The following is a 57,671-nucleotide window of genomic DNA, read 5'->3' on the forward strand; positions in this document are numbered from 1 at the left end:
GTCATATTCCAGGGTCGGACGGATCGTCAGCGCCGGCAGCGTCCGTAGGGCGGCATCGTCGAACACGTAGGCCTTGCGGAAGGACACGCCGTGCTTGTGCATCATCTGGTCGAGCACCGGGTCGAAGGGACCGCGATTGGCGCGGGCGATGTTGCCGGTAACCGTCAGCAGGGCAGGGCCATCCGGCGGTGCGGGCCGGGAGGCGCCTGCGGCCTGGCCGGCGAGCGGAAGGGCGCCGGCCGCTGCCGCCGCGCCGAGGAACTGGCGTTTGTTCATGCGAAAATGTCCTGTCGATGGGATTGCGCCATCATAACGTTCACTCCCGCCCATTGTCCCAAGCTTACATGGATCTGTTTCCCCTGGATACCGGCCTGCAGCCGATCCCGATCGAGGATGGCGAACTGGCGCTGCTGCCGCAACTCCCTCTGCCGCTCGGCAATGCCGAGATATTCGAACGCCTGCTGCGCGACACGCCCTGGCGCCATGAGACGGTGGTCGTGTACGGCAAGCGCCATCTGCAGCCGCGCCTGACAGCCTGGTACGGCGAAGCCGGCTATACCTATTCCGGCCTGCGCCTGGCGCCGATGCCATTGACCCCGTTGCTCGCGGAATTGCGCGGCGCGGTGGAAGCCGCCACCGGCCAGCGCTACAACAGCGTGCTGCTGAACTACTACCGCGATGGCGCCGACAGCATGGGCATGCACAGCGACGACGAGCCGGAACTGGGGCCGCGTCCGGCCATCGCCTCGCTCAGCTATGGCGCCACCCGGACCTTTATCCTGCGCCACAAGCAGAGTAAAAGGACGCTGAAATTCGCGCTCGCCGACGGTAATCTGTTACTGATGGCAGGTGTCCTTCAGCAACACTGGCTGCACGGGATCAACAAGACTGCAAAACCAACCGGACCCCGCCTCAACCTCACTTTTCGTTACATCGCCTAATATCTAGGCAACTGCTGTCAATATCGGCCATTTTATTAATGAATAATGGGTCATTAAGTTACATCTGATTACAGTTCTTACGAAATGGCCACTGACTTAAGTATTTGCCACCTGTTATCTTGACCACATCGCGATTCACTTTGCATCGCGAATCAGTCACACCAGATAAAGGATGCCGAATATGAAAAAGCTCATCGTTGCACTGATCGCAGGCGCTGCCGCCATGTCCGCAGCACAAGCCCAGAATTTCACCGATAACCCGCACGCCTACGTCGGCGCAGGTGTCAGCTCCGCCAAGAACGTCCAGCTGGATGAATACAAGGCAAACGGCAAGATCTACGGCGGCTACGAATTCAATCGCACCTGGGCTGCTGAAGCCGGCTACACCGATTTCGGTACCAATACTTTTGCCAACGGCAACACCAAAGGCGACAGCTACTACGTGGCAGCCAAGGCAACCATGCCGATCAACGAGCAGTTCTCGGCCTACGGCAAGCTGGGCGTCGAGCACAGCCAGCGCAAGCTGAACACCACCGGCCTGGAACTGAGCAGCAACGACACCGGCGCCTACGGTGCCCTGGGCGTCCAGTACAAGCTGAACCAGCAAGTTGCACTGACCGCCGAGTACGAGCGCTACGGCAAAGAGAAGGATTTCGGCGCCAAGTCGAACGTCTGGACCGTCGGCGCGCACTACAACTTCTAAGCGCGTAGGGTGGGCACAATGTGCCCACGTACGTAAAACGGGGCCTTCGCGTGAACTGAACCCCAAAAGTTGGACACCAACTTTTGGGGTTTTTTCATGACGAAGTACGATGAGCGGTTCAAGCTCAAGATTGTCCAGGAATACTTGGTCAAGCGAAGGGGCAGCAAGACCTTAGCGAGGAAGTACGGTTGTCAACGTTCATCTGTAGAGCACTGGGTCAGCTTGTATCGTGTGCATGGCAAGGACGGACTCAAGAAGAAGCACAGCTCGTATAGTGCGGAGTTCAAGCTGTCGGTGCTGCAGCACATGTGGGACAATGAGCTGTCATTCGGCCAAACAGCAGCTGCTTTCAATATCCGCAATCACGCAGCGGTAGGCATATGGGAGCGCAGTTATCGAGAAGGCGGTTTCGACGCACTGATAGCACGCCCACGAGGAAGGCCCAAGCAGATGTCTGCTCCAACAACAAAACCAGAGCCGTCGCCCGACGATGAAAAGTGTACTCGCGACGAGTTGTTGGCCGAGTTGAATCAGCTGCGCATGGAGAATGCGTACCTAAAAAAGTTGCGAGCCTTAGTTCAAGCCAAGCAGAAGGCGACGCCGCCGACAAAGCGCAAATAGTGCAGGAACTAAGGCAGCAGTATCCGCTTGCGGGTTTGCTTGCGTTCGCCGGGCTGGCTCGCAGCACGTTCTACTACCAACTCAAGACGCGGCAAGCGAGCGATAAACATCAGCAGCTCAAGACCATAATCCGATCCGTTTTCGCCCGTCACAAGGGTCGTTACGGTTATCGGCGTGTCACCGCAGCCATTCGTCAGACAGGAACGCTCGTCAACCATAAGACCGTACAGCGATTGATGACGGTGTTGGGATTGAAGTCATTGGTGCGCCCCAAGAGATATCGCTCGTTCAAAGGAGAGATAGGTCACGCTGCACCTCACGAGTTACAACGCAAATTCACAGCTGCAGGTCCGAACCAGAAGTGGGTGACGGACGTTACCGAGTTCAACGTCGCTGGCGAGAAACTGTACCTTTCGCCAATCCTGGACCTATACAACGGTGAAATCGTGGCCTTCGAAACATCCCGGCGCCCTGCATTCGACCTGGTGAGTTCGATGCTCAAGAAGGCATTGCGCAAGCTTTCGCCACAGGATAAACCCATGCTGCACTCCGACCAGGGATGGCAGTATCGTATGCCAGCCTACCAACGCATTCTTCGGAAACGCGGGCTCGTGCAGAGCATGTCACGCAAAGGGAACTGCCTCGACAACGCGACCATGGAAAGCTTCTTCGCCGTGCTCAAGTCCGAGTGCTTCTACCTGAACAAATTCGCCAACATCGACGTCCTGCAGGTTGAACTGACCCGCTACATCCGCTATTACAATCACGACCGTATCAAGCTCAAACTAAAAGGCCTGAGTCCTGTTCAGTACAGGACTCAGGCCTTGGCCGCTTAATAAACTAACCGTCCAACTTTACGGGGTCAGTTCATCGCGGCCCCGATTTTTATTGGTGCGCCCGCTTCAGAACGGCGCCCGCGCCAGCGCATGCAGCGGCCGCGTCCACGGCAGCGGGGCCAGCGGCGCCTGCGGCGCTTCGAAGCCGGCGGCGAGGAAGCGGTGCAGCGAAGACCACGGCCACTCGGCCGCCTGCTCGCAAAAACCGTGGCGCATCGGATTGCTGTGCACGTAGTCGATCAGGGCCGCGTACTCGTCGTCATCGCCGACGCGGTAGTCGCGGTAGTGGCGTTCCCAGATCGACGCGTCGGTGGCGCCCGTCAGGGTCAGGCCGGTCTTGTGCAGGGCCTTGGAAAAGGCGATCTTGACCGCGCGCCAACGCGTGGCGCAGTCGTGGTCGCCGGGCGGCAGGGTCCAGATCGCGTGCGCGTGGTCGGGCAGGACCACCCAGGCATCGACGTGGAAGGGTTTGCGGATCCTGGCCTGGCGCATGGCTTCGCCAAACGCCGAGAAATGGTCCGTCAGCAAACTGCTATTCCGGTCCAGCAGGCGCACCGTAAAAAAGTACGTCATGCCAGGAACGCGGTTATCGCGGTAATGTGTCATGTATAAATGTGGCGTGAGCCGACCTCGACGAGGACCGATTCTACACATGAGATGGGAAACGGGCCGATCCATTTCCGCGCGAAAAATCGAAGCGCCTACGCCCGGCAAACCAGTTGCCAGCATTGCGCGCAAGCCCGGGCGCACCGGTCGATAGGCGAAAAAAAAGCTCCCCGCAGGGAGCTTTTGTGGTGTCGATACGACTGATGCGGCGCTGGCTGCTTACGCGGTAAGCGGCTTGTAGCGGATGCGCTTCGGCTTCGCGCCTTCTTCGCCCAGACGCTTCTTCTTGTCGGCTTCGTATTCCTGATAGTTACCGTTGAAGAAGGTGACTTGCGAGTTGCCTTCGAAGGCCAGGATGTGCGTCGCGATACGGTCCAGGAACCAGCGATCGTGCGAGATCACCATCACGCTGCCGGCGAATTCCAGCAGCGCGTCTTCCAGCGCACGCAGGGTTTCGACGTCGAGGTCGTTCGACGGTTCGTCCAGCAGCAGGACGTTGCCGCCTTGCAGCAGGGTTTTCGCTAAATGCAGACGCCCGCGTTCACCGCCGGACAGGTTGCCGACCACCTTTTGCTGGTCCGCGCCCTTGAAGTTGAAGCGGCCGAGGTAGGCGCGCGACGGCATCTCGAAGCGGCCCACGCTCAGCATGTCGGCGCCGCCGGTGACGTCTTCGAACACGGTCTTGGTGTTGGCGAGGTCGTCGCGGTGCTGGTCGACCAGCGAGACCTTCGCGGTCTGGCCGATCACGACTTCGCCGCTGTCCGGCTGCTCTTTGCCGGCGATCATCTTGAACAGGGTCGACTTACCGGCGCCGTTCGGGCCGATGATGCCGACGATCGCGCCCGGCGGCACGGTGAAGGACAGGTTGTCGATCAGCAGGCGGTCGCCGAAGGCCTTGCTGACGTTCTTGAACTCGATGACGTCGTTGCCCAGGCGCTCGGCCACCGGGATGAAGATCTCCTGGGTCTCGTTGCGCTTCTGGTATTCGTATTCGCTCAGCTCGTTGAAGCGGGCCAGGCGCGCCTTCGACTTGGCCTGGCGCGCCTTCGGGTTCTGGCGCGACCATTCCAGTTCCTTCTGCAGGGCTTTCTGGCGCGCCGATTCGGTCGCTTCTTCCTGCTTCAGGCGGGCTTGCTTCTGGTCCAGCCAGGACGAGTAATTGCCCTTCCAGGGGATGCCCGAACCGCGGTCCAGTTCCAGGATCCATTCGGCGGCGTTGTCGAGGAAGTAGCGGTCGTGGGTGATGCCGACCACGGTGCCCGGGAAGCGCAGCAGGAACTGCTCCAGCCACTCGACCGATTCGGCGTCCAGGTGGTTGGTCGGCTCGTCCAGCAGCAGCATGTCGGGCTTGCTCAGCAGCAGTTTGCACAGCGCCACGCGGCGCTTCTCGCCACCCGACAGCACGCTGATCTTCTGGTCCCACGGCGGCAGGCGCAGCGCGTCGGCAGCCATTTCCATCTGCAGGTTCAGGTTGCCGCCGTCGGCCGCGGCGATGATCGATTCCAGGCGCTCCTGCTCCTTGGCCAGGGCATCGAAGTCGGCGTCTTCCTCCGCGTACGCGGCGTACACGGCTTCCAGCTTGGCCTGGGCCTCGAAGGCTTCGCCGAGGCCGGATTCCACTTCCTGGCGCACGGTCTTTTCCGGATCCAGCTGCGGTTCCTGCGGCAGGTAGCCGATGTTCAGGCCCGGCATCGGGCGCGCTTCGCCCTGGATGTCGGTGTCGATACCGGCCATGATCTTCAGCAGGGTCGATTTACCGGAGCCGTTCAGGCCCAGCACGCCGATCTTCGCGCCCGGGAAGAAGGACAGCGAGATGTCCTTCAGAATCTGGCGTTTCGGTGGGACGATCTTGCCCACGCGGTTCATGGTGTAGACGTAATTGGCCATGTAGTAATTGAGTAATGCGATTGAGAGGACGACAGGATACTGTAAAAAATCGGGGTCAGAGCACATTTTCCGCTGCGTGCCGCGGGGGGCCATGTCGAAAAAAGTGCTCTGACCCCGAATTGGAGAAATTGCCTGAAACCGGAGTCTGACCCCGGTTTGATGCAGCTTAAGCTTGCTTCGCAGCCGCGCTTGACGGGCGGCGCAGCAGGCCTTCGGCGGCGAACAGCGCCAGCGCCAGCCAGATCAGCACGAAGCCGACCAGGCGGTCGGGCGAGAAGGCTTCGTGGAACATCCAGACGCCCAGCAGGAATTGCAGGGTTGGCGACAGGTATTGCAGCAGCCCCAGCACCGACAGCGGGATCTGGCGCGCGCCCGCGGCGAACAGCAGCAGCGGGATCGCGGTGATCGGCCCGGCCGCCATCAGGAGCAGGCGGGTGGTATTGGAATCGGTGGTGAGGAAGGCGTTCTGGCCGTGCACGGTCAGCCACGCCACGTAGGCGGCCGCTACCGGGAACAGCACCATGGTCTCGAAGGACAGGCCCTCCAATGCGCCTAGCCTGGCGGTCTTGCGCATCAGGCCGTAGCCGCCGAAGCTGAGCGCCAGCGCCAGCGAGACCCAGGGCACCGTCCCGGCCTGCCAGGTCAGCCAGGCCACGCCCAGCGCCGCCACCGCGACCGCCACCCACTGCGCCGGCCGCAGGCGTTCCTTCAGCAGCAGGTAGCCGATCATGATGTTGACCAGCGGTGTGATGAAGTAGCCCAGGCTGGACTCGATCACGTGGCCGTTATTGACCGCCCAGATATAGATCAGCCAGTTCACGCTCAGCAGCAGGGCCGAGACGATGAAGCTGCCGAACACGCGCGGCTGGCGCACGAGATTGAGCCAGGCCCACTGGCGGCGCACGGTCAGCACGATCACCAGGAACAGCAGCGACCACAGCATGCGGTGCGCGAGGATCTGCAGCGGCGGCACCTCGCCGATGGCGTGGAAATACAGCGGGAACAGGCCCCAGCACAGGAAGGCCGAGGCGGCGGAAAGGATGCCGGTACGCATGGGATCGGAGGAAGAGGTAGGACCCGACATTATCCCCGAACCCGCACCTGCCTGCAGGCGAGCTTGCCATTTTCCTATTCGCTGAGACAATAGCGTTTTTGGAAGACGGGATTTTGCTTGTCTTTCCATGTTCGTTATTCTATTGTGCAACGCACCAGAACAAGCAACGGTGACATCTTGACCGAGCAACATAAGAAAAGCAGCCTGGCGGCGCTGACCCTGTCCGCAGTCGGCATCGTCTATGGCGATATCGGCACCAGCCCGCTGTACACGCTGAAGACCATCTTTGACCCGACCCATGGCCTGGCCCTGACCACGCCCAACCTGCTCGGCATCGTGTCCCTGATCTTCTGGGGGCTGACGATGATCGTTTCACTCAAGTACGTGACCCTGGTGTTGCGCGCCGACAACCGCGGCGAGGGCGGCATCATGGCCCTGATGGCGCTGGCCCTGAACTCGGTGGCGCGTACATCGCGCTGGCACTACGTGCTGATGCTGCTCGGCGTGTTCGGCGCCACCATGTTCTATGGCGACAGCGTGATCACGCCGGCGATCTCGGTGCTGGGCGCGATCGAGGGCCTGGAAGTGGCCACGCCGGGCCTCGAAAAATACGTGGTGCCGCTGACCATCGTGGTGCTGGTGATCCTGTACAGCGTGCAGCGCCACGGCACCGCCGGCATCGGCCGCTTCTTCGGCCCGGTGATGGTGGTCTGGTTCGCGGTCCTGGCGGCGATGGGCGTGATCAACATCGTCCAGGCCCCCGTCATCCTGCAGGCCCTGAACCCGCTGCATGCCTTCGAGTTCATGCTGCGCGAACGCATGATCGCCTTCATCGCGCTGGGCGCGGTGGTGCTGGCCTTCACCGGCGCCGAAGCCCTGTACGCCGACATGGGCCACTTCGGCAAGAAGCCGATCCGCTTCGCCTGGTTCATGGTCGTGTTCCCGGCCCTGGCGCTGAACTATCTTGGCCAGGGCGGCCTCCTGATCACGCATCCGGAAGCGCTCGAGAACCCCTTCTTCCGCCAGCTCGGCAGCTGGAGCGTGCTGCCGCTGGTGCTGCTGTCGACGATGGCCACCGTGATCGCCTCGCAGGCGACGATTTCCGGCACCTTCTCGATGACCAAGCAGGCAATCGCCCTCGGCCTGCTGCCGCGCATGCGCGTGAATCACACCTCGGAAAGCGAGATCGGCCAGATCTACATCCCGGCCGTCAACTGGCTGCAGCTGGCGGTGGTGCTGGCCGCGGTGGTCGGCTTCGGCTCGTCCGACAAGCTGGCCGGCGCCTACGGCATCGCGGTCACCGCCACCATGTCCGCCACCACGTTCCTGACCTTCTTCGTGATCCGCTACCGCTGGCACCTGCCGCTGCTGCTGTGCCTCGGCGCGACCGGCTTCTTCATGATCATGGACGTGATGCTGTTCTCGGCCAGCACCTTGAAGCTGCTGCACGGCGGCTGGTTCCCGCTGCTGCTGGGCGCGATCCTGCTGACCATCATGCTGACCTGGAAGCGCGGCCGCGAACTGGTGTTCGAGAACCTGGAAAAGCACGCGATCCCGCTCGACGACTTCCTGCAGTCGCTGTTCGTCGGCCCGCCCACACGCGTGGCCGGCACCGCGATCTTCCTGCGCGGCGAAACCGACGGCGTGCCGCATGCCCTGCTGCACAACCTGCTGCACAACAAGGTGCTGCACGAGCGCGTCGTGTTCCTGACGGTGCATATCCGCGAAGAGCCGTATGTGCCGCCGTCGGAGCAGGTCGACATCGTCGCGCTGGGCCACAACTGCTTCCAGCTGAACGTCGTCTACGGCTTCAAGGACGAAGCCAACATCCCCGACATCCTCCGCCTATGCGCCCTGAAGAGCCTGGAATTCGAGATGATGGAGACCTCCTTCTTCATCGCCCGCCAGACCGTGATCTCGGTGCCGGGGCAGGGCATGATGCCGTGGCGCGAGCACCTGTTCGTGCTCATGCAGCGCAACGCGCGCACCGCCGCCGACTACTACCAGATCCCGGCCAACCGCGTGATCGAACTGGGCACGCAGGTGGAAATTTAATACAAATTTCGCACAGACAGCGACAGCCGCTCCTTGCTATGGTCGAAGTTTCCTTAGTTAAACTTCGATTTCGTACCGTACAAGGAGCACCATGAAACTGTCCTTCCCGCTGGCCGCCATCTTCGCCGCCGTGTTGAGCCTGAGCGCCTGCGGCGGCGGCAATGCCGGTGGCAGCAGCGCCGTCGTCGCCAACCCATCCGCCTTCACCAAGACCGACACCGTGCTCGGCACCGGCGCCGAAGCGGTGGCCGGCAAGAGCGCCACCGTCACCTACACCGGCTGGCTGTACAGCGCCACCGCCACCGACCACAAGGGCAGCCAGTTCGACACCGGCAGCTTCAGCTTCACGATCGGCGCGAAACAGGTTGTCGACGGCTTCGACCAGGGCGTGCTGGGCATGAAGGTGGGCGGCAAGCGCACCCTCCTGATCCCGTCGAGCATGGGCTACGGCGCCAGCGGTTTCCAATCGATTCCGCCGAACGCCGGCCTGGTGTTCGAGGTCGCGCTCACCGCCGTCAAGTAAGCCTCATTCGAGCAGCGCCAGCGCCGGGCGGATCCGCACCGCGGCCAGCGTATGGCGCAGGGTCGAGCCCAGCGTCACCACCAAGGCCAGCAGCAGCGCCGCGGCGATGGTCCAGGCGCCGATCGGCGCCCGTTCCGTGAAAGTGGCCAGGTAGCGCTGCAGGACGATCCAGGCCAGCGGCAGCCCGGCCGCCGCGCCGGCGCCGACCAGCAGCGCGAACTCGCGCAGCACCAGGGCGCCGATCGCGCCGCCGCGCGCGCCATGCAGCTTGCGCAGCACGATTTCCTTCTCGCGCCGCTGCACGCTGTAGGCAGCCAGCACGTAGATGCCGAAGGCGGCGATCGCGGTCGCGATCACGCTGGCCGCCGCCAGCAGCTTCGACAGGCGCAGGTCGTCGGCGTAGAAGCGCTCGGCGATCAGGTCCTGCGCGCGCCTCACGCTCAGCGTCTCGTTGGGAAAGTAGCGCATCCACAGCGCCTCGATGGCATGCCTGGCCGTCTCGGCGTCGCCGCTGCAGCGGACCGTGAACATGCCAACCCGCGGATGCAGCATGTACATGGTCGGCTGCTGGCCCTCGCGCCGAGCGGTGCCGCATGTCGGGCGCCACGCCCACGATCTGCCTCGGATTGGCGCCGCCGGCGCCGTCGCCCAGGGTCTTGCCGACCGCATCCTGCGGCGTCGCGAAGCCGAGCTTGCGCGCCGCCGCGGCGTTGATCACCAGCCGGTCGCGCGCGGGGGCGAACAGCCGCCCGGCCACCGGCTTGACACCGTAGACGCCGAAGAACTCGGGGCTCACCGCATACTGGTTCAGGTCGGCCGCATCGCCGCCCTCGCGGCGCAGCCTGACGATGTTGTTGCCGGTGCTGAAGGGCATCTGCGATTCCGCCACGCCGGCCACCCCCGGCAGGCGCGCCAGCGCGTCGCGGAAGGCCTGCAACTGCGGGTCGCGCATGTCGCTGGCGGCGGCGAACATCAGCAGCGGCGCGGGATCGAAGCCGGGATCGAGGCTGGTGGTGTAGCGCGTCTGCCAGGCCACCGCCAGGGTAGTGGCGGTCAAGCCCATGGCGACGCCGAACTGCAGCGCGGTGAGCGCGCGCCGCAGCCACAGGCCGCGTGCGGTCTCGCTGCCCGCGCGTCCGGCCAGCGCGGCGGTGGCGCGCACTTTCATCGCCGACCAGGTCGGATAGGCGCCGGCCGCCAGCCCGAGCAGCACGCCGAGCAGCAGCGTGAGCGCGATCGCATCGAGGCTGAACATGTTGTCGAAGCGGCGCTGCACCAGGTCGGAAAACAGCGGCAGCACCAGCCAGGCCAGCAGCAGGCCGAGCGCGGTCGCGATCAGGCACACCAGCACCGACTCGGCCAGGAACTGGCGCGCCACCGCCCTGGCCGACGCGCCCAGCACCTTGCGCATCGCGATCTCGCGCTGGCGCGCCAGGGTGCGCACGGTGGCGAGATTGACGTAGTTGGTCCCCGCCAGCAGCAGGATCAGCAGCGCAACGGCAGCGAGGCCCAGCACGCCCTGCCGGTTGCCATGGATCGCCGGCTCTTCCTTGACGTCGGGATCGAGGTAGGCGCCGGCAAGCGGCCGCAATCTGTACTCGATCAGGTCACGGCCGCCGAGCGCCGCCACCTGCTCGGCGTAGTCGCGCCGCACCAGCGGCGACTGGCGCAGGCCGCGCCGCACCGTGTCGAGGATCGCCTGGCGGTCGGCGCCCGGCAGCAGCTTGACGTACACCTTGCCGTTATCCAGTCCCCAGCTGCGCGACATGATCTCGCGCATATCGGCACGCATCACCGTGCCGCCCATGCCCGACAGGGCGTCGAAAGGCATGGTGCTGGCCGCCGGCTGGTCGGCCACGACCGCCGCCACGACATAGGTCTGCCGGTTGCCGTGCAGGACCGCGCCGACGACATCCGCGCGTCCGAACAGCTTGAGCGCGGTCGTGCGCGCCAGCGCCAGCGCATCCGGGCGCGTGAGGGCCGCGTGCAGGTCGCCCGCCAGCACCTGCGGCGCGAAGATCTTCTCGAAGTCCGGATCGGCCAGGCCCACGTTCAGCGATTCGACGTGGACGCCTGCGCGCACGTCGAGTCCCTGGTAGAGGAAGGCGCTGACCAGCACCGGCTGGCCGCTGGCCCGCACCGCGTCGCGCGCCGGCAGGCTGGCCTCCGGAAACCAGCCGCCGCCGAGCAGGGCCAGGTTCCAGTATTCCTGCAACTGGTAGACGCGCTCGCGCTCCGGCACCTGCTCGTCGTAGGAAAAGGAATGGCGCACGAAGCCGAGCAGCAGGAAGCAGGCGGCGATGCCGACCGCCATGCCGAACACCACCACCGCCGAATAGGCCGGCTCCTTGACCAGGGTGCGCCAGCCGAGCCGGAAATCACGCAGCTTCACCGGTTAGCCTTCGCGCAGCGCCAGCGCCGGGCGGATCCGCACCGCCGCCAGCGTGTGGCGCAGGGTCGAGCCCAGCGCCACCGCGCCCGCCACCAGCAGCGCCGCGACGATGGTCCAGACGCCGATCGGCGCGCGCTCGTTGAAGGCGGCCAGGTAGTGCTGCATCGCCAGCCAGGCCGGCGGCAGGCCGAGCAGGGCGCCGACGCCGATCAGGACCAGGAATTCGCGCATCACCAGGCCGCCCACCGCCGTGGCGCCGGCGCCGTACAGCTTGCGCAGCACGATCTCGCGGGCGCGCCGCTGCACGCTGTAGGCCGCCAGCACGTAGATGCCGAAGGCCGCGATCGCGGTCGCGATCACGCTCGATGCCGCCAGCAGCTTGGCCAGGCGCAGGTCGTCGGCGTAGCTGAGGGCGAAGATGCTGTCCACGCGCTGCACGTTCAGCACGTCGTTCGGGAACCAGCGCGGCCACAGTTCCTCGATCGCGTGCTGCACCGCTTCCATATTCCGTTCGCTGCGCACGGTGAAGGTGCCGGTGCGCGGCGACAGGAAGTAGACGGTCGGCTGCATCGTTTCACGGGCCGAGCGATGGCGGATATCGGGCGCCACCCCGACCACCTGCATCGGGTCCCTGCCATTCGGCTGGCGGATGGTCTTGCCGATCGCGTCCTGGGCGCTGGCGAAGCCGAACTTGCGCGCCCCGGACTCGTTGATCACGATCTTGTCCTCGTCCTCGGGCTTGTCGCGCGACGGATCGTACAGGCGGCCGGCGACCGGCTTCAGGCCGTAGACAGGGAAGAATTCGGGGCTGACGTACAGCCAGTTGATCTCGATCGGCGCGCCGCCTTCGCGCTGCAGCGAGGTGCTGTTGTTGTTGACGGTGACCGGGGCGTCGGTGACAGCCACGCCGTTCACGCCGGGCAGGCGCAGCAGGGCGTCGCGGAAGGCGCGCTCGTTGGCGTCGCGCATGTCGTCGCTGGTGCGCACCACCAGCAGCGGGCCCGGATCGAAGCCAGGATCGAGGCTGCTGGCGTAGCGCGTCTGCCAGGCCACGGCCAGGGTCAGGCCGGTCAGGCCCATCGCGGTGGCGAACTGCAGCACGGTCAGCACGCGGCGCAGCCACAGGCCGCCGGCGGTTTCGACGTTGCCGCGGCCGGACAGCGCCGCGGTCGGACGCACCTTCAGCGCCGACCAGGTCGGGTAGGCGCCGGCCGCCACCCCGACCGCCACGCCCAGCAGCAGCGACAGGCCCAGCGAAGCGGGCGTGAACATGCGGTCCAGCTTGCGCTGCACCAGGTCGGAAAACACCGGCAGCAGCAGCCAGGCCAGCAGCAGGCCGATGGCGGTGGCGATCAGGCACACCAGCACGGATTCGGCCAGGAACTGGCGGCTGACCGCACCGGCGCTGGCGCCCACCACCTTGCGCACCGCGATCTCGCGCTGGCGGCGCAGGGTGCGCACGGTGGCGAGATTGACGTAGTTGGTGGCGGCCAGCACCAGGATCAGCAGCGCCACGGCGGCCAGGCCGAAGATGGTCTTGCGGTCGCCATGGGTCTTCGAGCCGCCGCCCACACTCGGGTCGAGGTAGGCTTCGGCCAGCGGACCGAGACGGAAGTTGATCATGTCCTGTCCGTGCAGCGAAGCCTTCTGCTCCGGCGTCTGGCGCGTATAGAAGTTCGAGGCCAGCATGGCGCGGCGCACCCCGTCCGCTACCGCCTGCGGATCGCCGCCGGCGCCCAGCTTGATGTAGACCGGGCCGTGCGAGGAGCCCCAGTTGGTGGTGACCAGCTTGCGGTATTCCTGCTTCCAGATGGTGGTGGAGGTGCCGGCCAGGGCTTCGTAGGGCATGGTGGTGGCGGCCGGCTGCTCTTCCAGCACCGCCATCACCAGATACGGACGGCCGCCGATCTGCGCGGTCTTGCCGACCGCGCCATCGGGGTTCACCGCACCGCCGAACAGTCTGGCGGCGGTCTCGCGGGTCAGGGCCAGCGCATCGGGACGCGCCAGCGCGGCGGCGAGGTCGCCAGCCAGCACCTTCGGCTGGAAGATGCGGCGGAAGTCGGGGTCGACCACGGCCATGTGGATGGTCTGCACATTGACGCCGGTCTTCACGTCGACGTCGCGCGCCAGGAAGGTGCTGGCCATCAGCGGCACGCCGCTGGCGATGGCGGCGTCGCGCGCCGGCAGGCTGGCGGTATCGCTCCATTTGCCGTCGGCGGTCGAGATGTTCCAGCGCTGCATCAGCCGGTAGATGTGCTCGCGCTGCGGCACATGGCGGTCGTAGGACAGCGAGTGGCTGACGTAGCCGAGCAGCAGGAAGCAGGCGCAGAAGCCCACCGCCAGGCCCAGGATCACGACCGCCGAAAAGCCCGGCTCCTTCGCCAGCAGGCGCCAGCCGATGCGGAAATCACGCAGGTTGATTGCCATGATCGTCTCCTCACGCTGCCTGCAGGGCGTCGACCACCACGCGGCCGTCCAGCAGGTGCAGGGTGCGCGAGGCCTGGGCCGCGTGCGCCGGCGAGTGGGTCACCATCACCACCGTCGTGCCTTCGGCGTTAATCTGGCGCAGCAGGCGCATGACTTCGTCGCCGTGCGCGGTGTCGAGGTTACCGGTCGGTTCGTCGGCCAGCAGCATGCTTGGGCCGGCCACCAGCGCGCGCGCGATCGCGACCCGCTGCTGCTGGCCGCCCGACAGCTGCGAGGGGCGGTGGCCGGCGCGGTGCGCCACGCCCAGGCGCTGCAGCATTTCCTGCACGCGGCGGCGCCGCTCGGCCGCCGGGGTGCCGGTGTACTCCAGCGCCAGCTCGACGTTCTCGTACACCGTCAGCTCCTCGATCAGGTTGAAGCTCTGGAAGATGAAGCCGACCTTCCCGCGCCGCAGCGCGTTCAGGCGCGCCTCGCTCCAGCCGGCCACGTTCTGGCCTTCGAACCAGTATTCGCCCGAGCTCGGCACGTCCAGCAGGCCGAGCACGCTGAGCAGGGTCGACTTGCCGCAACCGGACGGCCCGGTGATGGCCACGTATTCGCCGGCTGCGATGTCGAGGTCGATGCGGTCGAGGGCGGTGGTCTGCACTTCGCCCGCGAGGTGGACTTTGCTGACGCCTGAGAGTTTGAGCATGTTCGCTTCCCTGTGTTGGATGATGGATTATTTGGTCAGCTGCAGCCGCTCGGCCTTGCCGAATGGCGTGTAGCTGGACACGATGACCTGTTCGCCGGGGGCCAGGCCGGACAGCACTTCGACCTGGGCGTTGTTGCGCCGCCCGAGTTTGACGGCGCGCTTCTCGACGCTTTCGCCGTCGCGCCCGAGCACGAACACCCAGGCGCCGCCGGTGTCGTTGACGAAGGCGCCGTTCGGCAGCAGCATGGCCTTGGCCGGCTCGCCCAGGGTCAGCTGGGTGTCCATGCTCTGGCCCGGGCTGATCACCTCCGGCTGGGCACCCAGGAACACCATCTCGGCGGTGAAGCGGCCTTCCTTGATCTGCGGGTAGACGGTCGCGACTTTCAGCGGGTAGGTCTTGCCGTCCTGGGTCACGCTGCCGACCCGTCCGACCGTCAGGCGGCTGAGATAAAACTCGTCGACCTGGGCGCTGAGCTTGAAGTGCTGCGGGTCGTCGATGCGGCCGATGTGCTGGTCCGGGCGCACGGTCTGGCCGACCAGCATGCGGAAGTCGGTCAGGACGCCGTCGGCGGGCGCCCGCACCGCCAGCGCCTCGACGGTGGCGTTGACCAGCTTCAGGCCCGACTGCAGGCCGCGCAGCGCGCTGTCCATCTCGTCCTGGGCGCGGCCGCGCACCTGCTCCTCGGTGGCGATGGCGCGCTTTTCCTCGTTCAGCGCGCGCTGCTGCTGCGCCAGCTTGTCGGCCGACTCCTCCAGCGCCACCGCGGAAATGAAACCCTGGCTTGCCAGCCGCCGGTTGCGGGCATGCTGCTTCTGCGCCTGGCTGAAGGCGAATTCGAGATCGGACAGGCGGCGCTGGTGGTCGGTGCGCACCGATTCCTGCGCCACCCGCATGTTGGCGGCGTTCCAGATCTGTTGCGAGTACTCGGTCTGGCGCGCCAGCAGCTCCAGGTTGCGCTGCGGGTTCGAGAGGCGGAACAGCAAGTCGCCCTTCTTGACGGCCTGGCCGTCCTTCGCGAACACTTCTTCGACGCGCCCGCTTTCCACCGAGTCGAGGATGATCGAATTCAGCGGTTCGGCGGTGGCGCGCACGACGATGTCGTCGCGGAACACGCCCTGTTCGACGCGCGCCAGGCGCACGTCGCGCGTGGCCACCTGCAGGCCGTGCGGGACGAATTGCCAGCCGCCCCAGGCAAGCAGCACGGCAAGCGCGGCGGCGCTGCCGATGCGTACCAGCAGCCGCCCGCGCCGCTTCGGTACGACGGTGTCCATGGCGGCGCCGGTGACGGCGGAAGGAGGAATGTGATCCATGGCGATGCGTGTCTCCGAACGATGATGCGGGAACAGTTTGCAAGTGCCGTGCCAGGGCGTTTCGGGCCGGTTTTCGGCCGTTTTTCCGGGGGTGCGCGCTGCACCTGTCCGAATCCGGACAGGTATGCATGTGCGCTTGCGGACAGGCGGCCGCTGCCGGTCGCTTCGGCAGAAAGGCGCTGCTAGAATGGCAATATCCCGTCGTTCTTCCACCGCCATGGCCGACCCCGCCCACATCCTGATCCTCGACGACGACATCGACGTCGCCTGCGCCGCCCAGATGCTGCTGCGCCGCCGCCACGGCCGGGTGACGACGCTCGACGATCCGGCCCGCCTGGCCGGCTTGCTGGAAGCCGGCGTACCCGACGTCGTGCTGCTCGACCTGAACTTCACGCCCGGCCGCATCGACGGCGCCGAAGGCCTGGCGGTGCTCGACCGCCTGCGCGCGCTGGCGCATCCGCCCGCCGTGATCGCCCTGACCGCCTACGCCGACGTGCCGCTGGCGGTCGAGGCTTTGAAACGCGGGGCCGGCGATTTCATTACCAAGCCCTGGGACAATGCGCGGCTGGTGGCCGCCGTCGACAGCGCGCTGGCGCGCCGCACCGCGCTCGCCGGCGGCGCCGCCGCCAGTGGCCTGATGGGGGAGTCCGCCGCCATGCGCGACGTGAAATCGATGATCGCCAGCGTCGCCCCCACCGAAGCGAATGTGATGGTGCTGGGCGAGAACGGCGCCGGCAAGGAACTGGTGGCGCGCGCGATCCATGCGGCATCGAGCCGGGCCGCGGCGACCTTCCTCGCGGTGGACATGGGCGCGCTGCCCGAATCGACCTTCGAGAGCGAGCTGTTCGGCCACCGCAAGGGATCCTTCACCGATGCCCGCAGCGACCGCGCCGGCCGCTTCCAGGCCGCGCGCAGCGGCACCCTGTTCCTCGACGAGATCGGCAACATGCCGCTGGCGAGCCAGGCCAAGCTGCTGACCGCGCTCGAGCGCCGCGAAGTCACGCCGATCGGCGCCGACCGTCCGGAAGCGATCGACGTGCGCATCGTCAGCGCCACCAACCTGGTCGAACAGCGCCTGTTCGATCCGGGCGTGTTCCGGCCGGACCTGCTGTTCCGCCTGAACACCATCGTGATCCGGGTGCCGCCGCTGCGCGAGCGCAGGGACGACGTGCCCGGCCTGCTGCATCACTACCTGTCGCTGTACGAGGCCCAGTACCGGCGGCCGGTGCGCGAACTGGCGCCCAGCGCCCTCGAGCGCCTGTGCGACTGGGCCTGGCCGGGCAATGTGCGGGCCCTGCGCCACGCCTGCGAGCGCGCCGTGATCCTGGCGTCCCAGGACGAGTATCGCTTTGAAGATTTCGGGCTGGCGATGCCGGCCGCGGCGGCGCCGGAGATGCCGCGCATGGCCGCCGCCGCCGCCGAGGGCGCCGGCGCGGATGGCGAATTCCGCCTCGGCGCGCTCGAACGCGACACCATCGCCGCCGCCCTCGACAAGGCCAAGGGCAATATCAGCCTGGCGGCGCGCATGCTCGGCCTGAGCCGCGCCGCGCTGTACCGCAAGCTGGGCAAGCATGGCATCTGAGCGGCGCCTGAAGGCGGGCGCGCTGCTGTCCGTGGGCGGCATCGCGCTGCTGGCCTTCGGCGCCGGCGCGCTGCGCGAGTCGCCGCGCCTGGCCGTGCTGTGCGGATTGATTGCACTGCCGCTGGCGGCCAGCCTGTGGCGCTGCCTGGAGCGGCTGGCCGCGCTGCGCTGCAGGCCGGCGCCGGGCCAGGCCGGCTTGCCGGTCGAGCAGCAGGCCCTGCTCGACAATGCGCTGGCGCTGGAAGCGCGGCTCGAGCACACCCCGGTGGCGCTGTTTCGCATCGACGGCCCGGGGGGCGAGGGCCAGGCGGCGCCGCTCAACGCGAATGCGCGCAAGCTGGTGGCGCCGGGCCGCGCCAGCGATCCGGCCGGCCTGTACCGCCAGCTGGCGGCGCAGCCGGGCGATCGGCGCGCACTGATCGATTTCGACACCGAGCGCGGCACCGAGCGCGCGCTGCTGGCGGTGTCCTCGATCACGCTGCAGGGCCGGGCGCAGCGCCTGGCGGCCCTGATGCCGGTCGAGAGCGAGCTCGAAGCCGAGGCCCTGCACGCCTGGCGCCAGCTGGTGCACGTGCTGACCCACGAGATCATGAATTCGCTGACGCCGGTGGCTTCGCTGTCGCACACGGCCTATGGCCTGCTGGGCGAGTTCCGCGGCGCGCTGCCGGACGACGTCGGCGCCGACCTGAGCACCGCGCTGGACGCGATCCGGCGCCGCGCCGACAGCCTGGTCGATTTCGTGGCCAGCTACCGCAGCCTGTCGAACGTACCGGCCGCGCAGCCGGAGCGGATGCGCCTGGATGCACTGTTCGAGCGCGTCGCGGTGCTGGTCGGCCCGGCCTGGCGCGCGCGCGGCGGCGAAGTCCAGTTCTCGGTCGAGCCGGCGTCGCTGGAACTGCGGGCCGATCCGGGCCAGCTCGAACAGGCCCTGATCAACCTGCTCAAGAATGCCTTCGAGGCGACCGCCGGGAATACCGGCAAAGCGGGCCATGCCTGGGTGACGGCGCGGCTGGTGCGCGGCGCGCGGCTGCGCATCGAGGTCAGCGACGACGGTCCCGGCGTGCCGGACGGGCTGGCGGCGCACATCTTCACGCCCTTCTTCACGACCAAGAAGCAGGGCGGCGGGATCGGCCTGGCGATGGTGCGCCACCTGGTGCACGAGAACGGCGGCACGGTGCGGCATGCGCGTTCGGTCGGACGCGGCGCGCGCTTCGTCATCACGTTCTGAGCCCGTTCCGAGCCAACCGCTGTCTCCTGCGCGCCACGATTCGGGAATAGCTATTATGCTAAGTCTGCCTGGCCGCGCTGGCCTTGGCGGACCCGTCCGGGAAGTCGTCCAGCTGCTGCCGAGGTTTCGATGGACCATCCCGGAGGAAGCAATGACAACAACGGACATATCGGAGGCACGCGCCCTCCACGACCTGACCCCGCGCCAGCGGGTATTCGCGATCGTGGGCGCTTCCTCCGGCAACCTGGTCGAGTGGTTCGACTTCTACATCTATTCGTTCTGCGCGCTGTACTTCTCGGCGGCGTTCTTTCCAAAAGATAATCCTACTACCCAGTTGCTGAATACCGCCGGCATCTTCGCCGCCGGCTTCCTGATGCGCCCGGTGGGCGGCTGGCTGTTCGGGCGCGTCGCCGACCGCTATGGCCGCCGCAACTCGATGATGATCTCGGTGCTGATGATGTGCGGCGGCTCGCTGCTGATCGCGGCGCTGCCGACCTACGCCACGATCGGCACCGCCGCGCCGGCGCTGCTGCTGGTGGCGCGCCTGTTCCAGGGCCTGTCGGTGGGCGGCGAATACGGCACCAGCGCCACCTACATGAGCGAGGTGGCCGAGCCTGGCCGCAAAGGCTTCTTTGCCTCCTTCCAGTACGTGACCCTGATCGGCGGCCAGCTGGCGGCCCTGCTGGTGCTGGGCATCCTCCAGCTGCTGCTGTCGCATGCTGAACTGGTGGCCTGGGGCTGGCGGATTCCCTTCGTGGTCGGCGCCGCCGCAGCCCTGGTCTCGCTCTACCTGCGCCGCTCGCTGCACGAGACCACCACGGAATCGGAGCGCAAGAGCGAGCAGGCCGGCAGCGTCGGCTCGCTGCTGCGCCACCACGGACGCGCTTTCGTGACGGTGCTGGGCTTCACGGCGGGCGGTTCGCTGATCTTCTACGCCTTCACCACCTACATGCAGAAGTACCTGGTCAACACGGTCGGCATGACCACCACCACCGCCAGCCGCGTGATGACGGTCTGCCTGCTGCTCTACATGCTGATGCAGCCGCTGTTCGGCGCGCTGTCGGACCGTATCGGCCGGAAAACCTCGATGATCGCCTTCGGCGGCCTGGCCGCGATCTTCACCGCGCCCATCATGTTCGGATTACGCGGCGTCGGCAGCCCGCTGATGGCCGGGGTCCTGATCATCTGCGCGCTGGCGATCGTCAGTCTGTACACCTCGATCTCGGGACTGGTCAAGGCCGAGATGTTCCCGGTGGAGGTGCGTGCGCTCGGGGTGGGCCTGTCGTATGCGGTCGCCAACGCCATCTTCGGCGGCTCGGCCGAATTCGTGGCCCTGTGGTTCAAGCAGGCCGGCCACGAGCCGTATTTCTACTGGTATGTCAGCATCATGTGCGCGATAGCCTGCGTGGTGGCTCTCTTGATGCCGGACCCGGGCAAGTCGGGCCACCTCAAGTAAACCGCTTCAGGCTGCGCCCAGCAGCATGTCGATGTGCAGGATGCCGTCTTCGTCGTAAGGATCGGAGACGGTGACGAAGCCGAAGCCGGCGTAGAAGCGCTCCAGGTGGGCCTGGGCGCCGATGCGGATCGCGTGGCCCGGATGCAGCTGCCGCGCCAGCGCGATGCCCTGCGCCACCAGCTCGCGTCCGAGGCCGCCGCCGCGCGCGGCCGGACTGGTCACCACGCGGCCGATCGACATCTCCTCGTACTTCGCGCCCGGCGCCAGGCAGCGCAGATGGGCCGCCAGTTCGGGCTTGCCGCCGGCATCGCGCCAGCCCAGCAAATGGTGGGCGCCCGGATCGAGGCCGTCGATGTCGGGGTACAGACAGGCCTGTTCGAGCACGAACACTTCCTGGCGCAGCGCCAGCATTGCGTACAGCTGCGCGGCCGTCAGGTCGGCGAAGCCGTTCCATTGCCAAGTAATCATTTGTTTATTTTGATGAACAATTGTTGATTCAGGCTGCCGTCTCGAAGCCTTCGAGGACGTTGACGACATTAATGCCGAGTTCGGGCACGACCGAGCCGCCTTCGAACACGAACACGGTCGGCAGGCCGAGGTAGCCGATGCGTTCGCCGATACGCAGGAAGTCCGCGCTGGCGAGCATGAAGTGCGAGCGCGGATCGCCGCCGAAGCCGTCGACCCCCAGCGACACGACCAATGCCTGCGGCGCGAACATCGCAATCTTCAGGCAGGCCGACTCCAATGCCGCGAACCACTGGGCGGCGGTGGCGCCGTGCGGCAGCGGCTGGTTCATGTTGTAGCCGAGGCCTTCGCCTTCCCCCAGCTCGTCGGCGTGGCCGAGGTAGAAGGGGTAGTCCTGGCGCGGATCGGCGTGGATCGAAGCGAACAGCACGTCCTTGCGATGATAAAAAATGCTCTGGGTGCCGTTGCCGTGGTGGTAGTCGATGTCGAGGATGGCGACCCGCTGCAGGCCGTCGTCCAGCAGGTGCTGGGCCGCCAGCGCGGCATTGTTCAGGAAGCAGTAACCGCCGAAATAATCGGCGCCCGCGTGGTGTCCGGGCGGACGGGTCAGCGCAAAGCTGCCGTGCTCTCCGAGGCGCAGCGCGTGGGCCGCGTTGACGGCGCAGTCGGCCCCGGTCTTGGCCGCGACCCAGGTGCCGGCGGTCAGCGGCGTGCCATTGTCCATCGAGTACAGGCCGAGGCGCGCCGTGAAATTGTCCGGCTCGACGTCATGGCGCAGCGTGCGGACCGGCCACACGGAAGGGACGGCATCGCGCTCCGCATTGCGCGGGTCGAGCTGCTGCCATTCGCTCCAGGCGCTGCGCAGGAAATGCAGGTAGCGCGGCGTGTGCACCCGCTCCAGCGAGACCAGCGGCACCCCGTGCGGCGTGACGATCCGGCCCAGTCCGCGCCGGCTCAGCTCCGCGACGACGAGGTCGGCCCGCTCGGGCTTTTCCGAACACGGGACCTGCTCGCCACGGAAGATCTCGTGGCGGGCGTGGTGCTGGGCGTGGTGTTCGTTGTAAAAGGTGAGCAAGGCGGGAGTCCTGTGCGATGGCCTGTAACCGTCGAGGTATCAGCTATTACAGCACAGTGTACTGCTGTTATACGCCGCCACGAAATCGTCGAAACTGCCCGTATCGGTCTGCTCGATCTGCGCCTGCTCGGCCAGCGAAGCCTGCGCCATCTCGTCGAACACGGCCACCTCGGCCGGCATCAGCGGTTCGGCGCGGAAGGCTTGCGCGTGCAGCTCGCTCTGCTGCAGGCCGAACCTGGCGAACGAGCCCAGTTCGCGCACCGCTTCCAGCACCTTGTGCGACGGCGTCAGCGCCGGATCCAGCACCTTGGCCTTCTGCGCTTCCAGCGATTCGACGTGCACGCCCTTGTAATTGTGCTCGCTGTCCAGCAGCTCGGCCAGCGGACGGATGCGCTCGATCAGTTCCAGCGCCCAGTCCTTCAATGGCACCTCCTGGTCGTCCCGGGTCAGGGTCAGGTCCGGACGGCGGCCTTCCTTGACGGTGCGGGCGAAGTTGCGGGCGTGGACCTGTCCTTCCATCGCATTGATCTTCGGGCTCTCCTCGAGCGCGCAGAACAGCAGGAAGGCGTCCAGGAAACGGCCGGTTTCGAGCGCGATGCCGACCGGCTCGAACGGGTCGACGTCCAGGCAGCGCACCTCGATGTACTGCACGCCGCGGTTGCACAGCGCCTGCACCGGGCGCTCGCCGGTGCGGATCACGCGCTTCGGGCGGATCGTCGAATAGTATTCGTTCTCGATCTGCAGGATGTTGGTCGACAGCTGGATCCATTCGCCATCCTTCTTGGTGCCGACCTCGGCATACGGCGGATAGGGACGGTTGACCGCGTCCATCAGCGAGGTGACATAGCTTTCCAGGCTGTTCTCGTGCGGCCGCAGGCCGGACTGGGCGTCGTTCTGGTAGCCCAGGTCGCTCATGCGCAGGCTGGTCGCGTACGGCAGGTAGAGGGTGTCGTCGGACAGCGTCTCGAGCTGGTGCGCGCGGCCGCGCAGGAAGCCCTTGGCCAGCGCCGGCGAAGCGCCGAACAGGTACATCAGCAGCCAGCTGTAGCGGCGGAAGTTGCGGATCGTCGCGATATAGCTCTCGGACTGGAAGTCGCGCAGCGCATGGCGGCGTTCTTCCATGATGCCTTCGTTCTGGGCGATCAGGGTCCACAGCTGCTCCGGCAGCGAGTAGTTGTAGTGGATACCGGCAATGCATTGCATGGCCTTGCCGTAGCGCAGCGCCAGGCCGCGGCGGTAGACGTGCTTGAGCATGCCGATGTTCGAGCTGCCGTACCAGGCGATCTCGATCTCGTCTTCCGAGGGCAGGTCGCAGGGCATCGACTGGCTCCACAGCATCTCATTGCCCAGCTTGCTGTAGGCGTAGCGGTGGATCGCGTCCAGGCGGTGGATCGCCAGGCCGATGTCGTGCTCGGCCGGGGTGATGAATTCGAGCAGGGTCTCCGCGTAATCGGTGGTGATCTGCGAATGGGTCAGGGCCGAGCCAAGTTGCACCGGATGAGGCGTGCGCGCCAGGTGGCCCTGGCCGTCGACGCGCAAGGTCTCGCGTTCGATGCCGCGCAGACCCTGCTGCAGCAGACCGCGATGGGCGTCGTCGTCCAGCAGAGCCAGGCGCCTATTCAATTGATTCGACACGGTGTTTCCTTTCTTGTACTGCCGATGAGGTGCAGAGAGTAACCGAAAAACGGCAAGCGCGCCGGGCTCCCCCCAATTCCGCAGGATATGACTATTTTATTAATTATTCGTGACCGGCGCAGGCGTCGGCGCGGCTGCGGGAACGGGCGCCGGCGCCGGCGCCTGGGCGGCGATCCAGCGCCTGACCTGGCGCTCCAGCAGGCCCAGCGGCAGGGGGCCGTTGTCCAGCACGGCGTCGTGGAAGGCGCGGACGTCGAAGCGCTCGCCCAGCGCCGTCTGCGCCTCCGTGCGCAGCGAAGCGATGCGCAGCTGGCCGAGCTTGTAGGCCAGCGCTTCGCCGGGCCGCGCGATGTAGCGGTCGACCTCGACCTCGTTGTCGCCGGTGGGATTGGCGGTGTTCGCGTTCAGGTAGTCGATCGCCTGCTGGCGCGTCCAGCCCAGTGCGTGGATGCCGGTGTCGGCCACCAGCCGCGCCGCGCGCAGCAGCTCGTCGGCCAGGTAGCCGTAGCGCGGGAACGGGTCGCGCAGCAGGCCCAGGTCCGGTCCCAGGCTCTCCGCGTACAGGGCCCAGCCTTCGCCGTAGGCGCCGTACCAGCCGTAGCGCCGGAAGGCCGGCAGCGCGCTGTTCGCCCGCGCGCGCGCGACCTGCAGGTGGTGGCCCGGCAAGCCTTCGTGCAGGGTAAGCGTTTCGATTTCCCACATCGGCCGGGTGTTCAGGCGCGAGGTGTTGATCACCAGCGCCGCCGCGCGGTCCGGGCTGCCGGCTTCGTAATACGCTGCGCCCTGGCCCTCGGCGCCGGCCGCCTGTACCGGCTTGACCGCCAGTTCGTCCTGCGGGATGTTGTTGAACAGCAGCGGCAGATGGCTGGCAATGCGCGCGATGGTGCGCCGGTAGCGGCTCAGCAGGGCGTCGGCGTCGGTGTAGAACAGGCGCGGATCGCTGCGCGCGAAGGCGATGAATTGCGCGAGATTGCCCTTGAAGCCGGTGCGCGACACCAGCGCCGCGATCTCGGCGCGGATCCGGGCCACTTCCTTCAGGCCCAGCGCGTGGATCTCGGCCGGGGCCAGGTCGCTGCTGGTGGCGCTCTTGACCAGGAAGGCGTACCACGCCGCCCCGCCGGGCAGGCTGGAGGCGGCGATGGTCGGCCGCGCGGCGGGCAGGTAGGCGTCGCGGATGAATTCCTCGAGCTGCTGCAGGCTGGGCGCCAGGCCGGAGATGGCGGCCTGGCCGTCCAGCATCAGCTGGTCGCGCACCTCCTGCGGGATGGTGGCGGGCAGGCGGCGGAAGGGTTCGGACAGGGGGCCGTCGTTCAGGTGCTCACGCAGCGCGCGCAACTGGGCCGGCAGGCCGGCCATCGCCGGCTTCGGCGCGGTCCAGCCGGTGCGCATCCCTTCGCGCAGCTGCTCGATGATGCCTTCGATGTGGCGCGGCGCCGCATTCAGGCGCGCGATCCAGGCGCGGTAGTCGCTCTCGGTGACGAAGGGCATCTGCGCGGCCAGCTGCGGCAGGCGGATGTGGATACCGTCGCGCGCCGTGATCGGTTGCGGGTCGAAGGCGACGAAGGCGGCCTGCTGCAGCTGCCTTTCCTTGTCGGCGGCGAACAGGTCGAGGGACAGCTTGTCCTGGGCGCCGAGCTGGCTGCGGTCGAGCTGGCGCGCCAGCTCCAGCATGTGCAGCTCGTGCTCCAGGGCGCGGGCGGCGCCGGCCAGCGAGGTATCGGAAAGGGTGGCGTCGTAGCGGTGGTCGCCGACCGAGGTGGCGAATTCCGGCTGGTGCTTCAGGCGCCACTGCCAGTCGCGCTCGAACAGGGCCTGCGCCTGCTCCTTGGCGCCGTCGGCGGCGCGCGCGCCGGGCGGCGCCAGCAGGATCGCAGCGGCCAGCAGGGAGACGGTGAACAGCGGGAGGGTCAGCCGGGCCGCGAACAGCCGGGGCGCGGACAGTCGAGGCATCGCGGGGCTCCGGGAAGTGGGCGGGTCATTGTAGCAAACCGAGCCGAAGCGCCGCGCGCTCTTATTCAGGTGGCAATCCTGCCGCCGCTGACCCGTTCGATCCCGGCCAGGTCGCGCCAGCTCTGCACCTCGGTGTAGCCGGCGGCGTCCAGCAGGGCGCACACGCCGGCTGCCTGGTCGTAGCCGTGTTCCATCAGCAGCCAGCCGCCGGCAAGGAGGTGGCGCGGGCTGCCCTTGATGATGGCGCGCAGGGCCGACAGGCCGTCCGCGTGGTCGGTGAGGGCGCCGGTGGGTTCGAAGCGCAGGTCGCCCTGGGACAGGTGGGCGTCGCCGGCGGCGATGTAGGGCGGGTTCGAGGCAATCAGGCCAAACCTGTCGTCGGCGTCGCCGGCGTCGAGGGCGGCAAACCAGTCGCTGCGCAGGAAGCGCACGCGGACATGGTGATGTGCGGCATTGCGGCGCGCCACCTCCAGCGCCGCATCGCTGACATCCAGCGCGGTCACCGCCGCATCCGGGCGCGCATGCGCGACGGCCACCGCGATCGCGCCGCTACCGGTGCCCATGTCGAGCAGGCGGCCCTGCGGCGGCAGGCGCTCGATCGCGAGTTCCACGAGCAGTTCCGTGTCCGGGCGCGGGATCAGCACCGCTTCGCTGACCTCGAAATCGAGGCCGAAGAATTCGCGCTTGCCGACCAGGTAGGCGATCGGCTCGCCGGCCAGGCGGCGTCGCACTAATGCCGACAGGCGCGCGGCCTGTTCCGCGTCCAGCGCCTGCTCGGCGCGGGTGATCAGCTGCACGCGGCTCAAGCCGGTCGCGTGGCACAGCAGGATGCGGTTTTCCAGCGGATCGAGGGGCAGGCTCGCCTGCAGCGCGCCGATGGTGGCGCCGGGTTCGATGAGCATCAGCGTGCGCGGCGCGCCAGCACCCAGAGCAGCGCCAGGGTCAGGATCGTGAACCAGACCGCCGACCATTGCGGCACGTTCAGGCCGAGCACCGTGTCCTGGGCCGCTTCGCACAGGCCGTCGGCGCGGAACAGCCAGGGGAGCATGGTCGCGGTCGGGATCTTGTTCAGCACGGTTTCCATCGGATCGATGCCGCAGGAGAAGCCCGGGTGGGCCAGCACGTACAGGTGCTTGCCGACCACGCCCAGCCCGCCCAGCGCGCACAGCAGGGCCAGCGCGCCCAGCGCCTTGATCTTGTCGGCGAAGGCGCCGATCAGGCTGAAGATCGCGATGCCCAGGAACAGGTAGCGCTGGATCACGCACAGCGGGCAGGGCAGCATGTCCTTCACGTGCTGGAGATAGAGAGCGGCGCCGACCAGCGCGATGCTGATGGCGGCGATCAGGAGCAGGGCGTTGCGGTTGCTGGGCATAAAGTATTCCTTGATGACGAATCTTGCGATTCTCGCACGGCCAGACTTAACTTGGCCTGAATCAAACCGGGGTCAGACTCCGGTTTTTGGAAATGTCGCGCAGGCTCTTGCCAAAATCGGGAGTCTGACCCCGGTTTGAGGATGGTCAATCGCCGAGGGCGGCCAGCAGTTCGGCCTGGTGCTCTGCGGACAGGGCATTGGTCAGCTCGTTCAGGTCGCCGTCCATGATCATGTCCAGCTTGTACAGCGTCAAGTTGATGCGGTGATCGGTCAGGCGGCCCTGCGGGAAGTTGTAGGTGCGGATGCGCTCGCTGCGGTCGCCCGAGCCGATCAGGCTTTTACGGGTCGCCGCCTCCTTGCTCTGCTGTTCGCGCAGCTGCACGTCCTTGATGCGCGCGGCCAGCACCTTCATCGCCTGCGCCTTGTTCTTGTGCTGGCTGCGGTCGTCCTGGCACTCGACCACGATCCCGGTCGGCAGGTGGGTGATGCGTACCGCGGAATCGGTCTTGTTGATGTGCTGGCCGCCGGCGCCGGAGGCGCGGTAGGTGTCGATGCGCAGGTCGGCCGGGTTGATCTGCACGTCCTCGACCTCGTCCGCCTCCGGCATCACCGCCACCGTGCAGGCCGAGGTGTGGATCCGGCCCTGCGTTTCCGTGGCCGGCACGCGCTGCACGCGGTGGCCGCCGGACTCGAACTTCAGCTTCGAATACACGCCGTTGCCGATGATGCGCACGATGACTTCACGGTAGCCGCCCAGGTCGGACGGCGATTCCGACACCACCTCGACCTGCCAGCGGTTGCGTTCGGCGTAGCGGGTGTACATGCGCAGCAGGTCGCCGGCGAACAGGGCCGACTCGTCGCCGCCGGTGCCGGCGCGGATCTCGAGGAAGATGTTGCGCTCGTCGTTCTCGTCCTTCGGCAGCAGCATCTTCTGCAGCTCCAGGTCGAGCTGGGCCAGGCGTTCCCTGGCCGACTCGATCTCGTCCTGGGCCAGCTCCTTCATCTCCGGGTCGGACAGCATCTCCTGCGCGGTGGCGATGTCGTCCTGGGCGGTCTGGTACTGGTGATAGACGGCGACCAGCGGACCGAGTTCGGCATGCTCGCGGCTCATCTTGCGGAAGGTCTCCATGTTCGAGGTGGCGCCTTCGGTCGCCAGCAGCTCGTCCAGTTCGACGAGGCGGTTGGCCAGTTGGTCCAGCTTGGCCAGCATGGATGGTTTCATAGTGTTCGGGGCGAAATGGGATAAGACAGGCCGCGCAGGCGGCTCGGGGGCGCGACCGGGGAAGGCCGCGCGACGGGAACACGGGCGCTAACGGCGGCCGCGGAACAGCTGGGGCAGCAGGGCGGCCAGGCGCGCGCGTTCGTCGCCCTGGGCACGGTGCAGGGCCTGTTGCGGGCCGTGCAGGAATTTGGCGGTGAGACCCTTCGACAGCGCGTCGAGCACGGCGTCGACGTCTTCTCCCTTGGCCAGCAGCTTGCGCGCGCGTTCCAGTTCGGCCAGGCGCAGGCTTTCGCTGGACTCGTGCAGGTCGCGGATCACCGGCACCACGGCGCGGTCGCCGATCCAGTGCATGAAGGATTGCACGCGGGTGTCGATGATCGCTTCGGCCTGGGCCACCGCCGCCTGGCGGTGCTCGACGCCGGTGCGCACCACCTCGGCGAGGTCGTCGACCGTGTACAGGAACACGTCGTCGAGCTTGCCGACTTCGGGTTCGATGTCGCGCGGGACCGCCAGGTCGACCATGAACATCGGGCGGTGGCGGCGCGCCTTGATCGCGCGCTCGACCAGGCCCTTGCCGATCAGCGGCAGGGTCGAGGCGGTCGAGGAGATCACGATGTCGTACTGCGGCAGCAGTTCCGGCAGGTCGGCCAGGCGGATCGCGCGGCCGGCAAAGCGCGCGGCCAGGCTCTCGCCGCGTTCGAGCGTGCGGTTGGCGATCGTGATCGATTTCGGCTTCTGGGCCGCGAAGTGGGTCGCGCACAGCTCGATCATCTCGCCGGCGCCGATGAACAGCACGTTCTGCTCGCTGACGGAATCGAAGATGCGCTCCGACAGGCGCACCGCGGCGGCCGCCATCGAGACGCTGTGGGCGCCGATCTCGGTGGTGCTGCGCACTTCCTTGGCCACCGCGAAACTGCGCTGGAACAGCTGGTGCAGATAGGTGCCGAGGCCGCCGGCTTCGTCGGCGACGCGCACCGCGTCCTTCATCTGGCCCAGGATCTGGGCTTCGCCGAGGACCATCGAGTCCAGGCCGGAAGCGACGCGGAAGGCGTGGCGCACCGCGTCATGCTGGGGCAGCATGTACAGGTGCGGACGCAGTTCGGAGAAGTTCAGCCGGTGATAGTCGGCCAGGAAGCGGGCGGACGCGTCGAGCGGGTCGGCAACGTCGCTGGCGGCATACATCTCGGTGCGGTTGCAGGTCGAGAGCAGGGCCGCTTCGTGTTCGCCGCGGCTATTGCTGGGCGGGTCCTGGCGCGCGAACCAGCCGCGCGCCGCCTGCACCGCCTGGCCCAGATGCTCGGGCGCCAGCGCCAGTTGCTCGCGCAGCGAGACCGGTGCGGTGTTGTGATTCAGGCCGACGGCGAGCAGTTGCATGGGTGGTCAAAAAATGGGCAGCGCGCCCATTATACCCCGATGGCGCAAGCGTTTCACGCCCCCAGCTTTTCCAGCCGGTACCCGTAGCTGTACACCGGCACCAGGCGGAAACCGTTCTCCGGACGCAGGCGCAGCTTGTTGCGCACGCGCGAGACGTGGGTGTCCATGGTGCGCGAAGGCACGGCGGTTTCGCGCACCCAGATCGATTCGTGGATGTAGGCGCGCGACAGCGGACGGCCGAGGTTGCGGAAAAACAGCAGCGCCAGGTTGAATTCCTTGTGCGTGACGTCGATCGCCTCGCCGCCCATGGTCAGGCGACCCGGACGGGTTTCAAAGGTATAAGGACCGAATTGCAGCTGTTCGGCGCCGTTCTGCGAGGGATAGGCCCGGCGCAGCAGGGCCTGCACCCGCGCCACCAGTTCGCCGCGGCGCAGCGGCTTGACCAGGTAGTCGTCGGCGCCGGCGGTCACGCCGGACACGATATCGTCTTCGGACGCGCTGCCGGCCAGGAACATGGTCGGGGTATTCGGCGCCATCTTTTCCTTGGCGCGGCGCAGCAGTTCGGCGCCCGGGACGTCGTTGATCTGCCAATCCATGATCAGGAGATCGGTGCTGTCCTTGCGCAGCTGGCCCAGCAATTCCTTGCCGCTGTCGAAGGCTTGGCACTGGTGCCCGGCGCCAGACAGTACCTGGCAGATCAATTCGGCCTGGGAAGTATCGTTATCCAGTACTGCAATTCTCATGATGAAGCGGTCTCGACAGGTGGGACTACAAGCAATTTTGTTGTAGGATCGATCCTACAACTTATTACCGAATATAGCAGATTTTTTAAAATCAAAGCTACATATGCTTCAGATAAATTTACATTTTCGTTGGGGAATAACGTCACAGCCGTGACAGCCCGCCTGCACGGCCCGGGCTACACTGTCCTTACGAAAGCAAATCGGGGAATGCAATGCTGAAGAAGCTGTTCAAGAAAAAGGGTCACGGGAGCGCGGTGACGCTGTTGCCGATGTCGGGCGACGACATCGGCCGGGTGCGTGAGCGTTGCCGGATGCTGGTGCGCAAGCGCGCGGCGATTTCCGCCGGCATCTCGGCGGTGCCGATCCCCGGCATCGACATGGTCGCCGACCTCACCAGCTTCGCCTCGATGGTCGAGGACATCAACAAGGATTTCGGGCTCACGCCCGCGCAGATCGAGGCGCTGCAGCCGCACATGCGGGTCGTCACCTACCAGGCGATGGCGGCGCTCGGCGGCACGCTGGTCGGCAAGATCGTGACCAAGGAGCTGGTGCTGAAACTGTTACAGAAGTCGGGAGCGAAGCTGGCGGCCAAGTCGGCCACGAAAATCGTGCCGCTGGCGGGGCAGATCGCCTCCGCGGCGATCGGCTTCGCGCTGTTTCGCCAGATGGGCTACCAGCACGTGGAAGCCTGCGCCAGGGTGGCGCAGGAGGTGGGACAGGCGGCGGACAAGCTGCACCCGGCCTGAAGGCGGCCGGGGCGGGAGATCAACCCGGGCTCAGGCGTCCGGCAGGACCACGTTGACGTCGAGGACTTCCAGGTTGCCCTGGCGGTCCAGCGAGATCTTGATGTCGTCCGCGTTGACCTTGGTGTACTTCGAGATCACCTCGATCAGCTCGCGGTGCAGGGCCGGCAGGAAATCCGGGCCGCCGGCACGGCCGCGTTCGCGGGCGATGATGATCTGCAGCCTTTCCTTGGCCGCCGTGGCGCTTTTCTGATTCTTCGGAAACAGGAATGAGAGCAGGGGCATGTCACTTTGCTCCGAATAAACGCTGCAGCAGGCCGGGTTTTTCGTAGTTGGTGAAGCGCAGCGGGATCTCTTCGCCGAGGAAGCGCGCCACCACATCCTGGTAGGCCTGGGCGACGTCGGTTTCCTTGAAGTGGATGGCCGGGTTGCCCTGGTTCGACGCGTGCAGCACCGCTTCCGATTCCGGGATGATGCCGATCATCGGAATGCGTAGGATTTCCTGCACGTCCTGGTAGGACAGCATTTCGTCGTTTTCCACGCGGCGCGGCGAGTAGCGCGTGATCAACAGGTGTTCCTTGACCGGTTCGCCGCCGCTCTGGGCGCGGCGCGACTTGGCCTGCAGGATGCCGAGGATGCGGTCGGAGTCGCGCACCGACGACACTTCCGGGTTGGTGACGATGATCGCCTCGTCGGCGAAGGTCAGGGCCATCAGCGCGCCGTGCTCGATGCCGGCCGGCGAGTCGCAGATGATGAATTCGAAGTCCATCTTGACCAGGTCGTTGAGCACGCGCTCGACGCCGTCTTCGGTCAGGGCGTCCTTGTCGCGGGTCTGCGAGGCCGGCAGGATGAACAGGTTGTCGCAATGCTTGTCCTTGATCAGCGCCTGGGTCAGCGTCGCTTCCTTGTTGACCACGTTGATCAGGTCGTACACCACGCGGCGTTCGCAACCCATGATCAGGTCCAGGTTACGCAGGCCGACGTCGAAGTCGATGACGACGGTCTTGTGGCCGCGCAGTGCCAGGCCGCTCGCAAAGCTCGCACTCGAAGTGGTCTTGCCCACACCGCCCTTACCGGACGTTACAACGATAATTCTTGCCATGAAAATTAAAGGTCCTATTCAGTATCTGGTCAGTGCTGGGGGGATCGAGCAAGCTCAGGCGCGGCTCGCCGAACCCAGCGATGATATATCGATTCGGTCGCCGACCAAACGGATTTGTGCCGGCTGGCGCGACAGTTCGGCCGGAAAACCTTCGTCGAAGGTGCGGTACACGCCCGCGATCGACACCAGTTCCGGCTGCATTGACAGCGCGAAGATGCGCGCCTCCGCATTGCCCGAGGCGCCGGCCAGGGCACGGCCGTGCAGCGGCGCATACACATGGATGCTGCCGTCCGCGATGAGCTCGGCGCCGTTGTTTACCACCGCAGTGATGATCAGGTCGGTGCCGCGTGCATAGATACGCTGGCCGGCGCGCACCGGGGTGTCGACGATCATGGCCTGGGCCGGCACCGCCGGCGCGGGGGCCGGTGCAGGAGCAGGAGCAGGAGCAGGGGCGGGCACCGGGGCGGCGCTCGGCGCGGCCGGGGCTTCCTCGCGTGCGGCCGGGGTCCGCGCCACGCCGCTCGAGCCGTCGTCCAGGAACAGGCCGTGGGCGCGGATCGCCGCGTGCAGCGCGGCCGGGGCGCCGCGCACCGCGACCGCGTTCAGGCGGTAATTCTTCAGCAGCGCCACCAGGGCCGGCCAATCGACCTGCGCGGCGTCGTCGGCGATGCCGGCGACGTCGATGACGGCGAATTCATCCTCGAAAAAGTCCGATACCCCACCGGTCATCTGCTTGAGTGCGGCGTCGATCGCGATCGGATCGGCCGAATGCAGGATGGTCGAAATCGCCACGACCGTGGAAATCTTTATTTCGATGGGTAAGGAGCTCGGGCTTTTGGACATAAAACGTTCTGGTTGGAACTAGCCCGTGCATTCTACTGTGAAAGTTCCTCGAAAGGTAAAGGGTTTAGGCTAGATCGTAATAGGCGGCAATGGGTATTTCCATAGATAAAAAACTGAACAATAAAAGATGCTCTGCAATAACACAATTAGCTGAAATGACGGGTTTCTATCATAAATAAACTGATAAGATTGATTTCGCTCAAACGGGGCATACGTTAGATATCTAACATTGTTGGCTTTCCGGCCAAAAGGCTTACTCATCGGAGATTGATATGGAAGACGTTGTCATCGTGGCCGCCGGCCGAACCGCCATCGGCAAATTCGGCGGTACCCTCTCGAAAATCCCGGCCACCGAACTCGGTGCCCAGGTGATCAAACAACTGATGGCCAAGACCGGCATCGATCCGGCCTCGGTCAGCGAAGTCATCATGGGCCAGGTATTGACCGCCGGCGTCGGCCAGAACCCGGCGCGCCAGGCCGTGATCAAGGCCGGCCTGCCGGACAGCGTGCCGGCCTCGACCCTGAATGTGGTGTGCGGCAGCGGCCTGCGCGCGGTCCACCTGGCGGCCCAGGCCATCAAGTGCGGCGACGCCGAGATCGTGATCGCCGGCGGCCAGGAAAACATGAGCGCCTCGCCGCACGTGCTGAACGGCTCGCGCGACGGCTTCCGCATGGGCGACGTCAAGATGACCGACACCATGATCGTCGACGGCCTGTGGGATGTGTACAACCAGTACCACATGGGCGTGACCGCCGAGAACGTCGCGCGCAAGTTCGAGATCTCGCGCGCCGAACAGGACGAATTCGCGCTGCAATCGCAGCTCAAGGCCGAAGCCGCCATCAAGGGCGGCAAGTTCAAGGACGAGATCATCCCGATCGAGATCGCCTCCAAGAAGGGCACCACCGTGTTCGATACCGACGAGTATCCGAAGCATGGCGCGACCCTCGAAGGCCTGGCCAGCCTGCGTCCGGCTTTCAACAAGGAAGGCAGCGTCACCGCCGGTAACGCCTCCGGCCTGAACGACGGCGCCGCCGCCGTGATCCTGATGTCGGCCTCCAAGGCGCAGCAACTGGGCCTGACCCCGATCGCCCGCATCAAGGCGTACTCGCTGTCGGGCCTGGACCCGACCATCATGGGCATGGGCCCGGTCCCGGCCGCGCGCGCCTGCCTGGAAAAGGCCGGCTGGAAGCACGAAGACGTCGACCTCATGGAAATCAACGAGGCCTTCGCCGCCCAGGCCGTCGCCGTCAACAAGCAGATGGGCTGGGACACCTCGAAGATCAACGTCAACGGCGGCGCGATCGCGCTGGGCCACCCGATCGGCGCCTCGGGCGCGCGCGTGCTGGTGACCCTGCTGCACGAGATGGTGCGCCGCGACGCCAAGAAAGGGCTGGCCAGCCTGTGCATCGGCGGTGGCATGGGCGTGGCGCTGGCGGTCGAGCGCTGAGCGCGGCCCGCAGGACTCAGCGGGCAGGAAGCAGTCCCAACGATAACAAAACGGTTTCAGGCAGTTTCGACAGGTTCGTAAAACTAGGAGAAGACAAATGGCTAGAGTGGCATTAGTGACCGGCGGTATGGGTGGACTTGGCGAAGCGATCTGCATCAAACTGGCGGCACTCGGCTATACGGTCGTGACGACGTATTCGCCGGGCAGCAAGAAAGCCGAAGGCTGGCTTGCCGCGATGCGCGAACAGGGCCATGAATTCAAGGCCTATGAGTGCGATGTGGCCGACTACGAGTCGGCCCAGGCCTGCGTGAACCGGGTGGTGCAGGAAGTCGGCCCGGTGGATGTGCTGGTGAACAACGCCGGCATTACGCGCGACATGACCTTCAAGAAAATGGACAAGGTCAATTGGGATGCGGTGATGAGGACCAATCTGGATTCCGTGTTCAACATGACCAAGCCGGTCTGCGACGGCATGGTCGAGCGCGGCTGGGGCCGGATCATCAACATCTCGTCCGTCAACGGCTCCAAGGGCGCCTTCGGCCAGACCAACTACTCGGCGGCCAAGGCCGGCATCCACGGCTTCAGCAAGGCGCTGGCGCTGGAAGTGGCGCGCAAGGGCGTGACCGTGAACACCATCTCGCCGGGTTATATCGGCACCAAGATGGTGACCGACATCCCGAGCGAAGTGCTGGAAACGAAGATCATCCCGCAGATCCCGATGGGCCGCCTGGGCAAGCCGGAAGAAGTGGCTGGCCTGGTCGCCTACCTGTCCTCGGACGAAGCGGCGTTCGTGACCGGCGCCAACATCGCCATCAACGGCGGCCAGCACATGCAGTAAATGGCAACCGAGCACGCTGTTTGCCGCATCGACAACACCGCCTCCGGGCGGTGTTTTTCTTTTCCGGCGTATGCGGGCGTCCCGGCTGCGCAGCTTGTCGTATCCTCGTATTACCGACACGACGACGAGGCAGACATGGCGATCGATACCAGGCAGGTGCAGGCGGTGGTGATGCTTCCCGGGCCGCAGCGTTATGAATACTTCATCAAGCGCGTGGCCGAGACACGTACCGTGTGGAGCCTGTACCGCAACGGCTGGGCGCTGGCGAAGAAGGAAGACGGCACCATGGTGTTTCCGCTGTGGCCGGACAGCGATTTTGCGAAAATATGCGCCGATTACGAGTGGACAGGCTACGCGCCGCAGGCGTTTTCGCTGGACGAACTGGTCGGCGAACTGCTGCCCCAGCTCGAGCAGGACGGCATCGTCACCGGCGTCTTTTATACGCCTGGCGCACGCGACGTGATGCCGAGCGCCGCATTGTTGCTGCGTGACCTGGACGATGAATTGAAGAGTCAGAGGAACCCATGAATGCCTTGCCCCACGGCGGCCTCGCGCTGTCCAGTCTTGAAGAGCAGGTCCTGCAGCCCGGCGTGAAGGGCTTGCCGATCGTCGCGCCGCTGCGCCAGGGGGCGATCGGGGTGCAGGGATGGAACGTGCTGCACGGCGACACCAGCTTCCCGGTCGCGGTATTGAAGACCTCGGCCCTGCGCCACAACCTGGACTGGATGCGCGCCTTCTGCGCGCGCTACCGCGTCGAGCTGGCGCCGCACGGCAAGACCACCATGAGCCCGCAGCTGTTCGGCGCCCAGCTCGCCAACGGCGCCTGGGGCATCACCCTGGCGAATGCCGTGCAGGTGCAGGTGGCGCATCGCTTCGGCGTGCGGCGCGTGCTGATCGCGAACCAGCTGGTGGCGCGCAGCGACGTGCGCGCCGTGCTGCAGCTGCTGCACGACGATCCGGATTTCGAATGCTTCGTGCTGGCCGATTCGCTGGCGGGGGTGGCGCGATTGGCGGAAGAAATCGCGGCCCACGCCTTGTCGCGGCCGCTGCCGCTGCTGGTCGAACTCGGCCTGTCGGGCAAGCGCGCCGGCTGCCGCACGCTGGACGAGGCGATGACGGTGGCGCGCGCCATCGAACACGCCCCGGGGCTGCTGCTGGCCGGTTTCGAGGGTTATGAGGGTTTGCTGGACAGCGCGGGCGCGGTCGAGGAATTCATTCGTCAACTGTGCGCACTGGTGCTGGAAGCCGACGACGAGGGCCTGTTCGGCGCCCCCGAGATCCTGGTCTCGGCCGGGGGCTCCAGCTGGTTCGACCTGGTCGCACGCGGCTTCCAGGGCCTGCATGGGCTGTCGCGCCCCTTGCGCCCGGTGCTGCGCAGCGGCTGCTACCTCACCAGCGACCACGGCATGTACCAGGGCCCGCTGCGCGACCTCGACGCGCGCGAGGGCGTGGCGCCGGGGGACGGCCTGCGTCCGGCCCTGGAAATCTGGAGCGTGGTGCAGTCGCGTCCCGAGCCCGGCCTGGCGATCCTCACCATGGGCAAGCGCGACGCCTCGCACGACGCCGGCCTGCCGGTGCCGCTGTGGGCGCACCGGCCGGGACCGGGCACCCCGCGCGCGTTGCCGGCCGGCTGCGAGATCGTCAAGATGAACGACCAGCACGCCTATTTGCGCCTCCCGGAGAGTGACCCGGTGCGCGATGCGCTGGCGGTCGGCGACCTGGTCGGCTGCGGCATCTCGCATCCGTGCACGACCTTCGACCGCTGGCCGCTGTTGCTGGCGGTGGACGACGACTACATGGTGCGCGGGGCCCTGAATACCTTCTTCTGAATGGCCGGGCGGTGAGCTACAATCGGTTGTCGCTTCATAAATAAGATGCCCATGCCCGCCATTCCGCCGTCGCTGTTCCCGCCCATCCTGCCCAACCGCCACGGCATGCTGGCCGTCGACGAGCTGCACACGATCTACTGGGAAGAGGTGGGCAACCCGAACGGGATCCCGGTGCTGTTCCTGCACGGCGGCCCCGGCGCCGGCCTCTCGCCGCAGCACCGGCGCTTCTTCGATCCGGCGGTTTACCGCGTGATCCTGTTCGACCAGCGCGGCGCCGGCAAGTCGATCCCGCTGGGCGAGTGGCGCAACAACACGACCCAGCTGCTGATCGAGGACATCGAGCGCCTGCGCAGCATGTTTGGCATCGAGCGCTGGCTGGTGTTCGGCGGTTCCTGGGGCTCGACCCTGGCGCTGGCCTACGGCGAGGCGCATCCGCAGCGCTGCCTCGGCTTCGTGCTGCGCGGGATCTTCCTGTGCACCCCGGCCGAGATCGAATTCTTCCTGTATGGCGTGCAGTGGTTCTATCCCGAGCTGTACGACGACTTCATCGCCCCGATCCCGCTCGAGGAGCGCGGCGACCTGTTGAAAGCCTATACGCGCCGCCTGCTGTGCGACGATCCGCAGCAGTACTGGCCGGCCGCGCGCGCCTGGAGCCGCTTCGAAGGCCGGCGCGTGTTCCTGCTGCCGCAGGAGGAAGAGACCTCGTCCGACACCCTCGACCTGGGCGTCGGCCGCCTCGAATCGCACTACATGGCGCACGGCGGCTTCCTGGAAGCCGACCAGCTGATCCGCGATGTCGGCCGCATCGCGCACCTGCCGGCCGTGATCGTGCAGGGCCGCTACGACGTGATCTGCCCGCCGCTGTCGGCCTACCGCCTGCACCAGGCCTGGCCCGGCTCGCGCCTGCGCATGATCCCGGACGCCGGCCACGGCGCGCTGGAGCACGGCATTGCGCGCGCCCTGGTCGCGGCCACCGAGCAGTTCAAGCGCTTCGGCCGTTTCGACTGAGGCGGCCGCATGAACATCCAGACCAACGACATCGGCCACGTGATCCAGCTGGCCATCGCGCCGGTGTTCCTGCTGACCGGCGTGGCCACCAAGCTGACGGTGCTGATGAACCGCCTGGCGCGCATCATCGACCGCACCCGGGTGCTGAAGGACGAGCTGCGCAAGGCGCCGAATCCGGAATGTGTCGAAGAGCTCGACGTGCTGTACACGCGCTGGCAGCTGATCAACTACGCGCTGACCGCCAGCACCGCCTGCGGCTTCCTGATCTGCGTGATCATCGCCTGCCTGTTCCTCGGCGACACCGCCGACCTGCCGCTCGACCGCTACATCGCCGGCATGTTCGTGCTGGCGATGGTGGCGCTGATCGGCAGTTTCATTTTCCTGCTGCGCGAAGTGTTCGTCTCGTTCCGCTACATGCGCATCCACCTGCACGACACGCAGGCACAGCCTCCACATTAGAAAGTCCCGAATTTATGCACGACTACCAACGCCCTCCGACCCTGCATCGCTACGGCATGCGCTCCGAACTGGAACAAGCGCTCTCCGCCGGCCAGTTTCGCCTGCTGCCGGCAAACGGCTTCCTGACGCTGTCGTTTTCGCAGGCCTGGGACAAGCAGCTGTTCAACGTGCTGGGCCCGGCCGACGCCTGCCTGGTGATCCACAACACCGAGGAATTCGGCGAGCGCCTGCACCGCGCGGTCCAGCGCACCCTGCCCAACTGGGCCGGCATCGACGGCCCGGTCGAATACGGCGTGCGCTCGCGCCTGGGCCTGGCCTTCAGCAAGTCCGCGGCCGAAGCCCGCGAGAAGGAATGGAAATTCGCCTGGCGTTCGATGTCGCCGCAGGCCACCCTGAACCCGGTGACGGTGCGCATCGGCAGTATCGAGCAGTTTGCGGAAATCCGTTCGCCCGAGAGTTATCCTGTTTGATGTCATTATTTTAGACACACGAGTCTAGGAAAACCGGGTGTAATGCGGGTCATCCACCGTCGTCCCCGCGGAGGCGGGGACCCAAGTTTGCACGCGCTCCGACTGCTCAAACAGAACTTGGGTTCCGCCTTCGCGGGAACGACGTTCATCGATGACGCCAATGAACGCACCTGTCCCCGCCACCGCCTATCCCCACCTGCTGTCCCCCCTCGACCTCGGCTTCACCACCCTGAAGAACCGCGTGATCATGGGCTCGATGCACACCGGGCTCGAAGACCGCTTTTATAACTACGGCAAGCTGGCGGCCTTCTACCGCGAGCGGGCGCGCGGCGGGGTCGGGCTGATCGTCACCGGCGGCATCTCGCCGAACCGGCAGGGCTGGCTGCTGCCCTTCGGCGGCACGCTCAATTTCATCGGCGACGTCCCGAACCACCGCCGCGTCACCCGCGCCGTGCACGAGGAGGGCGGCAAGATCCTGCTGCAGATCCTGCACGCGGGACGCTACGGCTACCAGCCGCTGGTGGTGTCCGCTTCGCCCCAGAAGTCGCCGATCTCGCCGTTCCGCCCGCGCGCGCTGACGGAGAGCGGGATCGAATCGACCATCGAGGCCTACGTCCGCTGCGCGAAGCTGGCGCAGCGGGCCGGCTACGACGGCGTCGAGGTGATGGGCAGCGAAGGCTACCTGCTGAACCAGTTCCTGTGCGCGCGCACCAACCGCCGCCAGGACCGCTGGGGCGGCAGCATCGAGAACCGCATGCGGCTGCCGGTCGAGGTGGTGCGCCGCATCCGTGAGGCAGTCGGCGTCGACTTCATCATCATGTACCGCCACTCGGTGCTGGACCTGGTCGAAGGCGGCAATACCTGGACCGAAGTCGTCGCCGTGGCGAAGGCGCTGGAGGCGGCCGGCGCGACCATCCTGAACACCGGCTACGGCTGGCACGAGGCGCGCATTCCCACCATCGTCACCTCGGTGCCGCGCGCGGCCTTCGCCGAGGTGGCGGGGCGCTTGCGCAAGGAAGTGCGTATCCCCGTGGTGGCGTCGAACCGCATCAATATGCCGCAGGACGCCGAGGGTCTGCTGGCGCGCGGCGACGCCGACCTGGTCTCGATGGCGCGGCCCTTCCTGGCCGATCCGGACTGGGTCGCCAAGGCGGAAAGCGGCCGCAGCGACGAGATCAATACCTGCATCGCCTGCAACCAGGCCTGCCTCGACCACACCTTCTCGAACAAGCGCGCCACCTGCCTGGTGAATCCGCGCGCCTGCCACGAGACGGAACTGGTCTACCGTCCGGCGGTGAAGCGGCGCCGCATCGCGGTGGTCGGCGCCGGCCCGGCCGGGCTGTCGGCGGCGACCGTCGCGGCCCGGCGCGGTCACGAGGTCACCCTGTTCGATGCCGCGGACAGCATCGGCGGCCAGTTCAAGATCGCTATGCGGATCCCGGGCAAGGAAGAATTCGCGGAGACCATCCGCTACTTCGGCCGCCAGCTCGAACTGGATGGCGTGCAGCTGCGCCTCGGCCAGCGCGTCACGCGCGAGGAACTGTTCGCCGCGGGCTACGACGACGTGATCGTTGCCACCGGCGTCAGCGTGCGCATGCCGCGCATCGAGGGCATCGACCATCCAAAAGTGCTCTCTTACCTGGACGTGCTGCGCGGCGGCGCGGAGGTCGGCAAGCGCGTGGCGATCGTCGGCGCCGGCGGGATCGGCTTCGACACCGCGGAGTACCTGCTGCACGATCCGCGCGAACCCTTGCCGGTACCGGTGCCGACCTGGATGGCGGAGTGGGGCGTCGACCCCGCCGTGCGCGCGGCGGGTGGCCTGGCCGAAGCGCACAAGCCGACGCCGCTGCGCACGATCTGGCTCCTGCAGCGCAAGACCACGCGTCCGGGCGCCGGCCTCGGCAAAACCTCGGGCTGGGTACACCGCGCCACGCTGGCGCGCAATGGCGTCGTCATGATGGCGGGCGTGCAGTACGAGCGCATCGACGACGCCGGCCTGCACATCACCGTGGGCGGGCAACAGAAACTGCTCGACGTGGACAATGTCGTGATCTGCGCCGGCCAGGAAAGCCTGGCGGCGCTGATGCCGCCCGAGGGCACGCAGGGCGGACCGCGCTTCCACAAGATCGGCGGCGCCGCGCTGGCGGCCGAGCTGGATGCGAAGCGGGCGATCCGCGAAGGAGCGGAACTGGCTGCCGCCCTGTGATGGACAGCGCCTCGCTGGCCTACCTGCTGGTGCTGTTCGTCGGCGTGGCGGCCGGCATGGTCAGCGGCATCGTCGGCACCGGTTCGTCGATGATGCTGATGCCGGTGCTGGTCATCTTCTTCGGCCCGCAGCAGGCGGTGCCGGTCATGGCGATCGGCGCGCTGATGGGCAATCTCGGCAAGGTGCTGGCCTGGCGCCGCGAGATCGACTGGCGGGCCTGTGCGGCCTATTGTGCGACCGCGGTGCCCGGCGCGGCGCTCGGCGTGCGCACCCTGCTGGCGCTGCCGGCCCATGCCGTCGACATCGTGCTTGGCCTGTTCTTCATCGCGATGGTGCCGGCGCGGCGATGGCTGGCGCGCCGTTCGGTCAAGTTCAGCCTGCTGCACCTGGCGCTGATCGGCGGCCCGGTCGGCTTTTTGACGGGCATCGTCGTCTCGACCGGCCCGATCACGGTGCCGGTGTTTACTTCCTACGGCCTGGAGCGGGGCGCTTTCCTGGCGACCGAGGCGGCCGCTTCGCTGGGCGTGTATGCCAGCAAGATCACCGCCTTCGAGGAATTTGGCGCGCTGCCGGCCAGCGTGATCGCGAAAGGCCTGATTGCCGGCGCGGCCCTGATGACGGGGTCGTTTTGCGCCCGCCCGGTGCTGCTGCGGATGCCGCCGGCGACCTTCCGGTTGCTGGTCGACGGCTTGATGGTGACGTCCGGCGCGAGCCTGCTGTGGGCAGCGACGAGCGCCTGACAAAGCCCTCATGCCTGCGTTGCACCGTCTCGCCGTGCCCAATGTACCGTCTTCGACGGTGCGCCTTGCCCTGAGGGCTTTGCCAGGCGCTGTGGGGCCCGGTGTCCGGCTAAAAAAATAGCCGGGCGAATGCGCGCCCGGCCACGATCACCAATCGCTCAGGCCTCAGTCCTGTCCGGCCCCGCTGCTGCGCTTCTTGGTCTTCTTGCTCGCATGATCCGACGGCTTCTGATCGCTCTGCATCGAACCCGACCCGCTCGCCTGCTTTTGTTCCATGCCGCCATAGCCCGACTGGCGCGAAGCGTTCAGGCGGTCTTCCTCGCCGCGCGCCTGCATGCGCTGGGCGCTCTGGCGGGCGCTCCAGCCGGCCTGCTGGGCGCCGCCGCCGCCGCGCTGGCTGCCGACATACTGGTCGCCGGCGCCGTTGCCCTGCAGCGAACCACGCGAACGCAGGGCCGCGCCCTGCTGTTCAATATTTGCCGATTGCACGTTGGCACTGCCCGGCGCCACCCAGCCCGGCGCGCGCGGCTGCTGGCTGCCGTTTGCGACAGGGACGGTTTTTTCCTTGGCAATACCACGTGCGCGGACGCTATCCGGGCCTTTTTGCTTGGTCATTTGATCCTCCTCAGGTGCTGCGCATGTTGATGCGCTGACAGGGAGATCATGCGCGCGGGGAAGGACGTATTCCAGAGGAATCGGGAGCGCACCGGTGTAGGACTGGAACTACCAAGATTCCTTTTGGAATTTGGAATATTGGTTACTGTTGAGTTTGGCGGAGTGCGGAGCAAACTTGGGCCCCCGCCTGCGCGGGGGCGACGGAAATTGCGGGGCGACGGTTCTTGTTGCGATGATTACTTCTTGCGCACCACCACGCAGCCGATCGAGTAACCGGCGCCGAACGAGCAGATCACGCCGTTGGCGCCGCTCGGCAGGTCGTCCTGGTAGCTGTGGAAGGCGATGATCGAACCGGCCGACGAGGTGTTGGCATAGGTATCGAGAATCACCGGCGCTTCTTCCGGGGTGGCGTCGCGATTCAGCAGCATGCGCACGATCAGCTGGTTCATGTTCAGGTTGGCCTGGTGCAGCCAGAAGCGCGAGATGTCCTCGATCTTCAGGCCGGCGCCTTCGACCGTGCTGCGGATCATCTCGGCGGCCATCGGGCACACTTCCTTGAACACCTTGCGGCCCTGCTGGCGGAACAGCTTGTCGGCCTGGCCGATGCCGCTTTCGTCGAAGCGGTTCATGAAACCGAAGTTGTTGCGGATATTGTTCGAGAACTTGGTCTTCAGTTTCGAATCGAGGATCTCGAACTGGTGCTCGCCGGTCGCGGTGTCGGCGGCTTCGACGATCATCGCGGTGCAGGCGTCGCCGAAGATGAAGTGGCTGTCGCGGTCGCGGAAGTTCAGGTGGGCGCTGGTGATTTCCGGGTCCAGCACCAGCACCGCGCGCGCCTGGCCGGTCTGCACGGCCGCCGCCGCGGTCTGGATCGCGAAGGTCGCCGAGGAGCAGGCCACGTTCATGTCGAAGCCAAAGCCCTCGATGCCCAGCGCGTCCTGGACTTCGACCGCCATCGCCGGATAGGCGCGTTGCATATTGCTGGCGGCGACCAGCACCATGTCGATGTCGGCCGGCGTGCGCTTGGCGCGCGCCAGCGCCTGGCGGGCGGCGGCGACGCAGATCTCGGCCTGCAGCGACAGTTCCTCGTCGGCGCGTTCCGCAATGCGCGGGGTCATGTGCTTCGGATCGAGGATGCCGGACTTTTCCATCACGTAGCGCGACTTGATGCCGGACGCTTTCTCGATGAAGGCGCTGCTGGAGGCTTCCAGGGCGGTGACTTCGCCGGCCGCGATTTTCTGCGCGTTGTCGGCGTTGAACAGTTCGACGTAAGCATTAAAGGCCGTCACCAGCTCATCGTTGGAGATCGAATTCGGTGGCGTGAACAGGCCGGTGCCGCTGATGACGACAGGTTTCATGATTGGCTTTCAAAAAGATGATAACAGGAGGCAACACCCTGCGATCTGCCGATTCTACACAATCGTACACACCCTGGGAACGCCTCCGGCAATACGTCAAAAGTGCGTAGAGCGTCCAACAAAATCCCACATGGCGGCCTTGCATCGTCTCGCCGTACTAAAGCTCTCAATGCGCCTGCTGGGCCAGCGGCCCGGCGCCGTCGCCCGCGCGTTTCGACAACTGCAGCGGCAGTCCCTGCAGGTGGCGCAGGGCCTGGGCCAGCTGGAAGTCGGCGTCGCTGCCGAATTCGAGCGGCTTGCGGCGGCGTTCGGCGATCAGGATCCGCATCTGTGCCTCGACATCGTCCTTGCGCGTCGCTGCCTCACGGCTGCTGCCGTTCGACAGATGGTGCTGCAGGTCGGCTTCGCGCATGCGCAGCGCGTTCAGGCCGTCGCCGTCGGCGTTCTCGTCGACCGGGAAGTCGGGCAGCACGCCGCGCGCCTGGATCGAGCGTCCGCTCGGCGTGTAGTAGCGCGCCGTGGTCAGCTTCACCGCGGTTTCGCCCGCCATCGGGCGGATGGTCTGCACCGAGCCCTTGCCGAAGGTCGGGCTGCCGACGATCGCCGCGCGCTTGTAGTCCTGCAGGGCGCCGGCCACGATTTCCGAGGCCGAGGCCGAGCCGGTGTTCACCAGCACCACCATCGGAATGGTCTTGAACAGTGCCGGCACCTTTTTCAAGGGATCGTCGCCGCGGCTGAGCATGTAGTGTTCGGGGCGGCCGTAGAAGCGTGCCTTCGATTCCTCGAGCTGGCCATTGGTCGAGACGATTTCGGCGCCGTCGGGGAGGAAGGCGGCGGCGGCGCCGATCGCGCCCTGCAGCAGCCCGCCCGGATCGTTGCGCAGGTCCAGCACCAGGCCGCGCAGATCCGGCTCCTCGCGCGCCAGCGCCGCCAGCTTGGCGGCGAGGTCGCTCACGGTGGGCTCCTGGAACTGCGAGATGCGCACCCAGGCGTAGCCCGCGCCGTTCGACCTGACGATCTTGCCCTTCACGCTCTTCTGCATGATCTCGTCGCGCACGATCGTGATCTCCAGCGGGCCGGGTGCGCCCTGGCGCAGGATGGTCAGCACGACCCTGGTGTGCGGCTCGCCGCGCATGCGCTTGATCGCATCGTCGAGCGTCATCTCCTTGACCGCCGCGCCGTCGATGCGCGCGATCTGGTCGCCCGCCTTGATGCCGGCGCGCGCGGCCGGCGAATCCTCGATCGGGGAGACGATTTTCACGTAGCCCTCGTCGCTCGGGCCGATCTCGATCCCGAGGCCGACGAAGCGGCCTTCGGTGCCTTCACGCAGCTCGCGGTAGGCCTTGCGGTCCAGATAAGCGGAATGCGGATCGAGCGCGGCCACCATGCCGGCCGTGGCCTGGGTCAGCAGCTTGCGGTCTTCGACCGGTTCGACGTAATCCGACTTGACCAGGCTGTAGACATCGGCCAGCTGGCGCAGGCTGGCGATCGGCATGCCGTTTTCGACCGGTTTCTGGGCCAGCGCGGAAAACTGGATGGTGACCGCGACGCCCAGGATGGCGCCCAAGGTGAGGAGGGCGGAATGTTTGAGTTTCGAGCCCATGTGCTGTCGGTCCTTCGCTAACGTTATGCCTGAGCGCCGTCGAGTATACCCGTCCCGCGCCCGTAGCGGCCGCCCGGGCCCGGTTTGTGTGAATAATCGCGGTGATATAATGGCCCGTTCACGTGCATATGTTGCTTATTTAAAATGAAGAAAGTTCTCATTCTCGGCGTCAACGGCTTCATCGGCCACCATCTGTCCAAGCGTATCCTCGAGACCACCGACTGGGAAGTCTACGGCATGGACATGAATTCGGAGCGGATCACCGAGCTGCTCGACCATCCGCGCATGCATTTCTTCGAAGGCGACATCACGATCAACAAGGAATGGGTCGAGTACCACGTCAAGAAGTGCGACGTGATCCTGCCGCTGGTGGCGATCGCCACGCCGTCGACCTATGTCCAGGCGCCGCTCAAGGTGTTCGAACTCGACTTCGAAGCCAACCTGCCGATCGTGCGCTCGGCCGCCAAATATAAAAAGCACCTGGTGTTCCCGTCGACCTCGGAAGTGTACGGCATGTGCCACGACGAGGAATTCGATCCGGAGAACTCGGAACTGGTCTACGGCCCGATCAACAAGCCGCGCTGGATCTATGCCTGCTCGAAGCAGCTGATGGACCGCGTGATCTGGGGCTACGGCATGGAAGGCCTGAACTTCACCCTGTTCCGCCCGTTCAACTGGGTCGGCGCCGGCCTGGACTCGATCCACACCCCGAAAGAAGGTTCGTCGCGCGTGCTGACCCAGTTCCTGGGCCACATCGTGCGCGGTGAGCCGATCCAGCTGGTCGACGGCGGCGCGCAGAAGCGCTCCTTCACCTATGTCGACGACGGCATCGACGCCCTGGTGCGCATCATCGAGAACAAGGATGGCAAGGCCAGCGGCAAGATCTACAACATCGGCAACCCGTCGAACAATTATTCGATCCGCGAGCTGGCCCACATGATGCTGGAGCTGGCCGCCGACTACCCGGAATACCGCGAGACCGCCAAGCAGGTGGCACTGGTCGAGACCAGCTCGGGCGCCTACTACGGCGCCGGCTACCAGGACGTGCAGAACCGCGTGCCGAAGATCGAGAACACGGTCTCGGAACTGGGCTGGACGCCGCAGGTCAATATGCGCGATGCGCTGGCCAAGATCTTCGATTCGTACAAGGACAAGCTGGTCGACGCGAAGGACCTGATTCCGGAGCGCAGGCAGCAGCAGCGCGGCTGATCCGTTCCCGCTTTTCGCTTTTGCCAGAACCGCCATGCCGCGCAAGCGCATGGCGGTTTTTCTTTACGACTTCGCGAGACTTGTAAATCCATGTAAGCCGTACGCAAGCGCCCGGTAAGTAATTGTAAGAGTGCGCGCGAGCAAGGGAGGCCGCGCCTATAGTTGTTATCAGTTTTTCTCTCTCTCCCACTTCTTGAAGTGGTCTTTGCCCACGGTTCCCTCCGTGGGCTTTTTTATGCCCAGGAGCCTCAGCGAATGTCAATGCGCATGATCCACCGGATGCCCGCGCGCCTCGTCCGCGCCTGCCTGCTTGCCTTCAGCTTTGCGACCGCGGTACCGGTCCTGGCCGTGCCGCTGATGGACATGCGCGCCGAAGACCTGGTGCCGATGGCGTCCGAATTCAAGAAATCCTTGAACCTGAACGCCAACCAGCAGACCCTGTGGCAGCAGGTCGAGAGCCGTTCGCGCGCCCTGCTGCGCGAGCGCCAGCACCGCCGTGAAGCGCTGCAGGAACAGGCCAGGACCCTGCTGGCCAGGCCGGACGTCGAACTGCGCGAGCTGAACACCCTGGTGGAAGCGGAAAGCGCCGCCACCACCCAGGAAGACAAGCAATTGCGCACACTGTGGCTGGGCCTGAACGATGCCCTCGACGACGCCCAGCGGCGCCAGGTCGCGACCCTGTTGAACGAACAGCTGATGCGCGTGGTGCCGGAAGGACGGCAGGGCGGCGAGCGCGGTGGGGAACGGGGCGGAGAACGCGCCGGCCACGGGATGGGCGGTCATGGACGCGGCGGGATGTCGCCATCCGCCGATACGTCCTTGCGCTTTTGACGAATTTGCTTCCTTGACATGTATCGTAAAGTAACAACGGCCACCTGATCGGGCTTTTGGCCATGCTTAACGGCTAGAATTTGGATTAAACGGACGGCAACAGTCCGGGAAACCGATAATAACGATAAGCATGAGCAAACTGATCCCGATGGCCTGCCTGGCCTTGCTGGGCACGGCGGGACACGCCTGGGCCTTCGCCCAGAGCAGTGACCAGGCGACCTCCGTCGACCCCGCTTCCATCCCCGCCACCCCTGCCGGGACCAAGACCCCGGCAACGCCCACAGCCCAGCAGGGCGTGACGCAGGTACGCGTCAGCGGCGCGCGCGCCGACGACACCGAAGCGCGCCGCCTCTCGACCGCCGCCAAAATGGTGTTCGGCCGCGAAGAACTCGACCGCAACGGCGATACCAGCGTCAGCGAAGTCCTGAAACGCCTGCCCGGCGTCACCATCGGCGGCGCGCCGGGACGCGGCGGCGGCGGTGTGCGCATGCGCGGCATGGGCAATGGCTATACCCAGATGCTGGTCAACGGCGAGCGCCCGCCGCCGGGGTTCTCGCTGGAGTCGCTGTCGCCCGACCAGGTCGAGCGCATCGAGGTGATGCGCGGCCCGGTGGCCGAGCACAGCACCCAGGCCATCGCCGGCACCATCAACATCATCCTGCGCGAAGGCTACCAGCAGAAGGATATCCAGCTGCGCCTGGCCGACAACATCGAGCAGGGCCGGCACGGCGCGCACCTCGGGCTGGCGATGCCCGGCAAGCTGGGCAGCCTGAGCTGGATGCTGACCGGCGCGCTGATGCAGAACCGCCCGCACAACGAGGGCGACACGCTCAACCTCAGCACCCGCAAGGACGGCACGGTGGAGCGACGCCAGGAAATCCACGACGAAGGCGGCGGCGTGTTCGACGGCCTCTTCCTGTCGCCGCGCTTCTCGTACAAGTTCGCGAACAGCGATACGCTGACTTTCCAGCCCTTCGTCGTCGCCAACCGCAGCCGCAACGGCGCCGACAGCTGGCTGGACCAGCCGATCGGCACGGTCGCGCCCGAGTACGCGCACCAGCGTGCCGACTCGCGCTCGCATTCGGCCTTCGTGCGCGGCTTCGGCAACTGGCTGCACCGTGGCGAGGCCGGCGCGCGCCTGGAGGTGAAGTTCGGCTTCACCGGCGGCCGGAACGACAGCACCAGCGTCCGCAACACCTTCGATGGCGGCGCCGCCGCGCTGCGCCGCTATCTCGACAGCGACGCCAGCCGCGACAGCGGCGTCAACCTAGGGGGCAAGTACAGCCGCCCGCTCGGCCAGGGCCATCTGTTCGCGGCCGGCTGGGATCTCGAATCGAGCAGGCGCCGCCAGGAGCACGTGGCGGCCGGCGATTCGGCCGCCCTGTTCGACGACGGCGGCGCTTCGCTGGCGGCGCAGTCGCGCCGCGTGGCCCTGTTCGTGCAGGACGAGTGGGACGTCACGCCGCAGTTCTCGACCTATCTCGGGATGCGCTGGGAGGGCATTCGCGTTACCAGCGAAGGTGGAGAGAACGGCGCGGGTACCGGCGTGGAAAACACCTCGAAGGTGTGGAGCCCGGTGCTGCACGGTGTCTGGCGCATCCCCGGCCATGAGAAGGACCAGGTGCGCGGCAGCGTCACCCGCAGCTACAAGGCGCCGGCGCTGACCGACCTGATCGCGGTGCCCACCATCTCGACCTACAACGACGCCACCCGTCCGGACCGCAGCGGCAACCCGAACCTGAAGCCGGAACTGGCCACCGGCCTGGATCTCGCCTACGAACACTACCTCGGCAAGAGCGGCCTGCTGTCGGCCAGCGGCTTCGTGCGCAACATCGACGACCTGATGCGCCGCCAGACGGTGCTGAGCGCCACCGCCGGCGGGCCGCGCTGGGTCTCCACGCCGATCAACGTCGGCAAGGCGCGAACCAGCGGCGTCGAACTGGAAGCCAAGTTCCCGCTGAGCGAGCTGTGGCCGGCCGCGCCGCTGATCGACGTGCGCTCGAACTACAGCCGCTTCTGGTCGCGCGTGGACGGCATCCCGGGCCCGAACAACCGCCTCGACCAGCAGCCCAGGCAGACCGCCAACCTCGGCCTGGACTACCGCGCGAAGGGCTTGCCGCTGACCCTGGGCGGCGGCCTGAACTGGACCCCGGAGACGCTGGTCCAGACCACGGTCAACGAGACCGCTACCACCGGCACCAAGCGCCAGTTCGATGTGTACGGCCTGTGGAAGCTGAATCCGATGGCGCAGCTGCGCGTGTCGGCCAACAATCTCGACCCGCGCGTGTATGAAACCGCGCGCAGCCTCGACACCGGTCCGCTGGTGCAGAGCGCGGCGACGCGGGCCCGTACGTACACGACGCTGGGCCTGCGCTATGAAATGAAACTGTAGTAAATGCAAGACAGCAGCCCGGTTTCGGCAAGCCGGGCTGTGATACATTTGCCGATGGCCATAAGCCGTTCTTTTCCCTGCAACTAAGGACTTTCTTGTGAAACGATACCTTCTGAGCACCCTGACCTTGTCGATGCTGGCCGCCTTCGCCGGCGCCGCGGACAATGTCCACTCCGCTGCCGCCGGCACGACCTCCGGCATCGAGACGCAGTACATCGACCAGGGCGTGCGCGTCCAGGACGATTTCTTCGGTCACCTGAACGGCAAATGGCTGCAGTCGACCGAGATCCCGTCGGACCGTACGAGCTGGGGCACCTTCATGAAACTGCGCGACGACACCCAGGGCCAGATCCGCGGCATCGTCGAAGCGGACCAGAAGAAGCCGGGCAAGAAGGCCGGCAGCGACGAGCAGAAGATCGGCGACCTGTACACCAGCTTCATGGATGAGAACAAGCTCGACACCCTCGGCTACAAGCCGCTGGCGGGCGAACTGCAGCGCATCCGCGCGCTGAAGGACAAGCACGGTGTGCCGGCCCTGGTCGCGCACCTGTCGCAGATCGGCGTCGCGACGCCGTACGGCATCGGCGTGGCCCAGGATGCGAAGGAGTCGACCAGGTATGCGACCTACATCCGCCAGGGCGGCCTGGGTCTGCCGGACCGCGACTACTATCTGAAGATGGACGACAAGCGCATGGCCGGCATCAAGGCCAAGTACGAGCAGCACGTCGCCAATATCCTGACCCTGGCCGGCGACAAGGATGCCGCCGCCAAGGCCAAGGCCATCGTCGCCTTCGAGACCGAACTGGCGAAGGCGCAATGGACCCGCGTCGAGCTGCGCGACCCGAACAAGAGCTACAACAAGATGAGCGTGGACGAGCTGTCCAAGCTGGCGCCGGACTATGACTGGAAGGCCGCGCTGGGCGCCGCCGGCATCGGCAACAAGGCGAGCTACGTGATCGTCGGCCAGCCGAGCTACATCACCGGCTTCAACGAAGTGCTGGGCAAGACCGACCTCGACACCCTGAAGGCCTACTTCCAGTGGCAGGTGCTGCGCGAATACGCACCCTACCTGTCGAAGGCCTTCGTCGACGAGCGCTTCGACTTCTACGGCCGCACCCTGTCGGGCGTGAAGGAACAGGAACCGCGCTGGAAGCGTGGCGTCGCCACCGTCGAAGGCGCGCTGGGCGAAGCCCTGGGTCGCGAATACGTCGCCGCCTACTTCCCGCCGGAGCGCAAGGCCCGCATGGAAGAGCTGGTGAAGAACGTGCTGGCCGCCTACCGCGAATCGATCGACAAGCTCGACTGGATGGGCCCGGAGACCAGGAAGGAAGCCCAGGCCAAGCTGGCCAAGTTCAACCCGAAGATCGGCTACCCGAACAAGTGGCGCGACTACTCGAAGCTGGCGATCAAGAAGGATGACCTGGTCGGCAACGTGATGCGCACCGCGACCTTCGCCTACAACCGCAACATCAACAAGCTGGGCAAGCCGATCGACCGCGAAGAATGGGGCATGACGCCGCAGACCATCAACGCGTACTACAACTCGCGCCTGAACGAGATCGTGTTCCCGGCCGCGATCCTGCAGCCGCCGTTCTTCAACGCCGCCGCCGACGACGCCGTGAACTACGGCGCGATCGGCGCCGTGATCGGCCACGAAATCGGCCACGGCTTCGACGACAAGGGCAGCCAGTCGGATGGCGACGGCAACCTGCGCAACTGGTGGACCAAGGAAGACGAGGCCCGCTTCAAGGCCAAGACCGACATGCTGGTCAAGCAGTACGACGCCTTCGAGCCGGTGCCGGGCTATCACGTGAACGGCGCCCTGACCCTGGGCGAGAACATCGGCGACAACTCGGGCCTTGCCATCGCCTACAAGGCCTACAAGATCTCGCTGCACGGCCAGCAGGCCCCGGTCATCGACGGCCTCACCGGCGACCAGCGCTTCTTCATGGGCTTCGGCCAGGTGTGGCGCTCGAAGATGCGCGACGAAGCGCAGATCAATCAGGTGAAGACCGACCCGCACTCGCCGGGCCAGTTCCGCGCCAACGGCACCCTGCGCAACCAGGCCGCATTCTATGAAGCCTTCGGCGTCAAGGAAGGCGACAAGATGTACCTGAAGCCGGAAGACCGCGTCACGATCTGGTAATACCAAGCACCAGAACAGGGACGGTGGCTACCCCGCCGTCCCCATCCACCCAAAACAACCCGAGGGAGATGCAAGAATGAAGAAACAGTACCTGTTGAGCGCCCTGACCCTGGCCCTGATCGCCAGCGTCAGCCACGCTGAAGGCACCGGCGGCGCGGCCGCCGCTGCGAAAGCCACCGCCACCAAGGGCCAGACCCTGAGCGCCGGCATCGCAACCCAATACATCGAATCGTCCGTGCGCCCGCAGGACGATTTCTTCGAATACCTGAACGGCAAGTGGCTCAAGACCGTCGAGATCCCGTCCGACAAGTCGAGCTGGGGCTCGTTCATGGAGCTGCGCGAGAACACCCTGCCGCAGCTGCGCGGCATCATCGAGAACGTCGCCAAGAAGAACGCCGCCAAGGGCACCGACGAGCAGCGCATCGGCGACTTCTACGCCAGCTTCATGGATGAAGCCCGCCTCGAACAGCTGGGCGCGACCCCGCTGAAGCCCGAACTGGACAAGATCGCCGCACTGAAGGACAAGGCCGAGCTGCCGGCCCTGCTGGCCCAGCTGGGCAAGATCGGCGTCGGCGTGCCGTTCGACTTCGGCATCCACCAGGACAACAAGGATTCGACCAAGTACGTCGCCGACATCGGCCAGGGCGGCCTGGGCATGCCGGACCGCGATTACTACCTGAAGGCCGACGACAAGAAGCTGGCCGACACCAAGGCCAAGTACCAGCAGCACGTCGAGAAAATGCTGAGCATGGCCGGCGACAAGAACGCCGCCGCCAATGCGAAAGCCATCGTCGATTTCGAGACCGAGATCGCCAAGGTGCAGTGGACCAAGGTCGAACTGCGCGACCCGATCAAGGCCTATAACAAGGTCAACCTGGCCGACCTGAACACGGTCGCCCCGGGCTTCGACTGGAAGACCTGGCTCGACACCACCGGCCTGTCCGGCAAGGTCACCTACGTGATCGTCGGCCAGCCGACCTACCTGAAGGCTTTCATGGACGTGGCCAACCGGACCCCGATCGACACCTGGAAGGCCTACCTGTCGCTGCACCTGATCGAATCCTACGGCAGCTTCCTGTCGAAGAACTTCGTCGACGAGCGCTTCGACTTCTACGGCCGCACCCTGTCGGGCGTGAAGGAACAGGAACCGCGCTGGAAGCGTGGCGTGGGCGCGGTCGAGCGTGCGCAGGGCGAGTCGCTGGGCAAGCTGTACGTGGCCGAGTACTTCTCGCCGGAGAAGAAAGCGCGCATGGAAGCGCTGGTGAAGAACCTGCTGGCCGCCTACAAGCAGAGCATCGACAAGCTCGACTGGATGAGCCCGGCGACCAAGAAGGAAGCGCAAGCCAAGCTGGCCAAGTTCACCCCGAAGATCGGTTACCCGAACAAGTGGAAGGACTACTCCGCGCTGACGGTCGCGCGTGACGACCTGGTCGGCAACGTGATGCGTTCGCGCGTGTGGGCCGCCGACTACGAGATCAACAAGCTGGGCAAGCCGATCGACCGCGACGAGTGGGGCATGACGCCGCAGACCATCAACGCCTACTACAACCCGGAGATGAACGAGATCGTGTTCCCGGCCGCGATCCTGCAGCCGCCGTTCTTCGATGCGAAGGCCGACGACGCGGTCAACTACGGCGGCATCGGCGCCGTGATCGGCCACGAGATCAGCCACGGCTTCGACGACCAGGGCGCCCAGTACGACGGCAATGGCAACCTGCGCGACTGGTGGACCGCCTCGGATCACAAGAACTTCAAGGCCAAGACCACGGCGCTGGTCAACCAGTACAACGCCTTCGAGCCGATTCCGGGCTACCACGTGAACGGCGAACTGACCCTGGGTGAGAACATCGCCGACAACTCGGGTCTGGCGATCGCCTACAAGGCCTATCACATCTCACTGAAGGGCAAGAAGGCCCCGGTGATCGACGGCATGACCGGCGACCAGCGCCTGTACGCGGGCTGGGCCCAGGTGTGGCGTTCGAAGATGCGCGAGCAGCAGCAGATCGTCCAGGTGAAGACCGACCCGCACTCGCCGGGCCAGTACCGCGCCAACGGCACGCTGCGCAACCAGCCGGGCTTCTACGAAGCTTTCAAGGTGAAGCAGGGCGACAAGATGTACCTGGCGCCGAACGAGCGCGTGATCATCTGGTAATCAGTCTGTCCTGGTGATCTCAAAGGCCGCGCATGTCGCGGCCTTTTCATACTGTCGCGCTGCCGATGCATTTGATGAACTTCAGCAAAATTCTGCTTGGGCGATTTTATGTCGAAGGTACAATGCTCAGAGAACAGCAGGAACACGCGCAGTTTTTATTTCACTAGAACGATAGGCAATCATGACTATTTCGAACCAATCGGCATCCTCTGCGATTTCGACGGTTGTCCAAGCCGACAGCATGTATGTCAGTGCTTCCGTCCAAGTGGGCAGTCGGACCTCTACCTTCAGCTTCAACTATTCGCTGTTTAAGGTCTTGTCCATCTTGATGGTGGTGACATCCCATTGGTTCAGCAATTTGCCGCTATGGTTGCCAACGACGGTCGGGTTATTCATTTTCGCCTTTTCTTCGGCGCTTTTCACAACGCACGGCTACAGCGGGCAGTTTGATGTGACTGCTTTCTGGCGCAAGAAGTTGCGGCGTTTACTGGTGCGCTATTGGTTCCTGCTTTTTTTTGTGTCCGTGTTGGTGCTGATCGAAGGGCGCACGCTCTTCCACTGGCACTCGCTAATACATGTGTTCGGCCTTTCTGCATTCCTAGACCTGTTCAGCCATAACAGAAGCGGGCTTGGCAAGGGGCTGTGGTTCTTCACTGTTTTGCTGCTCTTTTACATTGTTTTCCCTTATCTCGCCAAGCTGTGTGCGGCGAGCGGAAAGGACTTCTTCCTGCCGCTTGTCGTCACCGCGCTGTTCATGTTCCTGAACCTGCACATTCTCCCTGGTTTTGCTTTATGGTTGACGATGCTGGGCTTTTTTTTAGGTGTGTATGTGGGTATGTACGGAACAGAGGTATCGTCTAGGCTGAGCCTGACCTTGGCGCTGGGAAGCATGCTTGCCATCTTTGTTCTCAATGTTGCATTCGGATACAAGGAGGCCACGCAATGGTTAGTTCTGCTCGTCTGTATTAGTATTAATCTATGGATTTTGAAAGCGCATCTGCCTCAATGGCGCCCTTTGGTTGCACTGGCAACTCTGGAAACCTGCTTGCTCGAGATTTTTATTATCCATTCGTACTTCTTTGTGCACCCAAGCGGCAATACGGTGCTGGATTTTCTAGCGTCCTTATCGCTGATCATTGTGCTGGCATGGATCTTGAATTTTGCAGGCTCTAAGCTCGTCCGGTTGATCTTCAAATAAGCGCTCCGCTTACTGTGCCTCCCAGGCGTTGATGTCGATCACGCCCGTTATCAAGTGTGCGGTATCCGAGGCAATATGCTTGTCCTGACCTCCGCTTGAACAAGATGCTGGCGTTCGATACCAAGTTCGGTCGCAAGAGAATTGACGAGCGGCCGCAGGGTTCACGAAGCCCTGCGACACCAAATGGTAGTCGGTCTTCTGGACCGCATTGGTTTAGGTGCCAAAGGTACCGGTGCCGTCGAAGACATTATTCTGGAGTAGACCGCCCGGGTCCCGCCGATCTGTACGACCGTACCGCAAAAGCTATCGTTGTTTGTGGAGGTGCTTTTCACCACGTACGGACCCTTGCTCAGTTGTTTTTTCCTTCTTCGCTCTATCTCACTATGGTCGGGTTACTAAGGCTTATTGTGTTTGGCAATGGAAAGAACACAGAAGAAAGTGTTTCACTCTGAAATTGAATAAATATTTTGCTAACCAATTTCCAGAAAAATCTTTAGCTAAATTTACTAAATAGAATTTATGCGATCCAAATTAGCCTTGATAAGGCCTTTATAGTAAGAAATGACTATTTTTAGGAAAAAGGGCCGGATCTCAGTGAGATCTGAGATCCGGCCCTCGTTAGCGCTTGGCAAGCCAAGCGGAGCATGATATGGATATGTTTAACGCGGCACGATATCGAACTGCGCCGCAGTGCTGTAATCCGGTTTAACCGAGCGGTTCATGAACACTGCCCAGGCAGTTTTACCAGCGGTACCCATGACATTTGCAGTATATGCCAATGCAGGTTGCATGTTTGCCGGGTAACCGGCCGTGGCAGCCGCATAACCCGTCATCTCGCCTACTTTCAGCTTTAGAGAGGCAGCCATGGCGCTACTGCCACAAGCCAATGCGACGAAGTCTGAAGTATGAGTTGCTTTATAGGCTTCTGCGTACGTAGTAAAGAATGGACTGGTCGAGTTAGTGCGGACATTTAGGGCATATGGTGCCCCGTCAATCCAGCAGGTACCTGGCGCAGTCATTCGCGCGACCGAGAACTGTGCCTTCCACTTCAGCAACGCAGTCGCCTTGTCAAACCCCAGATCGGCGGTATGACCGACGGCAGAGGTGAAGAAATCGTCCATCCATGGCGCCATGCCACTGCCGTTATTGTAACCCAAGGCATAGCCATTCACGATGATACCGAGCTTATTCGCAGAAGTATTATTGGTATAAGTCGCGTTGTACCAGTCGAGGTTGCTGTTAAGGATTTGCGTAAAATGGCTCTTTAGTCGATCGCTATCCGGCGTAATGTAAGCAGCTTCTGCAAGCGTACGGAGACTCCACGCTTGAGCACGAACCTGCTCTTGTTGCAGCAATCCCTTTACGTTCTGGCGATAACCAGGGTTCGAGGAAAATTGGTTCCACATTGCCCAGAACTGCAACTCTTCCAGATAGTAATAATCGCCCGTGAGCATGTAAGGCAGATAAGCAAACGCAGGCTGGTGTGCCGAATCGTGAGTCAGTGTGGTTTTACAGCCATCTGTAGTTGCGCAAGCTGGAAATGCTTCTCGTTTGCCAGTTGTCGGATTCATGGTATCGCTGGCCTGTCCATAAATCGTCATGTACGGGTAGTCCAGCAGACTGACCGGCTTATCGGTCAGCTTGTCGCGATAGTGCGCAGACCAAGTGCCGGCCAGGTCTGCCGTACCCATAGTTACCATGCGCGCACGCTTGTCCATACTCAGCAGGTAGCTCACGCCCCATCCGGGAAGAAGGCCGATGTCATCACGGCCGCCAGTTGCCGGCATATAGTTTTCGGCCAGGCCAGCACCCACCATCGGTTCGATATTGGAACCGGTCCAGCGCTTCTGCAGCGTTGTCAGGGCGCTCTCAGCAATTTTGAGCGAGCGATCATAGTTCGGCAAAGCCTTCGAGTCAAGCAGGTAGGCGGTATTGAACTTTACGTCGACTTGAGGCTCTGTGCCATTGAACCAGAATACTTTGCGCCAGCGAGCATGGTTGAAATGGACCATGCCAGTTTTAGTGTAGACCGACTTCCCGCCCACAATGACGTTGGCATCATAGGTAAAATTCTGGGGGGACGGCTCGTAAGCCCAGTCATTCTCGACCACGACGTCCACGCGGGCCTTGTTCACCCCCGGGAACCAACGGATGGCGAAGCGAGCCTGTAGGTGCGGATGCTGGACGCCACTGGCCGTCTGCAGCGGAGCATGCACTTGCCATTCGGTGGCAATCGGGCCGCTCAGCCAAGTGGTGGCACTGCTACGCTTCAGCAGATCGTCGGCCGACGCGTAGTAGTCAACGCCGTTGAGTTTGGCATGTACGGAGGCGC

At 65.2% G+C, this 57,671-nt stretch carries 48 protein-coding genes and 1 pseudogene (2 of these 49 cut by a window edge); 24 read left to right on the top strand and 25 right to left on the bottom strand.

Annotated elements, in window-relative coordinates:
* A protein-coding gene (locus AM586_RS15540; RefSeq protein ID WP_052234319.1) for a molybdopterin-dependent oxidoreductase crosses the window boundary here: on the bottom strand, window positions 1-276 show its beginning. The gene continues 312 nt to the left of window position 1, outside the view; 276 of the gene's 588 nt are visible here — the first part of the coding sequence; its start codon is at window positions 274-276; its stop codon lies beyond the left edge, outside the window.
* A 68-nt stretch (window positions 277-344) separates the two neighbouring features.
* On the opposite strand from AM586_RS15540, the gene AM586_RS15545 reads away from it, so the two are divergent.
* From AM586_RS15545 to AM586_RS15555, 3 genes are all read left to right on the top strand, one after another.
* Complete coding sequence (locus AM586_RS15545; protein WP_052234318.1) at window positions 345-941, top strand: alpha-ketoglutarate-dependent dioxygenase AlkB; 597 nt, start codon at window positions 345-347, stop codon at window positions 939-941.
* A gap of 181 nt (window positions 942-1,122) precedes the next feature.
* The gene (locus tag AM586_RS15550; protein ID WP_052234317.1) at window positions 1,123-1,644 is read left to right on the top strand and encodes a porin family protein; all 522 of its coding nucleotides are present in this window, start codon (window positions 1,123-1,125) and stop codon (window positions 1,642-1,644) included.
* A gap of 96 nt (window positions 1,645-1,740) precedes the next feature.
* A protein-coding gene (locus AM586_RS15555) for an IS3 family transposase (protein ID WP_109370458.1) occupies window positions 1,741-3,101 on the top strand; the annotation gives its coding sequence in 2 pieces (ribosomal slippage) (window positions 1,741-2,220 and window positions 2,223-3,101; 1,359 coding nt in all).
* 66 nt (window positions 3,102-3,167) lie between these two features.
* On the opposite strand, the gene AM586_RS15560 is transcribed toward AM586_RS15555, so the two are convergent.
* The 3 genes from AM586_RS15560 to rarD form a co-directional block, all read right to left on the bottom strand.
* Window positions 3,168-3,674, bottom strand: a complete 507-nt coding sequence (locus AM586_RS15560) for a transposase (protein WP_229411255.1) — start codon at window positions 3,672-3,674, stop codon at window positions 3,168-3,170.
* Between the two features lie 252 nt (window positions 3,675-3,926).
* On the bottom strand, window positions 3,927-5,594 hold the full coding sequence (gene ettA, locus AM586_RS15565) for an energy-dependent translational throttle protein EttA (protein WP_052234314.1): 1,668 nt from the start codon (window positions 5,592-5,594) through the stop codon (window positions 3,927-3,929).
* Between the two features lie 166 nt (window positions 5,595-5,760).
* A complete protein-coding gene (gene rarD, locus AM586_RS15570) occupies window positions 5,761-6,648 on the bottom strand; it encodes an EamA family transporter RarD (RefSeq protein ID WP_052234313.1) in 888 nt (295 codons plus the stop codon).
* A gap of 177 nt (window positions 6,649-6,825) precedes the next feature.
* Here rarD and AM586_RS15575 point away from each other — a divergent pair, with 177 nt between their 5' ends.
* Window positions 6,826-8,703, top strand: coding sequence for a potassium transporter Kup (locus tag AM586_RS15575; RefSeq protein WP_052234312.1), 1,878 nt, complete (start codon window positions 6,826-6,828; stop codon window positions 8,701-8,703).
* Between the two features lie 91 nt (window positions 8,704-8,794).
* Window positions 8,795-9,226, top strand: a complete 432-nt coding sequence (locus AM586_RS15580) for an FKBP-type peptidyl-prolyl cis-trans isomerase (RefSeq protein ID WP_082439357.1) — start codon at window positions 8,795-8,797, stop codon at window positions 9,224-9,226.
* A gap of 3 nt (window positions 9,227-9,229) precedes the next feature.
* On the opposite strand, the gene AM586_RS29210 is transcribed toward AM586_RS15580, so the two are convergent.
* The 5 genes and pseudogenes from AM586_RS29210 to AM586_RS15600 form a co-directional block, all read right to left on the bottom strand.
* Entirely contained in the window at window positions 9,230-9,895 is a 666-nt protein-coding gene (locus tag AM586_RS29210; RefSeq protein ID WP_307719647.1) for an ABC transporter permease, read from the bottom strand.
* Window positions 9,876-11,540 (bottom strand): annotated as a pseudogene (locus tag AM586_RS15585) (ABC transporter permease); the annotation flags it as partial. The gene AM586_RS29210 and the pseudogene AM586_RS15585, both read right to left, overlap by 20 nt.
* 81 nt (window positions 11,541-11,621) lie before the next feature.
* Window positions 11,622-14,045: an ABC transporter permease gene (locus AM586_RS15590; RefSeq protein WP_229411254.1), complete on the bottom strand. Its 2,424-nt coding sequence runs from the start codon at window positions 14,043-14,045 to the stop codon at window positions 11,622-11,624.
* A 10-nt stretch (window positions 14,046-14,055) separates the two neighbouring features.
* The gene (locus tag AM586_RS15595; RefSeq protein WP_052234310.1) at window positions 14,056-14,736 is read right to left on the bottom strand and encodes an ABC transporter ATP-binding protein; all 681 of its coding nucleotides are present in this window, start codon (window positions 14,734-14,736) and stop codon (window positions 14,056-14,058) included.
* 27 nt (window positions 14,737-14,763) lie between these two features.
* Window positions 14,764-16,047 carry an efflux RND transporter periplasmic adaptor subunit gene (locus tag AM586_RS15600; protein WP_229411253.1) on the bottom strand — a complete coding sequence of 428 codons (1,284 nt, stop codon included), beginning with the start codon at window positions 16,045-16,047 and terminating at the stop codon, window positions 14,764-14,766.
* 187 nt (window positions 16,048-16,234) lie between these two features.
* Between AM586_RS15600 and AM586_RS15605 the strand changes: the two genes are divergently transcribed.
* The 3 genes from AM586_RS15605 to AM586_RS15615 all read left to right on the top strand — a co-directional run bounded on the left by AM586_RS15605 (window position 16,235) and on the right by AM586_RS15615 (window position 20,313).
* On the top strand, window positions 16,235-17,629 hold the full coding sequence (locus AM586_RS15605; protein WP_229411252.1) for a sigma-54 dependent transcriptional regulator: 1,395 nt from the start codon (window positions 16,235-16,237) through the stop codon (window positions 17,627-17,629).
* Window positions 17,619-18,857, top strand: a complete 1,239-nt coding sequence (locus AM586_RS15610; protein ID WP_052234307.1) for a PAS domain-containing sensor histidine kinase — start codon at window positions 17,619-17,621, stop codon at window positions 18,855-18,857. Before AM586_RS15605 ends, AM586_RS15610 begins: the two co-directional genes overlap by 11 nt.
* Window positions 18,858-19,008: 151 nt before the next feature.
* Window positions 19,009-20,313 carry an MFS family transporter gene (locus AM586_RS15615; RefSeq protein ID WP_052234306.1) on the top strand — a complete coding sequence of 435 codons (1,305 nt, stop codon included), beginning with the start codon at window positions 19,009-19,011 and terminating at the stop codon, window positions 20,311-20,313.
* Between the two features lie 6 nt (window positions 20,314-20,319).
* Here AM586_RS15615 and AM586_RS15620 read toward each other — a convergent pair whose 3' ends face one another.
* From AM586_RS15620 to AM586_RS15660, 9 genes are all read right to left on the bottom strand, one after another.
* Window positions 20,320-20,781, bottom strand: coding sequence for a GNAT family N-acetyltransferase (locus AM586_RS15620; RefSeq protein ID WP_052234305.1), 462 nt, complete (start codon window positions 20,779-20,781; stop codon window positions 20,320-20,322).
* Between the two features lie 28 nt (window positions 20,782-20,809).
* Window positions 20,810-21,853: a histone deacetylase family protein gene (locus AM586_RS15625; protein WP_052234304.1), complete on the bottom strand. Its 1,044-nt coding sequence runs from the start codon at window positions 21,851-21,853 to the stop codon at window positions 20,810-20,812.
* A gap of 39 nt (window positions 21,854-21,892) precedes the next feature.
* Entirely contained in the window at window positions 21,893-23,488 is a 1,596-nt protein-coding gene (gene gshA, locus AM586_RS15630) for a glutamate--cysteine ligase (RefSeq protein WP_052234303.1), read from the bottom strand.
* 99 nt (window positions 23,489-23,587) lie between these two features.
* Complete coding sequence (locus AM586_RS15635; protein WP_052234302.1) at window positions 23,588-25,438, bottom strand: DUF885 family protein; 1,851 nt, start codon at window positions 25,436-25,438, stop codon at window positions 23,588-23,590.
* A gap of 65 nt (window positions 25,439-25,503) precedes the next feature.
* Window positions 25,504-26,340 carry a peptide chain release factor N(5)-glutamine methyltransferase gene (prmC, locus tag AM586_RS15640; RefSeq protein ID WP_052234301.1) on the bottom strand — a complete coding sequence of 279 codons (837 nt, stop codon included), beginning with the start codon at window positions 26,338-26,340 and terminating at the stop codon, window positions 25,504-25,506.
* Window positions 26,340-26,810, bottom strand: a complete 471-nt coding sequence (locus AM586_RS15645) for a disulfide bond formation protein B (RefSeq protein ID WP_052234300.1) — start codon at window positions 26,808-26,810, stop codon at window positions 26,340-26,342. Before AM586_RS15645 ends, prmC begins: the two co-directional genes overlap by 1 nt.
* A gap of 145 nt (window positions 26,811-26,955) precedes the next feature.
* Window positions 26,956-28,032 carry a peptide chain release factor 1 gene (prfA, locus tag AM586_RS15650; protein WP_052234299.1) on the bottom strand — a complete coding sequence of 359 codons (1,077 nt, stop codon included), beginning with the start codon at window positions 28,030-28,032 and terminating at the stop codon, window positions 26,956-26,958.
* 87 nt (window positions 28,033-28,119) lie between these two features.
* On the bottom strand, window positions 28,120-29,406 hold the full coding sequence (hemA, locus tag AM586_RS15655; RefSeq protein WP_052234298.1) for a glutamyl-tRNA reductase: 1,287 nt from the start codon (window positions 29,404-29,406) through the stop codon (window positions 28,120-28,122).
* Window positions 29,407-29,459: 53 nt separating this feature from the next.
* A complete protein-coding gene (locus AM586_RS15660; RefSeq protein WP_052234297.1) occupies window positions 29,460-30,149 on the bottom strand; it encodes a response regulator transcription factor in 690 nt (229 codons plus the stop codon).
* Window positions 30,150-30,361: 212 nt separating this feature from the next.
* On the opposite strand from AM586_RS15660, the gene AM586_RS15665 reads away from it, so the two are divergent.
* On the top strand, window positions 30,362-30,895 hold the full coding sequence (locus AM586_RS15665) for a DUF697 domain-containing protein (protein ID WP_052234296.1): 534 nt from the start codon (window positions 30,362-30,364) through the stop codon (window positions 30,893-30,895).
* 30 nt (window positions 30,896-30,925) lie between these two features.
* Here the strand turns inward: AM586_RS15665 and minE are convergent, their stop codons facing one another.
* The 3 genes from minE to minC are packed head-to-tail and all read right to left on the bottom strand — an operon-like array spanning window position 30,926 to window position 32,837.
* The gene (minE, locus tag AM586_RS15670; protein ID WP_052234295.1) at window positions 30,926-31,177 is read right to left on the bottom strand and encodes a cell division topological specificity factor MinE; all 252 of its coding nucleotides are present in this window, start codon (window positions 31,175-31,177) and stop codon (window positions 30,926-30,928) included.
* 1 nt (window position 31,178) lies between these two features.
* Window positions 31,179-31,994 (bottom strand): septum site-determining protein MinD, encoded by an 816-nt coding sequence (gene minD / locus AM586_RS15675; protein WP_052234294.1) that lies wholly within the window; start codon window positions 31,992-31,994, stop codon window positions 31,179-31,181.
* Window positions 31,995-32,048: 54 nt separating this feature from the next.
* Entirely contained in the window at window positions 32,049-32,837 is a 789-nt protein-coding gene (gene minC, locus AM586_RS15680) for a septum site-determining protein MinC (protein WP_060566604.1), read from the bottom strand.
* A 272-nt stretch (window positions 32,838-33,109) separates the two neighbouring features.
* On the opposite strand from minC, the gene AM586_RS15685 reads away from it, so the two are divergent.
* The 9 genes from AM586_RS15685 (at window position 33,110) to AM586_RS15725 (ending at window position 41,835) form a co-directional block, all read left to right on the top strand.
* A complete protein-coding gene (locus AM586_RS15685; RefSeq protein ID WP_052234292.1) occupies window positions 33,110-34,285 on the top strand; it encodes an acetyl-CoA C-acetyltransferase in 1,176 nt (391 codons plus the stop codon).
* A gap of 97 nt (window positions 34,286-34,382) precedes the next feature.
* Window positions 34,383-35,123, top strand: a complete 741-nt coding sequence (phbB, locus tag AM586_RS15690) for an acetoacetyl-CoA reductase (protein WP_052234291.1) — start codon at window positions 34,383-34,385, stop codon at window positions 35,121-35,123.
* A 135-nt stretch (window positions 35,124-35,258) separates the two neighbouring features.
* Entirely contained in the window at window positions 35,259-35,651 is a 393-nt protein-coding gene (locus AM586_RS15695) for a DUF2750 domain-containing protein (RefSeq protein WP_052234290.1), read from the top strand.
* Complete coding sequence (locus AM586_RS15700; protein ID WP_052234289.1) at window positions 35,648-36,952, top strand: amino acid deaminase; 1,305 nt, start codon at window positions 35,648-35,650, stop codon at window positions 36,950-36,952. Before AM586_RS15695 ends, AM586_RS15700 begins: the two co-directional genes overlap by 4 nt.
* A gap of 51 nt (window positions 36,953-37,003) precedes the next feature.
* Window positions 37,004-37,960 (top strand): prolyl aminopeptidase, encoded by a 957-nt coding sequence (gene pip, locus AM586_RS15705; RefSeq protein WP_082439358.1) that lies wholly within the window; start codon window positions 37,004-37,006, stop codon window positions 37,958-37,960.
* A 9-nt stretch (window positions 37,961-37,969) separates the two neighbouring features.
* Window positions 37,970-38,419, top strand: a complete 450-nt coding sequence (locus tag AM586_RS15710) for a DUF2721 domain-containing protein (protein WP_052234287.1) — start codon at window positions 37,970-37,972, stop codon at window positions 38,417-38,419.
* 14 nt (window positions 38,420-38,433) lie between these two features.
* Window positions 38,434-38,889: a hypothetical protein gene (locus AM586_RS15715; RefSeq protein ID WP_052234286.1), complete on the top strand. Its 456-nt coding sequence runs from the start codon at window positions 38,434-38,436 to the stop codon at window positions 38,887-38,889.
* A 160-nt stretch (window positions 38,890-39,049) separates the two neighbouring features.
* Window positions 39,050-41,095 carry an NADPH-dependent 2,4-dienoyl-CoA reductase gene (locus AM586_RS15720; protein ID WP_109370478.1) on the top strand — a complete coding sequence of 682 codons (2,046 nt, stop codon included), beginning with the start codon at window positions 39,050-39,052 and terminating at the stop codon, window positions 41,093-41,095.
* A 14-nt stretch (window positions 41,096-41,109) separates the two neighbouring features.
* Window positions 41,110-41,835 (top strand): sulfite exporter TauE/SafE family protein, encoded by a 726-nt coding sequence (locus tag AM586_RS15725; RefSeq protein ID WP_052234402.1) that lies wholly within the window; start codon window positions 41,110-41,112, stop codon window positions 41,833-41,835.
* A 165-nt stretch (window positions 41,836-42,000) separates the two neighbouring features.
* On the opposite strand, the gene AM586_RS15730 is transcribed toward AM586_RS15725, so the two are convergent.
* The 3 genes from AM586_RS15730 to AM586_RS15740 all read right to left on the bottom strand — a co-directional run bounded on the left by AM586_RS15730 (window position 42,001) and on the right by AM586_RS15740 (window position 45,411).
* Window positions 42,001-42,450: a hypothetical protein gene (locus tag AM586_RS15730; protein WP_052234284.1), complete on the bottom strand. Its 450-nt coding sequence runs from the start codon at window positions 42,448-42,450 to the stop codon at window positions 42,001-42,003.
* Between the two features lie 236 nt (window positions 42,451-42,686).
* Window positions 42,687-43,808, bottom strand: coding sequence for a beta-ketoacyl-ACP synthase III (locus AM586_RS15735; RefSeq protein WP_052234283.1), 1,122 nt, complete (start codon window positions 43,806-43,808; stop codon window positions 42,687-42,689).
* A gap of 166 nt (window positions 43,809-43,974) precedes the next feature.
* On the bottom strand, window positions 43,975-45,411 hold the full coding sequence (locus AM586_RS15740; protein ID WP_052234282.1) for a S41 family peptidase: 1,437 nt from the start codon (window positions 45,409-45,411) through the stop codon (window positions 43,975-43,977).
* Between the two features lie 144 nt (window positions 45,412-45,555).
* On the opposite strand from AM586_RS15740, the gene AM586_RS15745 reads away from it, so the two are divergent.
* From AM586_RS15745 to AM586_RS15770, 6 genes are all read left to right on the top strand, one after another.
* Complete coding sequence (locus AM586_RS15745; protein WP_060566606.1) at window positions 45,556-46,620, top strand: bifunctional UDP-4-keto-pentose/UDP-xylose synthase; 1,065 nt, start codon at window positions 45,556-45,558, stop codon at window positions 46,618-46,620.
* Window positions 46,621-46,875: 255 nt separating this feature from the next.
* Entirely contained in the window at window positions 46,876-47,451 is a 576-nt protein-coding gene (locus AM586_RS15750; RefSeq protein WP_229411250.1) for a hypothetical protein, read from the top strand.
* Between the two features lie 130 nt (window positions 47,452-47,581).
* A complete protein-coding gene (locus AM586_RS15755) occupies window positions 47,582-49,843 on the top strand; it encodes a TonB-dependent siderophore receptor (protein WP_052234280.1) in 2,262 nt (753 codons plus the stop codon).
* 97 nt (window positions 49,844-49,940) lie between these two features.
* Window positions 49,941-51,989: a M13 family metallopeptidase gene (locus tag AM586_RS15760; RefSeq protein ID WP_052234279.1), complete on the top strand. Its 2,049-nt coding sequence runs from the start codon at window positions 49,941-49,943 to the stop codon at window positions 51,987-51,989.
* Between the two features lie 76 nt (window positions 51,990-52,065).
* The gene (locus tag AM586_RS15765; RefSeq protein WP_052234278.1) at window positions 52,066-54,141 is read left to right on the top strand and encodes a M13 family metallopeptidase; all 2,076 of its coding nucleotides are present in this window, start codon (window positions 52,066-52,068) and stop codon (window positions 54,139-54,141) included.
* 181 nt (window positions 54,142-54,322) lie between these two features.
* Window positions 54,323-55,339 carry an acyltransferase family protein gene (locus AM586_RS15770; RefSeq protein WP_052234277.1) on the top strand — a complete coding sequence of 339 codons (1,017 nt, stop codon included), beginning with the start codon at window positions 54,323-54,325 and terminating at the stop codon, window positions 55,337-55,339.
* Between the two features lie 659 nt (window positions 55,340-55,998).
* On the opposite strand, the gene AM586_RS15775 is transcribed toward AM586_RS15770, so the two are convergent.
* On the bottom strand, window positions 55,999-57,671 hold the 3' portion of the coding sequence (locus AM586_RS15775; protein WP_229411249.1) for a hypothetical protein. It continues 559 nt past the right edge of the window; the window shows 1,673 of its 2,232 coding nt (coding positions 560-2,232); its start codon lies beyond the right edge, outside the window — the gene reads right to left on this strand; the stop codon is at window positions 55,999-56,001.

The sequence above is a fragment of the Massilia sp. WG5 genome (assembly GCF_001412595.2).
Lineage (GTDB): Bacteria > Pseudomonadota > Gammaproteobacteria > Burkholderiales > Burkholderiaceae_D > Telluria.

Bases quoted from the DNA above. Each gene is read 5' to 3' on its own strand.
- AM586_RS15545 (WP_052234318.1), top strand. From the start codon at position 345: ATGGATCTGTTTCCCCTGGATACCGGCCTGCAGCCGATCCCGATCGAG.
- AM586_RS15550 (WP_052234317.1), top strand. From the start codon at position 1,123: ATGAAAAAGCTCATCGTTGCACTGATCGCAGGCGCTGCCGCCATGTCC.
- AM586_RS15560 (WP_229411255.1), bottom strand. From the start codon at position 3,674: ATGACGTACTTTTTTACGGTGCGCCTGCTGGACCGGAATAGCAGTTTG.
- ettA (WP_052234314.1), bottom strand. From the start codon at position 5,594: ATGGCCAATTACGTCTACACCATGAACCGCGTGGGCAAGATCGTCCCA.
- rarD (WP_052234313.1), bottom strand. From the start codon at position 6,648: ATGCGTACCGGCATCCTTTCCGCCGCCTCGGCCTTCCTGTGCTGGGGC.
- AM586_RS15580 (WP_082439357.1), top strand. From the start codon at position 8,795: ATGAAACTGTCCTTCCCGCTGGCCGCCATCTTCGCCGCCGTGTTGAGC.
- AM586_RS29210 (WP_307719647.1), bottom strand. From the start codon at position 9,895: ATGCGGTCGGCAAGACCCTGGGCGACGGCGCCGGCGGCGCCAATCCGA.
- AM586_RS15590 (WP_229411254.1), bottom strand. From the start codon at position 14,045: ATGGCAATCAACCTGCGTGATTTCCGCATCGGCTGGCGCCTGCTGGCG.
- AM586_RS15595 (WP_052234310.1), bottom strand. From the start codon at position 14,736: ATGCTCAAACTCTCAGGCGTCAGCAAAGTCCACCTCGCGGGCGAAGTG.
- AM586_RS15600 (WP_229411253.1), bottom strand. From the start codon at position 16,047: ATGGATCACATTCCTCCTTCCGCCGTCACCGGCGCCGCCATGGACACC.
- AM586_RS15605 (WP_229411252.1), top strand. From the start codon at position 16,235: ATGGCAATATCCCGTCGTTCTTCCACCGCCATGGCCGACCCCGCCCAC.
- AM586_RS15610 (WP_052234307.1), top strand. From the start codon at position 17,619: ATGGCATCTGAGCGGCGCCTGAAGGCGGGCGCGCTGCTGTCCGTGGGC.
- AM586_RS15615 (WP_052234306.1), top strand. From the start codon at position 19,009: ATGACAACAACGGACATATCGGAGGCACGCGCCCTCCACGACCTGACC.
- AM586_RS15620 (WP_052234305.1), bottom strand. From the start codon at position 20,781: ATGATTACTTGGCAATGGAACGGCTTCGCCGACCTGACGGCCGCGCAG.
- AM586_RS15635 (WP_052234302.1), bottom strand. From the start codon at position 25,438: ATGCCTCGACTGTCCGCGCCCCGGCTGTTCGCGGCCCGGCTGACCCTC.
- prmC (WP_052234301.1), bottom strand. From the start codon at position 26,340: ATGCTCATCGAACCCGGCGCCACCATCGGCGCGCTGCAGGCGAGCCTG.
- AM586_RS15645 (WP_052234300.1), bottom strand. From the start codon at position 26,810: ATGCCCAGCAACCGCAACGCCCTGCTCCTGATCGCCGCCATCAGCATC.
- prfA (WP_052234299.1), bottom strand. From the start codon at position 28,032: ATGAAACCATCCATGCTGGCCAAGCTGGACCAACTGGCCAACCGCCTC.
- hemA (WP_052234298.1), bottom strand. From the start codon at position 29,406: ATGCAACTGCTCGCCGTCGGCCTGAATCACAACACCGCACCGGTCTCG.
- AM586_RS15660 (WP_052234297.1), bottom strand. From the start codon at position 30,149: ATGAGAATTGCAGTACTGGATAACGATACTTCCCAGGCCGAATTGATC.
- AM586_RS15665 (WP_052234296.1), top strand. From the start codon at position 30,362: ATGCTGAAGAAGCTGTTCAAGAAAAAGGGTCACGGGAGCGCGGTGACG.
- minE (WP_052234295.1), bottom strand. From the start codon at position 31,177: ATGCCCCTGCTCTCATTCCTGTTTCCGAAGAATCAGAAAAGCGCCACG.
- minD (WP_052234294.1), bottom strand. From the start codon at position 31,994: ATGGCAAGAATTATCGTTGTAACGTCCGGTAAGGGCGGTGTGGGCAAG.
- minC (WP_060566604.1), bottom strand. From the start codon at position 32,837: ATGTCCAAAAGCCCGAGCTCCTTACCCATCGAAATAAAGATTTCCACG.
- AM586_RS15685 (WP_052234292.1), top strand. From the start codon at position 33,110: ATGGAAGACGTTGTCATCGTGGCCGCCGGCCGAACCGCCATCGGCAAA.
- phbB (WP_052234291.1), top strand. From the start codon at position 34,383: ATGGCTAGAGTGGCATTAGTGACCGGCGGTATGGGTGGACTTGGCGAA.
- AM586_RS15695 (WP_052234290.1), top strand. From the start codon at position 35,259: ATGGCGATCGATACCAGGCAGGTGCAGGCGGTGGTGATGCTTCCCGGG.
- AM586_RS15700 (WP_052234289.1), top strand. From the start codon at position 35,648: ATGAATGCCTTGCCCCACGGCGGCCTCGCGCTGTCCAGTCTTGAAGAG.
- pip (WP_082439358.1), top strand. From the start codon at position 37,004: ATGCCCGCCATTCCGCCGTCGCTGTTCCCGCCCATCCTGCCCAACCGC.
- AM586_RS15710 (WP_052234287.1), top strand. From the start codon at position 37,970: ATGAACATCCAGACCAACGACATCGGCCACGTGATCCAGCTGGCCATC.
- AM586_RS15715 (WP_052234286.1), top strand. From the start codon at position 38,434: ATGCACGACTACCAACGCCCTCCGACCCTGCATCGCTACGGCATGCGC.
- AM586_RS15720 (WP_109370478.1), top strand. From the start codon at position 39,050: ATGAACGCACCTGTCCCCGCCACCGCCTATCCCCACCTGCTGTCCCCC.
- AM586_RS15730 (WP_052234284.1), bottom strand. From the start codon at position 42,450: ATGACCAAGCAAAAAGGCCCGGATAGCGTCCGCGCACGTGGTATTGCC.
- AM586_RS15735 (WP_052234283.1), bottom strand. From the start codon at position 43,808: ATGAAACCTGTCGTCATCAGCGGCACCGGCCTGTTCACGCCACCGAAT.
- AM586_RS15740 (WP_052234282.1), bottom strand. From the start codon at position 45,411: ATGGGCTCGAAACTCAAACATTCCGCCCTCCTCACCTTGGGCGCCATC.
- AM586_RS15745 (WP_060566606.1), top strand. From the start codon at position 45,556: ATGAAGAAAGTTCTCATTCTCGGCGTCAACGGCTTCATCGGCCACCAT.
- AM586_RS15750 (WP_229411250.1), top strand. From the start codon at position 46,876: ATGTCAATGCGCATGATCCACCGGATGCCCGCGCGCCTCGTCCGCGCC.
- AM586_RS15755 (WP_052234280.1), top strand. From the start codon at position 47,582: ATGAGCAAACTGATCCCGATGGCCTGCCTGGCCTTGCTGGGCACGGCG.
- AM586_RS15765 (WP_052234278.1), top strand. From the start codon at position 52,066: ATGAAGAAACAGTACCTGTTGAGCGCCCTGACCCTGGCCCTGATCGCC.
- AM586_RS15770 (WP_052234277.1), top strand. From the start codon at position 54,323: ATGACTATTTCGAACCAATCGGCATCCTCTGCGATTTCGACGGTTGTC.